Source organism: Streptomyces griseoaurantiacus (genome assembly GCF_036189845.1).
Classification (GTDB): domain Bacteria; phylum Actinomycetota; class Actinomycetes; order Streptomycetales; family Streptomycetaceae; genus Streptomyces; species Streptomyces griseoaurantiacus.
The window spans coordinates 398788-456458 of the sequence record NZ_CP108326.1; the positions used below are offsets into that span (position 1 = coordinate 398788).

The 57671-nt window shown below is 71.2% G+C and carries 50 protein-coding genes and 2 pseudogenes (2 of these 52 only partly in view); 25 read left to right on the forward strand and 27 right to left on the reverse strand.

All coding sequences use genetic code 11. The features are described from left to right. Positions 1 to 771: the 5' portion of an amidohydrolase family protein gene (locus tag OHB09_RS01775; protein WP_234525728.1), read on the reverse strand. The gene continues 339 nt to the left of window position 1, outside the view; 771 of the gene's 1110 nt are visible here — the first part of the coding sequence; the start codon lies at positions 769 to 771; the stop codon falls past the left edge of the window. 603 nt (positions 772 to 1374) lie between these two features. Here OHB09_RS01775 and OHB09_RS01780 point away from each other — a divergent pair. Further along, complete coding sequence (locus OHB09_RS01780; protein ID WP_328921499.1) at positions 1375 to 3528, forward strand: MMPL family transporter; 2154 nt, start codon at positions 1375 to 1377, stop codon at positions 3526 to 3528. Positions 3529 to 3827: 299 nt separating this feature from the next. On the opposite strand, the gene OHB09_RS01785 is transcribed toward OHB09_RS01780, so the two are convergent. Both OHB09_RS01785 and OHB09_RS01790 read right to left on the reverse strand, forming a co-directional pair. Further along, the gene (locus OHB09_RS01785) at positions 3828 to 5279 is read right to left on the reverse strand and encodes a HAMP domain-containing sensor histidine kinase (protein WP_328921500.1); all 1452 of its coding nucleotides are present in this window, start codon (positions 5277 to 5279) and stop codon (positions 3828 to 3830) included. Continuing rightward, a complete protein-coding gene (locus OHB09_RS01790; RefSeq protein WP_006136945.1) occupies positions 5276 to 5968 on the reverse strand; it encodes a response regulator transcription factor in 693 nt (230 codons plus the stop codon). Before OHB09_RS01790 ends, OHB09_RS01785 begins: the two co-directional genes overlap by 4 nt. Positions 5969 to 6253: 285 nt before the next feature. Here OHB09_RS01790 and OHB09_RS01795 point away from each other — a divergent pair, with 285 nt between their 5' ends. Continuing rightward, complete coding sequence (locus OHB09_RS01795) at positions 6254 to 7180, forward strand: squalene/phytoene synthase family protein (RefSeq protein ID WP_328921501.1); 927 nt, start codon at positions 6254 to 6256, stop codon at positions 7178 to 7180. A gap of 176 nt (positions 7181 to 7356) precedes the next feature. Here OHB09_RS01795 and OHB09_RS01800 read toward each other — a convergent pair whose 3' ends face one another. Further along, the gene (locus tag OHB09_RS01800; RefSeq protein WP_191854152.1) at positions 7357 to 8763 is read right to left on the reverse strand and encodes an NAD(P)-binding domain-containing protein; all 1407 of its coding nucleotides are present in this window, start codon (positions 8761 to 8763) and stop codon (positions 7357 to 7359) included. Positions 8764 to 9325: 562 nt separating this feature from the next. Here OHB09_RS01800 and cseB point away from each other — a divergent pair. The 9 genes from cseB (at position 9326) to OHB09_RS01845 (ending at position 19641) form a co-directional block, all read left to right on the forward strand. Then, a complete protein-coding gene (gene cseB, locus OHB09_RS01805) occupies positions 9326 to 10126 on the forward strand; it encodes a two-component system response regulator CseB (protein WP_050811018.1) in 801 nt (266 codons plus the stop codon). 1 nt (position 10127) lies between these two features. After that, positions 10128 to 11384: a sensor histidine kinase gene (locus OHB09_RS01810; protein WP_234525735.1), complete on the forward strand. Its 1257-nt coding sequence runs from the start codon at positions 10128 to 10130 to the stop codon at positions 11382 to 11384. 140 nt (positions 11385 to 11524) lie between these two features. Further along, entirely contained in the window at positions 11525 to 12550 is a 1026-nt protein-coding gene (locus tag OHB09_RS01815; RefSeq protein WP_328921502.1) for a D-alanyl-D-alanine carboxypeptidase family protein, read from the forward strand. Positions 12551 to 12557: 7 nt separating this feature from the next. Continuing rightward, entirely contained in the window at positions 12558 to 13547 is a 990-nt protein-coding gene (locus OHB09_RS01820; RefSeq protein WP_328921503.1) for an endonuclease/exonuclease/phosphatase family protein, read from the forward strand. A 254-nt stretch (positions 13548 to 13801) separates the two neighbouring features. Next, a complete protein-coding gene (locus OHB09_RS01825; protein WP_371788821.1) occupies positions 13802 to 14830 on the forward strand; it encodes a permease in 1029 nt (342 codons plus the stop codon). Next, positions 14827 to 15573 carry a TIGR03943 family putative permease subunit gene (locus OHB09_RS01830; RefSeq protein ID WP_328921505.1) on the forward strand — a complete coding sequence of 249 codons (747 nt, stop codon included), beginning with the start codon at positions 14827 to 14829 and terminating at the stop codon, positions 15571 to 15573. Before OHB09_RS01825 ends, OHB09_RS01830 begins: the two co-directional genes overlap by 4 nt. A gap of 123 nt (positions 15574 to 15696) precedes the next feature. Further along, complete coding sequence (locus tag OHB09_RS01835) at positions 15697 to 16233, forward strand: GNAT family N-acetyltransferase (protein ID WP_328921506.1); 537 nt, start codon at positions 15697 to 15699, stop codon at positions 16231 to 16233. Positions 16234 to 16300: 67 nt separating this feature from the next. Continuing rightward, positions 16301 to 17800: an ABC transporter substrate-binding protein gene (locus tag OHB09_RS01840; RefSeq protein WP_328921507.1), complete on the forward strand. Its 1500-nt coding sequence runs from the start codon at positions 16301 to 16303 to the stop codon at positions 17798 to 17800. A gap of 77 nt (positions 17801 to 17877) precedes the next feature. Next, entirely contained in the window at positions 17878 to 19641 is a 1764-nt protein-coding gene (locus OHB09_RS01845; RefSeq protein ID WP_328921508.1) for an ABC transporter permease subunit, read from the forward strand. An 89-nt stretch (positions 19642 to 19730) separates the two neighbouring features. On the opposite strand, the gene OHB09_RS01850 is transcribed toward OHB09_RS01845, so the two are convergent. The 4 genes from OHB09_RS01850 to OHB09_RS01865 all read right to left on the reverse strand — a co-directional run bounded on the left by OHB09_RS01850 (position 19731) and on the right by OHB09_RS01865 (position 23018). Beyond that, complete coding sequence (locus tag OHB09_RS01850; RefSeq protein ID WP_328921509.1) at positions 19731 to 20759, reverse strand: alpha/beta hydrolase family protein; 1029 nt, start codon at positions 20757 to 20759, stop codon at positions 19731 to 19733. Positions 20760 to 20770: 11 nt separating this feature from the next. Continuing rightward, a complete protein-coding gene (locus OHB09_RS01855) occupies positions 20771 to 21121 on the reverse strand; it encodes a hypothetical protein (RefSeq protein WP_006138046.1) in 351 nt (116 codons plus the stop codon). Continuing rightward, entirely contained in the window at positions 21112 to 21636 is a 525-nt protein-coding gene (locus OHB09_RS01860) for a TetR/AcrR family transcriptional regulator (protein WP_191854143.1), read from the reverse strand. The genes OHB09_RS01855 and OHB09_RS01860 overlap by 10 nt, the downstream gene beginning before the upstream one ends. Before the next feature lie 323 nt (positions 21637 to 21959). Beyond that, a complete protein-coding gene (locus OHB09_RS01865; RefSeq protein WP_328921510.1) occupies positions 21960 to 23018 on the reverse strand; it encodes an ABC-2 transporter permease in 1059 nt (352 codons plus the stop codon). A gap of 28 nt (positions 23019 to 23046) precedes the next feature. Between OHB09_RS01865 and OHB09_RS01870 the strand changes: the two genes are divergently transcribed. After that, positions 23047 to 23214 carry a CrcB family protein gene (locus tag OHB09_RS01870; RefSeq protein WP_006138042.1) on the forward strand — a complete coding sequence of 56 codons (168 nt, stop codon included), beginning with the start codon at positions 23047 to 23049 and terminating at the stop codon, positions 23212 to 23214. After that, positions 23211 to 25172 (forward strand): FUSC family protein, encoded by a 1962-nt coding sequence (locus tag OHB09_RS01875; protein ID WP_328921511.1) that lies wholly within the window; start codon positions 23211 to 23213, stop codon positions 25170 to 25172. Before OHB09_RS01870 ends, OHB09_RS01875 begins: the two co-directional genes overlap by 4 nt. 139 nt (positions 25173 to 25311) lie before the next feature. Here OHB09_RS01875 and OHB09_RS01880 read toward each other — a convergent pair whose 3' ends face one another. Genes OHB09_RS01880 through OHB09_RS01900 form a run of 5 tightly spaced genes read right to left on the reverse strand, consistent with a single transcriptional unit; the run spans position 25312 to position 31204 of the window. Next, positions 25312 to 26715 (reverse strand): MATE family efflux transporter, encoded by a 1404-nt coding sequence (locus tag OHB09_RS01880; protein WP_328921512.1) that lies wholly within the window; start codon positions 26713 to 26715, stop codon positions 25312 to 25314. A gap of 5 nt (positions 26716 to 26720) precedes the next feature. Beyond that, positions 26721 to 27749: a cysteine synthase family protein gene (locus OHB09_RS01885; protein WP_328921513.1), complete on the reverse strand. Its 1029-nt coding sequence runs from the start codon at positions 27747 to 27749 to the stop codon at positions 26721 to 26723. A gap of 35 nt (positions 27750 to 27784) precedes the next feature. Next, positions 27785 to 29152: a type III PLP-dependent enzyme domain-containing protein gene (locus OHB09_RS01890; protein WP_328922978.1), complete on the reverse strand. Its 1368-nt coding sequence runs from the start codon at positions 29150 to 29152 to the stop codon at positions 27785 to 27787. After that, positions 29149 to 30180, reverse strand: a complete 1032-nt coding sequence (locus OHB09_RS01895) for an ornithine cyclodeaminase family protein (RefSeq protein ID WP_328921514.1) — start codon at positions 30178 to 30180, stop codon at positions 29149 to 29151. Before OHB09_RS01895 ends, OHB09_RS01890 begins: the two co-directional genes overlap by 4 nt. Positions 30181 to 30214: 34 nt before the next feature. Beyond that, complete coding sequence (locus OHB09_RS01900) at positions 30215 to 31204, reverse strand: TauD/TfdA family dioxygenase (RefSeq protein ID WP_040893882.1); 990 nt, start codon at positions 31202 to 31204, stop codon at positions 30215 to 30217. A gap of 295 nt (positions 31205 to 31499) precedes the next feature. Between OHB09_RS01900 and OHB09_RS01905 the strand changes: the two genes are divergently transcribed. From OHB09_RS01905 to OHB09_RS01920, 4 genes are read left to right on the forward strand one after another with little or no spacing between them, the layout of a single operon-like run. Continuing rightward, on the forward strand, positions 31500 to 33053 hold the full coding sequence (locus OHB09_RS01905) for an ABC transporter substrate-binding protein (RefSeq protein ID WP_328921515.1): 1554 nt from the start codon (positions 31500 to 31502) through the stop codon (positions 33051 to 33053). Continuing rightward, positions 33038 to 34051 (forward strand): ABC transporter permease, encoded by a 1014-nt coding sequence (locus OHB09_RS01910; RefSeq protein ID WP_213088536.1) that lies wholly within the window; start codon positions 33038 to 33040, stop codon positions 34049 to 34051. Before OHB09_RS01905 ends, OHB09_RS01910 begins: the two co-directional genes overlap by 16 nt. Next, on the forward strand, positions 34048 to 34908 hold the full coding sequence (locus tag OHB09_RS01915) for an ABC transporter permease (protein ID WP_006138032.1): 861 nt from the start codon (positions 34048 to 34050) through the stop codon (positions 34906 to 34908). Before OHB09_RS01910 ends, OHB09_RS01915 begins: the two co-directional genes overlap by 4 nt. After that, on the forward strand, positions 34905 to 36443 hold the full coding sequence (locus OHB09_RS01920) for an ABC transporter ATP-binding protein (RefSeq protein WP_191854136.1): 1539 nt from the start codon (positions 34905 to 34907) through the stop codon (positions 36441 to 36443). The genes OHB09_RS01915 and OHB09_RS01920 overlap by 4 nt, the downstream gene beginning before the upstream one ends. A 651-nt stretch (positions 36444 to 37094) precedes the next feature. On the opposite strand, the gene OHB09_RS01925 is transcribed toward OHB09_RS01920, so the two are convergent. The 3 genes from OHB09_RS01925 to rpmB form a co-directional block, all read right to left on the reverse strand. Further along, positions 37095 to 38837, reverse strand: a complete 1743-nt coding sequence (locus tag OHB09_RS01925; RefSeq protein ID WP_328921516.1) for an endo-1,4-beta-xylanase — start codon at positions 38835 to 38837, stop codon at positions 37095 to 37097. Positions 38838 to 39456: 619 nt separating this feature from the next. Continuing rightward, a complete protein-coding gene (gene rpsN, locus OHB09_RS01930; protein WP_319119353.1) occupies positions 39457 to 39762 on the reverse strand; it encodes a 30S ribosomal protein S14 in 306 nt (101 codons plus the stop codon). Further along, the gene (gene rpmB / locus OHB09_RS01935) at positions 39762 to 39998 is read right to left on the reverse strand and encodes a 50S ribosomal protein L28 (RefSeq protein ID WP_019525524.1); all 237 of its coding nucleotides are present in this window, start codon (positions 39996 to 39998) and stop codon (positions 39762 to 39764) included. The genes rpsN and rpmB overlap by 1 nt, the downstream gene beginning before the upstream one ends. Positions 39999 to 40062: 64 nt before the next feature. Between rpmB and rpmG the strand changes: the two genes are divergently transcribed. From rpmG to rpmF, 5 genes are read left to right on the forward strand one after another with little or no spacing between them, the layout of a single operon-like run. Next, complete coding sequence (gene rpmG, locus OHB09_RS01940; RefSeq protein ID WP_328921517.1) at positions 40063 to 40227, forward strand: 50S ribosomal protein L33; 165 nt, start codon at positions 40063 to 40065, stop codon at positions 40225 to 40227. A 43-nt stretch (positions 40228 to 40270) separates the two neighbouring features. Next, positions 40271 to 40528 carry a type B 50S ribosomal protein L31 gene (locus tag OHB09_RS01945; RefSeq protein WP_006138026.1) on the forward strand — a complete coding sequence of 86 codons (258 nt, stop codon included), beginning with the start codon at positions 40271 to 40273 and terminating at the stop codon, positions 40526 to 40528. Further along, positions 40525 to 41676, forward strand: coding sequence for a GTP-binding protein (locus OHB09_RS01950; RefSeq protein WP_328921518.1), 1152 nt, complete (start codon positions 40525 to 40527; stop codon positions 41674 to 41676). Before OHB09_RS01945 ends, OHB09_RS01950 begins: the two co-directional genes overlap by 4 nt. A gap of 29 nt (positions 41677 to 41705) precedes the next feature. After that, complete coding sequence (gene rpsR / locus OHB09_RS01955; RefSeq protein ID WP_006138024.1) at positions 41706 to 41942, forward strand: 30S ribosomal protein S18; 237 nt, start codon at positions 41706 to 41708, stop codon at positions 41940 to 41942. Positions 41943 to 41980: 38 nt separating this feature from the next. Beyond that, positions 41981 to 42151: a 50S ribosomal protein L32 gene (rpmF, locus tag OHB09_RS01960; protein WP_093599421.1), complete on the forward strand. Its 171-nt coding sequence runs from the start codon at positions 41981 to 41983 to the stop codon at positions 42149 to 42151. 618 nt (positions 42152 to 42769) lie between these two features. Here the strand turns inward: rpmF and OHB09_RS01965 are convergent. The 9 genes and pseudogenes from OHB09_RS01965 to kdpF form a co-directional block, all read right to left on the reverse strand. Beyond that, complete coding sequence (locus OHB09_RS01965; RefSeq protein WP_167796488.1) at positions 42770 to 43066, reverse strand: hypothetical protein; 297 nt, start codon at positions 43064 to 43066, stop codon at positions 42770 to 42772. A 1021-nt stretch (positions 43067 to 44087) separates the two neighbouring features. After that, positions 44088 to 44323: pseudogene (locus tag OHB09_RS01975) on the reverse strand (IS256 family transposase); the annotation flags it as partial. A 260-nt stretch (positions 44324 to 44583) separates the two neighbouring features. Next, positions 44584 to 45105, reverse strand: coding sequence for an alkaline phosphatase PhoX (locus OHB09_RS01980; protein ID WP_328922979.1), 522 nt, complete (start codon positions 45103 to 45105; stop codon positions 44584 to 44586). 84 nt (positions 45106 to 45189) lie between these two features. After that, positions 45190 to 47751 (reverse strand): ATP-binding protein, encoded by a 2562-nt coding sequence (locus OHB09_RS01985; protein ID WP_328921519.1) that lies wholly within the window; start codon positions 47749 to 47751, stop codon positions 45190 to 45192. 180 nt (positions 47752 to 47931) lie between these two features. Then, the gene (locus tag OHB09_RS01990; protein WP_407077303.1) at positions 47932 to 48414 is read right to left on the reverse strand and encodes a response regulator transcription factor; all 483 of its coding nucleotides are present in this window, start codon (positions 48412 to 48414) and stop codon (positions 47932 to 47934) included. A 115-nt stretch (positions 48415 to 48529) separates the two neighbouring features. After that, positions 48530 to 49141, reverse strand: coding sequence for a potassium-transporting ATPase subunit KdpC (kdpC, locus tag OHB09_RS01995; RefSeq protein ID WP_234525770.1), 612 nt, complete (start codon positions 49139 to 49141; stop codon positions 48530 to 48532). 5 nt (positions 49142 to 49146) lie between these two features. Then, positions 49147 to 51291 (reverse strand): potassium-transporting ATPase subunit KdpB, encoded by a 2145-nt coding sequence (gene kdpB, locus OHB09_RS02000; RefSeq protein WP_328921520.1) that lies wholly within the window; start codon positions 51289 to 51291, stop codon positions 49147 to 49149. Beyond that, positions 51288 to 52952 (reverse strand): potassium-transporting ATPase subunit KdpA, encoded by a 1665-nt coding sequence (gene kdpA / locus OHB09_RS02005; protein WP_234525775.1) that lies wholly within the window; start codon positions 52950 to 52952, stop codon positions 51288 to 51290. The genes kdpB and kdpA overlap by 4 nt, the downstream gene beginning before the upstream one ends. Before the next feature lie 7 nt (positions 52953 to 52959). Beyond that, entirely contained in the window at positions 52960 to 53049 is a 90-nt protein-coding gene (gene kdpF, locus OHB09_RS02010; RefSeq protein WP_040893873.1) for a K(+)-transporting ATPase subunit F, read from the reverse strand. A 733-nt stretch (positions 53050 to 53782) separates the two neighbouring features. Between kdpF and OHB09_RS02015 the strand changes: the two are divergent. After that, a pseudogene (locus OHB09_RS02015) lies at positions 53783 to 54047 on the forward strand (helix-turn-helix domain-containing protein); the annotation flags it as partial. A gap of 5 nt (positions 54048 to 54052) precedes the next feature. Here the strand turns inward: OHB09_RS02015 and OHB09_RS02020 are convergent. Further along, complete coding sequence (locus OHB09_RS02020) at positions 54053 to 54820, reverse strand: transposase (RefSeq protein ID WP_328921521.1); 768 nt, start codon at positions 54818 to 54820, stop codon at positions 54053 to 54055. Positions 54821 to 54870: 50 nt separating this feature from the next. Next, positions 54871 to 55230, reverse strand: coding sequence for a hypothetical protein (locus OHB09_RS02025; RefSeq protein ID WP_234525776.1), 360 nt, complete (start codon positions 55228 to 55230; stop codon positions 54871 to 54873). 697 nt (positions 55231 to 55927) lie between these two features. Here OHB09_RS02025 and OHB09_RS02030 point away from each other — a divergent pair. Both OHB09_RS02030 and OHB09_RS33270 read left to right on the forward strand, forming a co-directional pair. Next, complete coding sequence (locus OHB09_RS02030) at positions 55928 to 57346, forward strand: NF041680 family putative transposase (protein ID WP_328922980.1); 1419 nt, start codon at positions 55928 to 55930, stop codon at positions 57344 to 57346. Between the two features lie 72 nt (positions 57347 to 57418). Beyond that, positions 57419 to 57671, forward strand: partial view of a transposase gene (locus tag OHB09_RS33270; RefSeq protein WP_406307717.1) — the 5' portion only. It continues 119 nt past the right edge of the window; 253 of the gene's 372 nt are visible here — the first part of the coding sequence; the start codon lies at positions 57419 to 57421; the stop codon falls past the right edge of the window.

A 57671-nucleotide genomic window follows, 5' to 3' on the forward strand; every position in this document is an offset into this window, starting at 1 on the left:
GATCTGGAGCTTCGGGTGCCTGTCGAACACTCCCGAGATGATCATGCGGAGGCACTGAGTGACGACCTCCTGGTGCCACCCATATGCAGAGATGCTGAGAACCTGGTCCTGGAACTCTTTCTGGTACTCCGGCCGCATATTGCTGTAGTAGATCTCGAACACCTCGTCCGGCGGCAGGCCCGGATGGATGTATATCGGCACGTCGAGGGCTTCGGCGCGCGCCAGCAGGGGCTCGAAGTCGGGATGGTCGAGGAATTTCTTCCCGATGATCCCGTTGGTCAGGCATCCCAGGAAGCCATCCTCCCGAACTGTGCGTTCCAGTTCGTCCGCCGAAGCCTCCGGATCCTGCAGAGGCAGGGTCGCGAATGCCTTGAACCTCCCCGGATAGGTGGCCATCGGCCCGTCGACGAGCAACTTGTTGAGGCGATACGCGAAATCGATGCCCTTCTGACCTTTGACATTCTGCACACCAGGTGTATGTGCGGAGAGGATCTGAACGTTGAGCCCCGCCTCATCCATTGCACCGATGCGACGGGGGCCGAGTTCGGCAAGACCAGTGTCCTCGAGGAACAGCCTGTCGTTCAGCTTCATCAACTCACGGGTGGAAAAGGTCTCTTCCGTGCCGATGAAGGGAAGGTCCTGATCCCGCAGTGAGATGTCCGAATCCTCGTCGTCGTCCGCTGCCGAGACGATGGCATGCGTGGACAAGCCGGCACCGATGCCAAGTGCCGTGGCGGCGGTGAGAAGGCTGCGGCGTCCCATGGGCTTCATGTGAATCTCCTCAGGTGTTTGTGTGGTGCGGTATCCGTCTTCGACCTCGACGCCTGCCGCGCCGAGCCGCCCTCCGGCGGAGCGGACGTGCAGGCCTCGCACCGTCGGGCCGAAGGACCGCTCCGCCGGAGGGCGGCTGTGGTGGAGAGGACGACCCGCCCGCATGCGCGCTGTGCGGGCCGGCCGCGGCGGGACCCGCACTGTCGTCGGCGTGCGACGCGCGGGCGGCGCCTTCCCTCACGGCACTGCGTCCACTGCCATCGCGGCCTCCTGCATACGGGTCGCATCGCTTGACCGCACGCCTACTTCCTAGCGAGCGAACCTGAGACGGACGTTAGAACCCGTCCTCGGCCCGACTACGTCCACCGCTCGACCTCGTCGACCACGCCGAGGCACACCCCGCTCCGGCCGCGCGCAGCGGACGGGTCGACACAGCCGACGCCCGCACGGCCGGGGAGACGTCGACACCACCACGCAGGCGCGTGCGCCGAACACATGGCTCGGCCAACCGGCTTGAGCACCGCATTAACAGTCGTCTCAGGTTCGCTCAGTACGAAATAGGCATCCAGATCAGCGATGCAACTCGTATGTAGGAGGCCAGTGATGGCAGTCCACGCAACACCGTCCAGGGAAGCGCCGGTCGGCCGGTGGGCGGGCCGGTGGGTGCCTTGGTTGGTGATCGGCCTGTGGCTGGTGCTGGCGGTGATCATGGTGCCGCTGAGTGGGAAGTTGAGCTCGGTCACCACCGACAGCGCCGTGGACACCCTGCCGGCCAGTGCCGAGTCCACCAAGGTGGCGGCGGTGGAGGACAAGCTCCCCGACGGTGAGGACAGCACGTTCGTCTTCGTGTACCACCGGTCCGACGGCCTGACCGCCGCCGACCGCGCGGCGGTCGAGCGCCAATACGACGCCTTTACCAAGCAGTACCCGTCAAAGGCGGAGGCCGACGAGGGTGACAAGGGCGAGGAGGGCTCACCGACGAGCCTCTCCGACGACCGCAAGGCGATGACGTTCACCCTCGACGTGAGCACGTCCTACGGCCCACCGGAGGACCTCGTCGGCCCGTTGCGTGAGGCCGCGAAGGACCGCCCCTCGGGGCTGGAACTCGAGGTGACCGGTCCGGCCGCGATCGACGGCGACATGGAGGCCGTCTTCGACGGCATCGATACGCAGGTCCTGCTCACCACCATCGCCGTCGTCACGCTCCTGCTCATCCTCACCTATCGCAGCCCGGTGTTGTGGATCATCCCGCTGGTGGCCGTCGGCGCGGCCGCACTGACCGCGATGGCGACCGTCTACCTGCTCGTCAAGGGCTTCGGCATCGTCGTCAACGACCAGAACTCGGCGCTGCTGACGATCCTGGTGTTCGGCGTGGGCACGGACTACGCGCTGCTGCTCATCGCCCGATATCGGGAGGCACTGCACCACCATGAGAACGTCCGGGTCGCGATGATCCACGCGCTGCGCGGCGCGGCGCCGGCCATCGTCGCGTCCGCGGCCACCGTGGTCGCCGGCCTGCTCTGCTTGCTGGTCGCGGACCTGAACAGCACCAGCGGGTTGGGTCCGATCGGTGCGGCCGGTGTCCTGTGCGCGCTGGTGGCCATGCTGACGCTGTTCCCGGCAGTGCTCGTGGTGCTCGGCAGGCGGATCTTCTGGCCGACCGTCCCGCAGTTCAGCACGGCCGTGGAGGAGAAGCGGGGACTGTGGGGACGGCTCGGTGGCGCCATCGGCCGCCGCCGCTGGGTGGCGGCGCTCGGCTCGGTCGGAGTCCTCGGTGTGCTCGCCCTCGGTCTGGCGGGCAACTCGGGCGCCCTGCGGGAGCAGGACCAGTTCCTGTCCAAGCCTGAGTCGGTCACCGGCTTCACCGTTCTCCGCGAGCACTTCCCCGAGCTCGGCGGCCAGCCGCTGACGATCCTGACGCGGCCGGCGCACCAGGAGCAGGTGCTCGACGTCGTCAAGGACACTCGCGGGGTGGCCCAGGCCGTCCCGGAGCAGACCGCCGGTGGCTGGGCCGCCATCTCCGTGTTCCCGAAGGACGCGCCGGACACCACCGCGGAGTACGACACGATCAAGCGGGTGCGCACCGCCGTGCACGCGGTACGCGGGGCTCAGGCGATCGTCGGCGGGCCGAGCGCGGAGAACCTCGACACCGAGGTGACCACCGAGCGCGACGAGAAGCTGGTGATCCCGCTGGTGCTCGCCGTCGTCCTGATCGTCCTCGGGCTGCTGCTGCGCGCGGTGCTGGCCCCGCTGGTCCTGATGGCCACCGTGATCGTCTCCTTCGCCGCGGCCTTCGGCGGCAGCGTGTTCGTCTTCGACACGATCCTCGGGTTCAAGGGCGTCGACTCTTCGGTGCCGCTGCTGGCATTCCTCTTCCTGGTGGCACTCGGCGTCGACTACAACATCTTCCTGACCAGCCGGGCCCGGGAGGAGACCGTGCGTCTCGGCACCAGAAAGGGCATGCTCAAGGCCCTCTCGGCCACCGGTGGCGTCATCACCTCGGCAGGTCTGGTCCTGGCGGCCACGTTCGCGGTCCTCACGTCACTTCCGCTGGTGATGCTCGTGGAGGTCGGGTTCCTGGTCGCCTTCGGCGTGCTGCTCGACGCCCTGCTGGTGCGGTCGGTCCTGGTACCCGCTCTCACTCTGCTGATCGGCCGGCGCATGTGGTGGCCGAGCCCGCTGTCCCGCCCGACAGTGGAGCTGCCGCACGGTCAGCGGCCGCTCGCCGATGAGGAGGAGCCCGCGCTGCAACGGTGAGCGCGGCGGCACGAACGAGATCCGGGACGGGCCCCAGGCCCGTCCCGGATCTCGTCGTGGGCGCGACGGTCACCGCCCTCTTCGGTCCTGCGCCACACGCCGGGGCCCGGGGCTCGGGGTCGGCGCGTCGCGGTGTCCCGCCCCGGCGGTGAACCGCGCGAACCCGTGCCCGGGGGCCGCCGTCCCACGTACTGCGCCACCGGGCAGGCCACCCCGCCGCGGTGTCCTCCCCACCGGTCAGCCGTGCGAACCCATCCCCGGGGGCGGAGCAGGGACCACGTACTCCGCCCCCGGGCACGTCAGCCCGCCGCGGCGTCCTCCCCGCCGGTGGGCCCCGCGATCGGGGCGGGCGGGGCCGCGGCCGGAAGGTCGATCCGAAGCAGCGCGCCACCGCGTGCGGAGCGGGCGACGGTGGCCCGGCCGCCGTGGGCGTCGACGACTCGCTGCACGATCGACAGCCCCAGACCGGACCCCGGCAACGCCCGGGCGCTGTCGGCACGGTAGAACCGGTCGAACACCCGCGGTACGTCGGCGGCGTCGATGCCCGGCCCGGCGTCGTCGACCTCGAGCACCGCCGAGGCGCCCTCGGCACGGAGCCGGACCTGGATGGGCTGGTCCACGGGGGACCACTTGCCGGCGTTGTCGAGGAGGTTGAGCACCGCCCGCTCGAGCGCGGCGGGACGCCCGCTCACCCACACGGAGGTCACATCGAGCGCGACCTCGACCTCGGGCGTGCGGGAACGTGCCCGGGTCACGGCGGCCGCCACCACGTCGGCGAGGTCGAGCAGCTCGGTGCTCTCGTCGCTTACGTCACCGCGTGCCAGGTCGGTCAGCTCGGCCACGAGGGTGCTCAACTCGGCCACCTGGGCGCCGAGATCGTTGAGCAGCCGGGTGCGGCTCGCCGCCGGCAGCGCGCTGTCCAGGGTGCCGCGTCGATCGAGCCGGATCAGCAGCTCGACGTTGAGGCGCAGGCTGGTGAGCGGGGTCTTGAGCTCGTGGGCGGCGTCCTCGGCGAGCAGCCGCTGGGCCCGCCGGGAGTCCCGGAGCGCGGCGAGCATGTCGTTGATCGACCGGATCAGCCGCCGGATCTCCCCACCGCCCTCGTCCGGGATGTCGGCGTCGAGGTCCCGGGTGCGCGCGACGCGTACCGCGACGGCGGTCAGCCGGTCGATCGGTGCCAGTCCGGTCCGTGCCACGGTCCGCCCGATGAGGGCACCGCCGACCACGCAGAGCAGTCCGATCAGCAGCATGCCGAACCCGAACTGGTTGATCGGGCTGTCGTCGGCGACCTGGGCCACCTGGACCGCGCCGTCGCCCGCCCGCAGTGTGTAGACGAGGTGACCGTCCTCGTCGCTGTCCCCCGACTCCATCAGATCGGCCGACGCGCCCTGCGCCACCCGCTCCGCCTGCTCGCTGACGGGGGGCAGCGCGGGTTGGCCGACCGGCGTCCGGGTCGAGCCGTCGGGCAGGACGACCCTCACCAGCCGGCCTGATCCGGGATAGGGCGGTAGCTGGACCTCCGCCAGACCGGCGCGCCGCGCGTTCGTCGCCAGGACGCGGGCGTCGGCGCGCAGCTGACCCTTGGCACTGTCCTGCAGCTCCCAGCCCAGGAGTTGGCTGGCCACCTGGAAGGCCACGAACACGCTGACCGCGATGGCCGTCGCCGCGATCACCGTCAGTCTGGCCCGCAGGGACCGCCGGCGCCACCATCGGGTCAGCCGGCGCGGTTCCCGGCCGGCGTGCCCGCTCACGGAGGAGTCTCCCGCAGCACGTATCCCAGGCCGCGCAGCGTGTAGATCAATCGCGGCTCGCCCCCGGCCTCCATCTTGCGGCGCAGGTAGCTCACGTACACCTGGAGGTTGTTGGCGGTGGCGCTCATGTCGAAGCCCCAGATCGCCTCGAACAGCGCGTCGCGGGTCAGGACCCGGGTCGCGTTGCCCATGAGGACCCGCAGGAGGGAGAACTCGGTACGGGTCAGGCGTAGCGGCCGCCCGCCCCGCCACGCCTCGAACCTGTCGGGATCGAGCCGGACGTCGGCGAACGACAGGATCTGCGACTCCTCGTCGGCCGGCGCGCGTCGGCGCAGCAGGGCCCGCACCCGGGCCAGCAGCTCCTCGGTGGCGAACGGCTTGGGCAGGTAGTCGTCGGCGCCCGCGTCCAGCCCCGTGACCCGGTCGGAGACCTGGTCACGGGCGGTCAGCATCAGCACCGGCAGATCCCGGCCCGCGGCCCGCAACCGCCGACAGGTCTCCAACCCGCCGAGGCGGGGCATCATCACGTCGAGGATCAGCAGATCCAGCGTGTCGCCCTCGTCACCGACGATCCCGTCGAGCACCGCGAAACCGTTGGCGACGGTGCTGGTGTCGTACCCCTCGACCTGGAGCACCCGCTCCAGCGAGTCACGGATGGCCGCTTCATCATCCGCGATCATGATCCGCACGCCGGCCCGCCCTCCTTCCAGTCGATGTTTTTGCCGCTCATTGTCCCCGAACAACCTGAGGCCAGGCTTAGAGCGTCGCCGGGGAGGTGACGGTGCTCGTGGAGGTCGCGCGCATGGACCCGCGGGCCTGGCCCGGCGTGCGCGACACCGGCTCCGTCGAGGAAATCCGGAAGGCGTCCGGACGCCGCTGCTGGATCCACTGCCTGCCGCACGCCGGCGCGATCGAGGTCCGAGACATCGGCTGGGCCGGCCGACCGGGCAGCTCCCTCCTCCTACGATCGACACATGAGTGCGTGGAATGCGAGCTTGGACGCGGCGGGGATACGGGAGCCGGACCTGCGGCGGCACTACAGCGCCCAGCGCGATGCGGTCGCGCGTTTCAGGCGTGCCTCGTACCTCGCGGCCCGCTTGCTGTTGCCGAAGCCGGTGCTGCCCCACGTAGTGGCGGCGACGGCAGTGATGCACCATGGGGACAACCTGCTGGACACCGGCCCGAAGCCACAGCGCGTCGCGGCGTGGACATCGTGGGAGCAGGAGGTGCGCAAGGCGCTGGACAGCGGGGTCAGCCACGATCCGCTGATCCGTACGCTGCTGCACACCACAGCCGCGTACCCGCGGCTCAGGAAGGTGGTGGAGGAGTACCTGTCCACTGCCACCGCCGAGTTGGAGTTCACCGGCTTCGCCACCGAGGCCGACTACCAGGCCTATCTGGACGCCTACTCGCTGCCCGCCTTCATGCTCGTCGCCTCTCTGCTGGGCCCCGAGCACGACGACGGGGACTTCCGGGCCGGGTGCCGGACGTTCATCGACGGCAGCCAGCGGCTGGATTTCGTCAACGACCTCGCCGAGGACCTGGCAGAAGGGCGACTGGGCATCCCGGCGGAGACGCTGGCCCGCTTCTCGGTGACGGAGAACGACCTCGCGGAGGGGCGCGAATCGCAGGGCGTACGAGAGCTGGTGGAGCACCAGATCGAAAGGGCCCGCATCTCGTTGCTGGCGGCCAAGGCGCGGCCCGCCCTGACCGCGAACCCCGACGGCGTGTTGTTGGGGGCGGTCGTCGAGATCGAGCTGCTCACGGCGGACGCGGCGCACGCGTGGGGTGCCCAGTTGCTGCGAGGCTCCGCATCACCGCCGGTGGTGCGCTCGCTACACGTGCTGCTGAGCGCTCGCCGAAGGGTTCGCAGACGACGCGTAACCGGTCGTCGCCGGTGATGCGCCCGCCTTCGAGCGGCTCCGGTGACGCCGGCCGAGGCGCCGGCGCAGCCTGGCTCGCCACGCAGTGACCCGCCCCTACGTGCCCTTCGACCCGTTGCGGCTGGAGGGCACCGACACCACCGTCCGGCTCTACCGGCACGCAGGCGGCCTGGAAGGCCGCCCTTTTCGCCCGCTCACGAGCCGCAACAGCCGCCCGCCTGAGCCTCCTCGGCAGCCGCCACCTCGGCCGCGGCGGGGACGCCGAGCTGGACGAGCTGCGGCGCGGGCGCGCAGCAACCACCACTGTCGCCCTCAGCCGCGTCGGGAGCGTCGAACAGCCCGGCGCCACCGCAGACTCCGGTCTCGGGCAGGGTGAGTTCTACGCGGTCGGCCGCGTCCAGGTCGCCGGCGATCGCCGCGGCCACGGAGCGGACCTGCTCGTAACCGGTCATCGCCAGGAACGTCGGGGCACGGCCGTAGGACTTCATCCCGACCAGATACACGCCCTGCTCGGGGTGGGAGAGCTCGCGGCGGCCGTGCGGGGGGACGGTGCCGCAGGAGTGCTGGTTGGGGTCGATCAGCGGCGCCAGGGCGACGGGCGCCTGGAGGCGCTCGTCGAGCCCGAGGCGGAGTTCCTCCAGGAAGGACAGGTCGGGGCGGAAGCCGGTCAGCACGATGACCTCGTCGACCGGGTCCAGGCGGCGGTCGTCCTCGCCCACCAGGATCAGGCGGCCATCGTGCGCCCGTTCGATCGCCTCGGTACGGAATCCGGTGACCGCGTCCGCGTGGCCGTCGTCGACGGCGGCCTTGGCCGCCAGGCCCAGGGCTCCGCGCGCGGGGAGCTGGTCGGCTTCACCGCCGCCGAAGGTGGAGCCCGAGATACCTCGGCGCAGGATCCACACGCCTTTGGTACCCGCGCCGTCGTCGGACTTGGCGAGGTCGGCCAGGTGGGCGAGGGCGGTGAAGGCGGAGGCGCCGGAGCCGATCACGGCGGTGCGCCTGCCCGTGTACCGGGCACGGACGGCGGGGTCCTTCAGGTCCGGTACGCGGTAGGTGATCCGGTCCGCCGCGGCCTTCTCGCCGAGCGCGGGCAGTCCGCTGCCGCCGGCCGGGGAGGGCGTGGCCCAGGTGCCGGAGGCGTCGATGACGGCCCGGGCGAAGAGGCGTTCCTCACCGCCGCCGGCGTGGGCGATGTGTACGAGGAAAGGCCGGGCCTCGCGGTCTGCGTCGACGATGCGGTCCCGCCCGGTGCGGGAGACGCCGGTGACGCGCGCGCCGGTGCGGACACGGTCGCCGAGGACGGCTGCGAGCGGCTGCAGATACAGGTCGGCCCAGTCGCGGCCGGCGGGGTAGGCGGCCGGGTCGGGGCGGGTCCAGCCGGTGGGGGCCAGGAGCTTCTCCGCGGCGGGGTCGATGACCTCGCCCCAGGTGGAGAACAGGCGCACGTGTGCCCACTCGCGCACCGCGGCGCCGGCGGTGGGTCCGGCTTCCAGGACCAGGGGCTCGATGCCCCGGTCGATGAGGTGGGCCGCGGCGGCCAGGCCTGCGGGGCCGGCTCCGATCACGACGACGGGCAGCTCGGTGGCGGCGGGCGCATTCACGGCGACTCCCTGCGTATTTCGATATCTGTCGATGACTTGCGCGGCCCAGCATGGCACTTGCATCGATAAACGTCAACATAGACGTTCATCGATCCCAGGGGAAGGCTCGATCCGCGCAGGTCGCCATCGGCGGGTGGATCGGCGAGGGCGGCCCGCCCGGAGTACCGACGGCTCGGCCGAGACCGTTGCCCGCTGAACCCGCACGGCCGCCATCACGTCACGGCCACTGCGCCGCAAGCATGGGTAAGGCCGTGAACCGGTTCCTGCCGCCCGGGCGGGTCGCGGCGCCGTCGACGTCTCCGAGCGACATGTCGGCTTCGACCCGGGACGGGGCGCCCCGGCCGGCACCGCTTCCCAGGGGCCGTCGGGGCCGTCAAGGTGGGCGGTCGGTAGGGCGATCTCCGCACACGGGTGGCGAGCCGGGTGGAGCCGCTCCCTTCGGAGGCGGCTTCACCTCCCGTCGAGAGATCGCCGATACGCGGCCGATACACGGTTGAGCCTGGGCGGAGGTACGGTGCTGGCAGGGTGAGAGGGCCCCCGAACCTACCTCCGGACGGAAAAGATGCCCGCTTCAGCAGCCGACGGGGGCGCGCCCGTGTCCATGCCCGCGCCCGTGACGATCCTGCTCGTCGAGGACGACACGGTGATCCGCAGATCCGTCACGATGGCGCTGGAGCGCTACGGCTACCGCGTCACCGCTGCCGCCGACGGCCTGACCGGGCTCGAACTGTTCCGGGAGGGCCGGCACGACCTGCTGTTGCTGGACGTGATGCTGCCCGGCCTCGACGGCATCGGGCTGTGCCGCCGGATCCGGGAGACCAGCATGGATCCCGTCCTGATGATGTCGGCGCGCGGCGACGCCCTGGACGTCGTCTCCGGCCTGGAGGCAGGGGCCGACGACTACGTGGTCAAACCCGTCGACACCGCCGTGCTGGTGGCCCGGATCCGTTCGCTGCTGCGGCGGGCCGCCTTCACCCCGGCCCCCGGTCCGGCGGCCGGGCCCGTGCTCGACCGCCCGGGCGCGTCGGACCAGCCGGACCCGCTGGACCGGTCGAAGGGACCCGGCCGGGACCGGCACGCTCGGCTCGTCTTCGGCGACCTGGCCATCGACACGGGCGGCCTGGAGGTGTTCCGGGCCGGTGAACCGGTCGCGCTGGCCCCCACCGAACTGCGGTTGCTGCTGGAGTTCGCCGCGAACCCGGGCATCGTGCTGGACCGGCAGACCCTGCTGCGTGACGTGTGGGACTACGGCTGGGACGGCGACAGCCGCGTGGTCGACCTGTGCGTGCAGCGCCTGCGGAAGAAGATCGGGGCCGAGCGGATCGAGACCGTCCGCGGCTTCGGCTACAAACTGCGGCGCTGACGTGGAGACCGTACGCGCGCTGCCGCACTGGCGTTCGCTGCGCTGGAAGATCGCGCTGCTCGTCACCGTGGCGTGCTGTGCCGTCGCGGTGACCGTCGGGCTGCTGGTCCACCGCAGCACCCTGGAACGGTCGATGAACGACGGTGCGGCCAAGGCCGTGTCCCAGTTGTCCGGCGCTGTGGAGGACTACGAGCGGGACGGCGTCCCGCCCGACGGTCTGGTCGTCGCGCCCGGGGAGATGCCCGACGAACTCCTGCGCCGCCTCCAGGACCGGCGGGGCAGGGCGGCCGGCTCCGCCACCTGGTACGACGGCGACAGTCCCGGCGACCATCCCTCGATGTGGGCCGCTCGGACCCTTCATGGCGCTCCCGTGGCGGTGAGCGCCGACATGACCTCCGACCTGCTCACCCGGCGGGCGCTGGACCGTCACATGTGGAAGTACTCCCTGGCGGCGCTGGCGGTCGTCGTGCCGCTGTCGGCGCTTGCCGCCGAGTTGCCGATCCGGAGACTGCGCCGGGTGGCGCGGACCGCCCGCCGGATCGACGGGGGCGACCTGGCCGCCAGGACCGCGGCCGGGGGCCGGGGCGGTGACGAGATCACCGAGATCTCGGCCACCGTCGACTCGATGGCCGACAGTCTGCGCGAACGTCTGCTGACCGAGCAGCGCTTCACCGCCGACGTCGCCCATGAGCTGCGTACGCCACTCATGGGTCTGGTGACCGCGAGCGGGCTGCTTCCCGAGGACGAGACCACCGACCTGGTGCGTGACCGGGTGGGGGTGCTGCGGACGCTGGTGGAGGAGCTGCTGGAGATCTCCCGGCTCGACGCGGGCGCCGAGCGGGCTGAACTCAGGCCCGTACCGCTCGCCGAGATGGTCGCAGAGTCCGTGGCCCGCACCGGGCTGGACACGCGGTTCACCGCCACCGATGCCAGGTCGGCGCAGACCGATCCACGCCGGCTCGACCGGATCGTCGCCAACCTCGTCGTCAACGCCCACCGGCACGGCCGCACGCCCGTCGAGGTCGAGGTGGCCGGGACGACCGTGACCGTACGGGACCACGGCCCGGGCTACTCGGCGGAGTTGCTCGCGGACGGCCCGCAGCGATTCCGCACGGGTGCGTCGGAGCGCGGCCGCGGGCACGGCCTCGGGCTGACCATCGCGCTGGGGCAGGCCCGGGTCATCGGGGCGTCGCTGGAGTTCGCGAACGCTCCCGGCGGCGGGGCGCTCGCCACCCTCCGGCTGCCGGCCGCGGGCTGACGCCGAACGGCCGATACCGAACGGATGCCCGGCCGAGCGGTGCCCGATCCGTGGCCGGAGCCCGGCGGAGATCCGCTCCGCGGAAGGTGGCCGACGTGCGTGAACGCCACGCACCCGCCCCCCTTGGAGGTGTCCCTCCCATGTCACCGGTTCCCTTTTCCGGAGAGCCCGGCGCAGACCGGGCCCAGCCCTCGTGGTCCACCGGCTCATGGCTCCCGTCCCGCCGGCACGACCGGTCCGGGCGGCGCTTCACGGCCGGTCCCGCCACGGACGCCGCCGCACTGGTCACCCTGGCAGTCCTCGCCGTCGCCGTGCTCACCTCCGGCAACAGCCCGGGAGCCGGAGCGGGTTCACTGCCGTGGCCGCCCGAGGGGCAGACGAGCGTGGTGGTCGAGGGCCTCGGCGCCCACGGTGACCTCGGTACGCGGGGCGAGCGGACACCGGTGCCGATCGCCAGCGTCACCAAGGTGATGACCGCCTGGGTGATCCTCCGCGACCGTCCGCTGCGCGCGGGCGAGGACGGCCCCCTCGTCACCGTCGACCGGACCGCCGCAAACGAGTCCGTCTCGGGCGTGGAGTCGAGTGTGCCGGTCAGGGAGGGTACGCGGCTGAGTGAACGACGGCTGCTGGAACTGCTGTTGATCCCCTCCGGCAACAACATCGCCCGGCTGCTGGCCCGCTGGAACGCCGGCTCGCAGGAGGCCTTCGTCACGAAGATGAACCGGGCGGCCCGTGACCTGGGGATGCGCCACACCACCTACACCGGCGCCAGCGGCATCGAGCCCACGACCACCAGCACCTCGGCCGACCAGCTGAGGCTGGCCCGCCGGGTCATGCGCGACGAAGTGTTCCGGACCGTCGTCGCCATGCCCGGCACCACCGTGCCCGGTGTCCCCGGGACGATCCGCAACACCAACACCCTGCTCGGCACGGCGGGCGTGATCGGCCTCAAGACCGGCTCCAGCACTCCCGCCGGCGGCGCCCTGATGTGGGCGGCCACCGCGTCCGACAGCGGGGGCCGGGATCGGCTGATCCTCGGAGTGGTGCTGCACCAGCGCTCCGGCACCGACCCCCGGCAGGGGCTGCGGGCCGCTCTCGCCAGGAGCCACGCGCTGATCGAGGGCATACGACGTTGGCTGTCGACGACCTCGCCCGGAACACGGTGAGACGGCAGTGACACACTCCCCCGCCACCGCGCCCGCCCGGCCGGAACCCGATGCCGTCCGCCCACGGACCGAGGCCACCGGCGTCCGGCGGCCGCCGCCGGTCCTCGGCTCGCTCGCGATCCTGGCCACGCTGGTGATGCTGGGCCACGCCCTTGTCCCCAACCGGGTCGGCCGTCTCGGCAGCCTCGTCGAGACCTTCCTGCCCTGGACGGGTCTGGCCGTGCCGCTGCTGCTCCTGTGCGCCCTGGCCCGCCGGTCCCGGGCCGCCGCCGTACCGGTGCTGCTGCCGGCCGTCGTCTGGTGCTCGCTCTTCGGCGGGACACTCGTCGACAAACGGGAGGACGGCGGCAACCTGACCGTCGTGACGCACAACGTCAACGAACACAATCCGCGGCCGGTGCGCACCGCCCGTGCCCTGGCCGGCTCCGGCGCGGACGTGCTGGCTCTCGAAGAGCTGGGCGGCCCGTCGACAGCGACGTACGAGAGAACGCTGGCCGACACCTACCCGTACCACTCCGTGCACGGCACGGTCGGTCTGTGGAGCAGGTATCCGGTCGCCGACGCCCGTACGGTCGACATCGCGCCCTGGCCCCGTGCCCTGCGCGCCACCGTCCGCACGCCCGAGGGACCGGTCGCGGTCTTCGTCGCCCATCTGATGTCCGTCCGCTTCACCGCCGGCTCGGGGTTCGCCTCCGACGCACGTGACGCCGCCGCGCGGCGACTCACCGCCGCCGTGCGCGCCGAGTTGCTCCCCCGCACGATCCTCGTGGGCGACCTGAACGGTACGACCGACGACCGGGCGCTGTCCGGGCTCACCTCCCGACTTCGGTCCGTGCAGGACGAGTCGGGCGCGGGGTTCGGTGCCAGCTGGCCGGCCTCGTTCCCGGTGGCCCGGATCGACCACATCCTTGTACGCGGTGTGGAGCCGCGGTCCGCCTGCACCCTCCCGGCCACCGGCAGCGACCACCTGCCGGTGGCGGCGTCGGTGCGGGTGTGAGCGCGGGCTCCCGGAACGGCCGGGCCCGGAGCCGGTCGTGGGTGAATCCGGCGAGCGGGCGGCCCACGCCTCGTCGGCGCAGGCCGCCCGCCACCCGGCCGCGGACGCAGTCGCTCGCCTTCACTGTGAGCGGCGAGCAGTGAGCGGCGAGCCGTGAGCAGTGAGCAGTGAGCAGTGAGGCATCGAGGCATCACAGCCGTACTGAAGGAGAAGGCACTCACCGTCGACCGATCCTTGCCGGAGGCAGCTCACCCGTGGCCATCAGCAAACCCGCCCCACCCGGGCCGGCTCCCCGGAGCCGGGGACCACAGCCCGGCCGACGGGGCCAGGAAGGGTGGCACTTCAACTCCTCCCTCGCCCTGACCATGCTTCTGCCCGTCGTCGTCGTCGCGCAGGGACCGATCCGCCGCGCCCTGGCCACTCCGGTGATGCAGAGTTGGATGACCGTGTTCGTCGCGATGGTGGTCCAGGCACTGCCGTTCCTCGCTCTCGGCGCGCTGCTGTCGGCGGCGATCGCCGTGTTCGTACCGCCCTCGTTCTTCGCCCGTGCGCTGCCCGCCCGTACCGCCCTCGCCGTTCCGGTCGCCGGTGTGGCGGGGGCGGTACTGCCCGGTTGCGAGTGCGCGTCCGTGCCGGTCGCCGGCGCCCTGGTGGGGCGGGGCGTCACACCGGCGGCGGCGCTCGCCTTCCTCCTCTCCGCCCCGGCGATCAACCCGGTCGTCCTGACCGCCACGGCCGTCGCCTTCCCGCACGATCCGCGGATGGTCCTGGCCCGTTTCCTGGCGAGCCTGCTGGTGGCCTGTGCGATGGGCTGGTCGTGGCAGCGCCTCGGCCGCCCCGGCTGGCTGCGGCTGCCGACACCGACGGAGCACACCGGTCCGAGCAGGGGCGAGAGGTTCTGGGGCTCGGTCCGGCACGACACGGTGCACGCGGGCGGCTTCCTGGTCCTCGGCGCGATGGCCGCGGCCACGCTGAAGACGGCGGCTCCGGCGAGCTGGCTGCTCACGGCGGCCGGTGATCCGGTCCTCGCGGTCCTGACCCTGGCGGTCCTGGCCGTGGTGCTGTCGATCTGCTCGGAGGCCGACGCGTTCGTGGTGGCGTCGCTGACCCCCTTCTCACTGACGGCCAGGCTGACGTTCCTGGTGGTCGGTCCGATGATCGACCTGAAGCTGTTCGCGATGCAGGCGGGCACTTTCGGCCGCGGTTTCGCGCTGCGCTTCGCACCCGCCACCTTCGCCCTCGCCGTCGCGGGCTCAGTGCTGACCGGCACGGTGTTGCTGTGAACCGGCAGACGCAGGCGGCGGTCCTGCTCCTGATCGGCGTGGCCCTGCTGCACGGGGCCCTCAGCGACCTGTACCTGCGCTACGTCAAGGAGGGGTTGCGCCCGCTGCTGCTGGCCGCCGGGACACTCCTGGTGGTGACCGCGCTCGCGACGGCCTGGTACGAGTGGCGGCGCGCGCGTCGCGAGGAGCGGGGCACCGGCACCGGTGACGGTGACGGAACCCGGGGGCACGCCCACCGCGAGTCCCGCGTTTCCTGGCTCCTCGTCCTCCCCCTCTTCGCCCTCGTCCTCGTCGCCCCGCCCGCCCTGGGTTCCTACAGTGCGACGCACACCGGCACGGCCCTGCAGCAGCCGTACGGCTACGCGGAACTTCCGGCCGGAGACCCCGTGCCGATCGGCCTGGTCGACTACGCGGGCCGGGCGTTCTACGGCCACGGCCGATCCCTCGAGGGCCGCAGCGTGCGCCTCACCGGTTTCGTCGCCGTGACCCCCTCGGGAACCCCCTACCTCGTCCGCATGGCGCTCAACTGCTGTGCCGCGGACGCCCAGCCGGTGAAGATCGGCCTCACCGGGAACATCCCGCCCGTACTGCAGCCGAACGCGTGGCTGGAGGTGACGGGGAGGTACACCGCCCGACGGGCCCGGGACCCGGTGAACGACGGCCCGATCCCCTTCCTCAGGGTCACCGCGGCCAGGCCGGTGCCGACGCCCCGCGACCCCTACGACGAAACCTGGAACAACTGAGCGACCAGCCGGCCGGGGCCGCTCGTCCGTGCCGGCGCGTCAGGACGGCGTGCCGGGCGCCGCAGAGGTGGCCGGCACCGGGGGCGAGCGAGACCCTCGGACGTTCTTGCATATGATGTGCAAGTGCATGAATATCGCATAAGAACAGCCGTGCCCGCAGACCTGGGCGGGGCGCGGGCGGTGATGCTCGACGCCGTCTACCGCGACTTCGGCACCGGTTACGTGCCGGACTGGCACGCCGACATCGTCGACCCGGAGTCCTTCTATCTCACCCCGCCCCGGCACACGCTGCTGGTCGCCGTGGACGTGTCGGACGGGACGGTGGCCGCGACGGCCGCGCTGGACGCGCGCGGTCCGGCCCATCCGCCGAACCCGCCGTGGCTGTCCGAGCGCTACCCGTCGGGCGCGACCGCCCAACTGCGACGGGTGTACGTGCGCCCGGAGCATCGCCGCCGCGGACTGGCCCGGCGCCTGGTGGACGGACTGCTGGACTTCGCGCGCACGGAGGGCGGCTACCGGGCCGCGTATCTGCACACGTACCCGCACTCTCCCGGCGCGCTGGGACTGTGGCAGACCCTCGGCAGGGTCGTGTGCGACGAGCGGACGGAGGTGCCCGGCGGCGGCAGCGGCGTCGTGCACTTCGAGATCCCCCTTCACTAAATGAAAATCATGTTCATATGATGGTGGTCGACACCGTTGGAAGACCGCGAAAGACGGAACCAGGACCATGAGATCCCCCCGCCCACGCCTGCCGGCCGCCCTGCTGCTCGCGCCCCTGCTCGCCGGCTGTTTCTCCTCCCCCCAGGACGACTCGTCCTCCCACTCCCCCGGCTCCGGAGGACGTCTGCGCGTCGCGCTCGCCTTCCCGCCCGCGGAGCACTACTCCCCCTACGGCCAGGACGCCCTCGTCCTGACCCGACTCGGGGTCGCCGAGGGGCTGACCCGGCTCGACGCCAACGGCACCGCGGCGCCCGCGCTCGCCGAGTCCTGGCGCGGTGAACGGGGCGGAAGGAGCTGGGTGTTCACGCTGCGGGACGCGACCTTCCAGGACGGCACCGACGTCACCGCCGAGGCGGTCGCCGCCGCCCTCACCCACGCCGCGTCGGCCGAGCCCGCGCCCGCCGCCCTCTCCGGCGTCGAGCTGACCGCCCGAGCCCTCGGCGACGACCGGATCAAGGTCACCACCGCCACCGCCGACCCCGTCCTGCCCCAGCGGCTGACCAGCCCCGGCCTGACCGTGTTCTCCCCCAAGGCGTACGGCAGGAGCGGCACGGTGAACCCGGTGGGCACCGCCACCGGCCCCTTCCGGCTCACCAGGATCACCGGCGACACGGCCGCCTCCCTCGACCGCTTCGACGGCTACTGGGGCGGACGGGCCCAGGCGTCCGGCATCGACGCCCGGTTCGTCTCCGACGGCACCGCCCGCGCCAACGCGCTGCGCACCGGCGAGGTGGACATCGCCGAGGCCCTCCCCGTCTCCCAGGTCTCCCGCCTCGAGAAGGCCACCGTCCACCAGAACAACACCGCCCGGAACACCAGCCTGTACCTCAACACCCGAGCGGGGGTCTTCAGTGAGGCGGGCCTGCGCGCCGCCGCCCGGGAGGCGATCGACACCTCCGCCCTCGCCGAGGGCGTCTTCGAGGCATACGCCGAGCCCGCACGGGGCCTCTACGGCCCGGCCCTGACCTGGGCCTCCGGCAAGCGGACCGAGCCCACCGGCCGGTCGAGGGCCACCGACCCGAAGGGCAGGAGGATCACCATCGCCACCTACGACGACCGGCCCGAACTGCCCGAGACCGCCCAGGTGCTCCAACAGCAGCTGGAAGAAGCCGGGTTCACCGTGAAGCTGGAGGTGCGTACCTACGCGCGACTCGAAAGCGACCTGCTGGCCGGGAAGTTCGACGCGGCCGTGGCCTCGCGCAACATGATGCTGGACACCGGCGACCCGGTCACCGTCCTGGCCGGCGACCACACCTGTGACGGCTCCTACAACCTGTCCTTCCTGTGCGACAAGAACGTGGACGCAACCGTGGCCGCCGCCGGGGCCGCGGCCGATCCGGGCAAGCGGCAGGACGCGGCGATGAAGGCGGAGGCCGCGATCCTCGGCACGGACGCGGTGATACCCCTGGTGCACCTCAAGGTCGCCACGGGGATCGACACGTCCGTCAAGGGCGCCGTACTCGACCCCTACGAGCGGGAGTTCGTCGGCACCGGGACCCGGCGCTGACCGCGCCCCGGGCCGGGCTCCCTGCCGCCCCGCGCTCCCTCGCGCCGGGTGCAGTCCCCGCCCTGCTCTGGCGGGCGGTGCTCACGGCCGGTCTCGTCTGCGCGATCGGTCTGCTGCCGTGGCTCTCGCACACCGACCCGGCGCTGACCGTACTCAGGGCCCGCTCCGCCGAGCGCGCCCCGACGCCCGGGACGCTGCACGCGATCCGGGACCGACTCGGTCTGGACGAGGGCCCGTGGACCCTGCTCGTACGGTGGCTCGACGGTCTTCTGCACGGCGACGCGGGCCGGTCCTGGGTGTCGGACACGGAGGTCCTGCCCGCCGTGATCCAGTCTTTGGGCGCCTCCCTGCTCCTGATGGCCGGGGCCGTCCTCGTCGCCGTACCGACCGCCGGGGCCGTGTGTGCGCGCACGCTCGGGCTGGGCTCCCGCCGGCGTCTCGGCGGTCGCCGCCCCGGCGGCAGCGGCTCGGCGGTGCTCGCGTCCCTGCCCGAGTTCCTCGTCGCCACCGTGCTGGCCTCGGTCGTGGGCGTTCAACTGGGCTGGCTGCCCGCGCTCGGCTGGTACGGCCCGCAGTGGATGGTGCTGCCCGCCCTCGCCCTCGGCCTGCCCGCCGGAGCCGTCCTCGGACGGATGCTGGACGATCTGTTGCCGGCCGCCTTCGCCGAACCGTGGGCGTCGGCCGCCGCCGCCCGCGGAACTCCGCCCGCCTCGATCGCCCGGCAGGCGCTGCGTCGTTGCGTGCCCGGGCTCCTGCCCAACCTCGGCCTCTTCGTGGTGGGCCTGACCGGCGGCTCCGTCGCCGTGGAGCAGATCTTCGACATCCCCGGTCTCGGCCGGCTCAACCTGCGCGCCGCCCTCGCCCAGGACATCCCCGTCCTGCAGACCGGCACCCTCGTCCTCCTGGCACTCGCGGCACTGACCGCCGGGCTCACCCGGTGCGGCATGCGGTGGCTCATCGGGCCCGCGTTGCGCGACGGCGCCCTGCACTCCCTGCACCGCCCCGCCCCGCCCGCACCCCGTGCCGTACCCCTGCTGTACGGGCTGCTGCTCACCGCCGTCATCACCCTCGGTCTGTCCCGTGCACCGCTCACCCTCGACACCGCGGCCCGCCTCCAAGCCCCCTCCGCCTCACATCCCTTCGGCACCGACGCCCTCGGCCGGGACGTACTCGCCCGGGTCGCGCACGGCGCGCTCACCACGCTCGGCGCCGCCCTCGCGGTGAGCGCGGCCGCCCTGCTGATCGGCGTCCTGCTGGGCCTGCTGCCCCGTCTGTCGGGGCCCTTGGTCGATACCGTCAACGCCGTACCACCCGTGCTGGTGGCGCTCCTGGTCACCGGCGTCGCGGGCAGCGGTCCCTCTACTCCTGCGCTCGCGGCCGCCGCCGTGGCCTGGGCTCCCCTGGCCGCGCACACCTCCGCCCTGCTCCGGCAGGAGCGCGCCACCCTGCATCTGACGGCGACCCGCGCCCTCGGTGCCGGCCCCTGGTATCTGCTCCGGCACGAACTGCTCCCCGCGGTCCTGCCGCCCGTCGTCCGCCACGCCCTGCTCAGGCTCCCGGGCGTCGTGCTCAGCCTGGCCGCGCTCGGCTTCCTGGGCCTCGGCGCGCAGCCCCCGTCCCCCGAGTGGGGCCGTCTTCTCGCCGAGAACCAGCCCTATGTCGAACGCGCCCCCTGGGCCGTCCTGGCGCCCGCGACCGCCCTTGCCCTCCTCGGCGCCCTGGCCGTCACGGCGGCGGGCGGGGTCCGCCTCCCCCGGCGCAGGCGCGCGAAGCCGACCGCGGGCATACGGCCCGCCGTGCACGAGCCGGCCCAACAGCCGCTCCTCGCCGACTCTCCCTGAGGGATCGCCGGAACGGCTCACCCGACACGGCACGGCCGAGGCGGGACGACGCCGCGTCACCCGTGCGACGGTCGTTTCCTCGGTCGGCGTCAGTGCCGGGTGAACCGGCGCAGGGCGTCCCGTACGGATGGCGCGAGCCTGTCCGGGTGGCCACGGTCGTGCAGGAGGTGGTCCACGCCGGGCAGCATCACCCGGCCCGGTCCACTGGCACGCGCACGGTGCAGGGCCCTCGTCAGGGCGTCCGTCGTGGCACAGGGCACCTGCGCATCGTCCGTGCCGCACGTCAGCAGTACTGTGATCCCCGGCCGGAGCGCGGCGGCGGCGTCCGGCGGGTACACGGCGTCGTCGCTCTCCACGAAGCGGGCGTCGGGTCCCTGGAACGCCTCGAAGAGCCGGGCGACCGCGGGCGGCAGGTCCGCGGTGTCGACGGGGCGGTGTGCCCGCAGGGACGTGACGGCACCGTGGACGGCCGTGACGATGGTCCGCTGCTCGTCCGGCGTCAGTACGCCCTGGGCCGTCGCTTCGGCGATCTGGTTCTCGAGCTGGAGCGCGACAAGATCCAGCATGCGGATCGCCTGTGGCTGGAGAAGCGCCAGACCGGCCGGGCGCGGAAGAACGGAGCCGCTCAGCAGCAGTCCCGTCATCGCCCCCTCGCTGTGTCCCACGACGAGTAGCGCGTGGGGGTCGGTCTCCGGCTGATCACGCAGTACCGCGTAGGCGGCTCGTGCCTGGCGGACGAACGCCGGGTGGTCGAGTTCCTCAGGGTGTTCCCGGTAGGCGCCCAGCCCGGTGCGGCCGGTGCCGTACTTGTCGAACCGCAGCGTGGCGATGCCGTCGCCGCCCAGCGCCCCGGCCACCTGCGCCAAGGTGTCCGGCGTGCTTCCGGGGGGCTGGTTGCCGTCGCGGTCGGTGGGTCCGCTGCCGGGCAACAGCAGTGCCGCTCGCATCCGTTGTCCGGCCCGGTGCTCGGGAACGTGCAGGGTCCCGAAAGCGGTCGTGCCGTCGGCCGTGAAGGCGATCTCGCGGTCGGCGGCCGGCACGCGGCCGGGCCTCGCCTCGGCCGGGGCGGCGGTGACGACGGCCAGCACCGTCAGAGCCGCCGCCAGCCCGGAGAGCATCCGCCCGCCCCTCACGAAAGGGCACTCTCGACCAGCGCGACGGTCGCGCGGGGGTCCTCGACCTGGAGGACCAGGCGTGTGTATCTCTCGTCGGCGAGTTCGACCACGACGGCCTTCGCGGGGTCCCTGACGTCCCAGAAGACCTTCTCCCCGTGCTGGTGGAACGTGCCCGCGATGATCACCCCGGGCACGTGGGAGCCCGGCGCGCGCATTCCCTTGGGCTCGGCGGCCATACCGGGGTCGGCGGTCACGCCGCGCACGTTGGCCAGCGGGATGGTCAGACTCCCCTTGAAGGCCCAGAGCTTGTCGAGTCCCTCCATCATGACCACGAGGTCGTCTCCGTCGATACGTATCACTGCCATGTCGGGTTCCGTTCTCCGGTGAGGGAATCGAGGCGTCGGGCCAGTGCGGCGCCGACGTCGTCGGGATTGCCGCGCAGGAGGATTCCGAGCGCGGCGGAGGTGAGGGCGGCGGCCATGTCGGCGGGGACCCCGAGCGCGTCGGCGATCGCCCGGTCGACGGCGGCCAAGGCCGTCCGCACCTCGGTCGCGACCTCCTCGTCGACGGGTGCGCGTTCGACCGCGGCGAGGAGGAGCAGACCGAGGTCGGCGGAGGTGACCAGCCGTAGTACGGCCGCGACGTCCGGCGCGTCGGCGAGGGTCTCGAGCAAAGGACGCAGGTCGTCGGCGAGATGGCGGTGCAGAGCGGTCAGATAGAGACCGCGTTTACTGCCGAACGTCTTGTACAGGCTGTTGCGGTGCACACCGAGGTGGCCGACGAGGTCGTCCACGGAGACACCGTCATACGCGCGCCCGCCGAAAAGACCTACGGCGGCACGCACCACCTCTTCCTCGTCGAATGCTCTTGGTCTGCCCATGGCCACCACCGTAGACAGTTGAGGAACGATCAGTCAAGAACGACCGTTCCTGAAAACTGTCCCCGCGCCGCCGGACAGGCTCCGCCGAGCGGGTCGGGACGGCGCTCGGCGGCCGTCGCGGTGGGGCCACGACGTCGTTCGGCCTGCCTGATCCGCGAGAAGTCCGGCAGCGTGTTGACCAGCTTGCCCGGCCGCAACCCGTTGCGGCGGACGACGTCGAGTGACCGCGCACGGGCCATGGAATCCGCGGCCCGCAGCGGCCGGTCCAGCGGTGGGTCGTCACAGCAGCGGCGACGCCGCGGGTGCCCGGGCGCCGGCGCGCCTCAGGACGTCGGCGCGGTCGGCCCCTCCTCGTTCCGCTCGCGGTGCGGCACCGCCGACAGCATGGTCAGCACGCTCCCCGCCAGGGCCCACGCCGCCAGCACCAGCAGGGGTTCGAGCACGGCGTTGCCGTCGAAGTACGCGAACGAGCGGGCCGTCCACGTCCCCGCGCCCGGCGGCAGCGCCGGACCGATCGACGCCCAGAACGGCGGCAGCATGGGCAGCGGGAAGGCTCCGCCCGCACTCGGATTGCCGGCGACCACCACCAAGAGGATCGCCAGCCCGATACCGACGACGTCGAAGAAGCCCTGGAGGGCCAGAGTGACGGCGCCGACGGAGAACGTGACCAGGGCTCCGAGTCCCCACAGGGCGGCCACGCTGCCGGGCAGCGCGCCCAGGACCGGACCGACGATCACCGCGCCGCCCAGTCCGCCGACGAGCGCGGCCAGGGCCACGGCGCCGAGCCTGACGGCCGCGCGGAGCGGGTCGGCGGGGCGGGCGCCGGCACTGATCGCGATGATCGAGGCGCACAGATAGCCGCCGACGCACCAGCCCACGACCACGTAGAAGGACGACAGCCCGTCGAAGTCCTGCGGCGAGGACGGGGCCACGTCGACCGTCCGTACCGTGCGCCCCGAGGCCCTCTCCACGTCGGTCAGGAGGGCGCGCAGGCCGGTGGCGAGGGCGCTGCCGCCGCCGGAGGCGACCAGCAGGACGTCCCGGCGTCCGTCCGGATCCACGACCAGCGCCCCGTCGATCTCCCGGTGCAGGATCCGCTCGCGGGCCGTGGCCTCGTCGGTCACCGTGCGGGGGTCCAGCGGGGAGCCGGGCAGGCCCTCCAGCCGGGCCTTCTGCTGTGCGGCGGCTGCTCCGGGCGTGACGACCCCGAAGGGCACGTCCCTCATCCTCGGGTGGTGCAGGGCCCCCACGTAGGAGGCGATGAACAGCAGCTGGACGGCCACCACTGCGACCACGAGCAGGGCGGCGCGCGGAGTGACGGCCTTCTTCACCTCGCCGAGGAAGGAGCGGCCGGCCGGACCGGTCCCAGTGGTCTGGGGCATTACCCCAGGTGGAGGGAGCAGGGGGACCGTGGGGTTCTGCGGCGCCCTGTCCACCTGGTCCACGTTCTCCCTCGAGCTCCTGTCCATGGCCGACGCCCGCAGGACCGCCCGGGCCGGCGGCTATCTGCTGGCCACGGTCGCCCTCGGGCTCGCCCTGTCGTTCGCGGGCGGGGCTGCCGCCCAGGCCCTGTGGTGAGCCGTGCGGTCACCCGGAAGGCGCACCGGTGGCGCACCGTGCCGCCCGCGTTCGACCGGTGGCGTGCCGTCCGGTCGACGCTGACCTTCGGGCTCTGCCTCGGTGCCGTCACGGCCGTCGCCGGCCTCCACTACGGGGTGTTCGCCGCGATCGGGTGCTACGTCGACGCCTACGGAACACGGGATCCCTATCCGCGGCGGGGCCCCGTTCTGGGGCTGCTCTGCGCGGGTTTCGTGGTGACGTTCACGGCGGGTTCGCTGGTCGCGGGAGACGTCTGGGCGATGACGGCGGTGCTCGCCGTCGTGGCGGGCGGCGCCACCCTGTTCGTCCACACCCTCCATCTGAGCGGACCGGGCAGCTACTTCGTCGTCCTGGTCTCGGCGCTGGCCGCCTTCCTGCCCCCGGTGGGTCTCGCGGAGACGGTGACCCGGGCCGGCTGCGTCGCCATCGGCGCGTCCGTGTCCTGGCTGTCCGCCATGTCGGGCCGGCTCGTCCGGCCCTACGCGCCCGAGGAGCGTGCGGTCTCGGCCGCCTTCCGGTCGGTCGCCGCCTTCGCGGACACGGCCCGCCGTGCCGCGGCCGTGCCGCCACGGGGCGACTCCTCGGCCGCCCGGCGGAGCGCGTGCACGGCGGTGCACGCGGCGTGGGCGGCGCTCGAGGACGCCCGGGGCCGAGGCACGGCACCGGCTCCCCGACGGCTGGCGCTCTTCGACCTCATGGTGCGGCTGGAAGCGGTGTTCGACACGCTGCAGAACGCCGTGGAGCGGGGCGGGGACCCGGTGCCGGCCACGTGGGCTCCCTGGCTGAGGGCGTCGGCGGCGGCGGTGCGGGCCGGCGCGACTCCGGGGTCCCCGCTTCCACCGTCGGGCGGAAGCGCCCCCGCCCCGCCGAACCGTGCCGGTGGAACGCCGGGGGCCCCGCCTCTCTCGCGGCCCGCCCGGGCACCGCGGGCGCCGCGGTTGCCGCCGCGCCGGAGTCTGGGCGCCGAGATGCGTCACGCCGTGTCGTCCGCCTCCCCCGCCCCGACGGTCGCCCTGCGCGTCGCACTGGCCGTCGCGGTGGGCACCGTCCTGGGCTGGGCGCTCCCCCTGCTGCACCCGGCGTGGGTGGCCGTGGGAGCGGCCGCGTCACTCCAGGGCGGACCGGGCCGGCAGCCGTCGCAGCGCGTCGGTTCCCGGTTCGTCGGTACGGTGGCCGGAGTGGCGATCACGGTCCTCGTGGCCCAGGTCCACCAGCCCGGTACGGGGGCGACCGTGGCCGTCGCCACGGTGGTCCATGGCGTCTCGCGCGGCCTGCCCCCCAGCGCCCTGCTCCTGCGCACCCTGCTCAACACCCCCGTCGCGCTGCTGCTCGTGGACGCCGTCCTCCCGGAGCCGGACCTGGCGCCACTCGCCGCGTACCGACTGCTCGACCTCACCCTCGGCATGTGCCTCGGGATGGCCGCGGCCCTTCTGGTGAGGGGCGTGCCACTGCGCCGGGTGCGGGCCGCCGTCTCGGTGGCCGTGGCGGCGACGGGCTCGGCCGTGGGGGAACGCCTGCGCACGGGGACGTTCCACGCCGCCTCCGCGGCAACCGCCTGGCAGCGGACCTCGGACCTGTGGACCATGCACGCCTCGGTGCCCGTCGAGGAGATCCGCGCCACCGGTACCGCCGACCGGCTCTGGCCGTCCCTGCTGGCGATCCGCCGTCTGCTGTGCTGGAACCTCCTGCGCGATGCCTCGGCTCCGGCCCCGGACGAGAGCGCGCGGGTCGGAGACTTCCTCCGTGCCCTCTCCGGTGCGGCCCGCACCGACCTGCCCGGCTCCCCCGGCATCGGTTCGGCCCTGTCCCGCGTGCCCCGGACTCCGCGCCCGGCCCATGAACCGGAACTGCACCGAAGACTGACGGCCCTTCGGTCCGCCCTCGAGGACGCCGCTCTCCCACCGCCGGCCACGGAGCCACCGAGGGAGACGGATTGACTCCCGGCATGCCGGTGGTCGTGCGTCCCCGTCCCGTGCCTCACGGGCAACCTCTCACGAAGAGCGCACGCGCTGGTCTTCCCCCGGCTGCGTGGAGTACCCGCTCGTCCTCCGGACGAGCGGGTTGCGCGCGAGGGGCTCAGGCGACGGCCGGCTTCACGGCGGCGCGGCCGGACAGTGCCTGGTTGTAGCGGCGCAGCAGGAGCACGGCGGTCGCGGCGAGGCCGGTGAGGAGGCCGAGCCAGACACCGAAGGTCTCCAGGTCGGCAAGGTGGCCGAGCAGCCAGGCGGCGGGCAGGCCGATCAGCCAGTACCCGACGAGGGTGATGCGGAAGCCGCTCCTGGTGTCGTCGAGACCACGCAGCAGGCCGACGCCGATGTTCTGGGCGCAGTCGAAGAACTGCAGCACCGCCGCGACCGCGAGGAGCTTCGTGGCGATGTCCGTCGCGTTGTTCCCCTCAGGGGCCGAGGGGTCGAGGAAGGGGCGCAGCACCAACCCGGGGACGGTGAGGTAGACGACGCCGACCACCGCCATCACTGCGACCGCGCATGCCAGCGCGGTGTTCTTGAGGCGCCGGGCCGCCGTGATCCGGTTCAGGGCGAGTTCCCTGCTGACGTTGAGGGACGCGGCGTGGGACAGACCGACGGCTGTCTGGAAGACGATGTAGACGAGCTGGTTGACGGCGGTGTGTGCGGCCAGGGCGGCGCCGCCGAAGGTACCGATGATCAGGGCGACGACGGAGAAGAACCCGGCCTCGGAGCCGTAGGTCGCGGCGATCGGCAGGCCCAGGCCGGTGAGCCTGCGCAGCGTGGCCGGGCGGGCCTTCCACATCCGCACGTCCAGGAGCGGCGCCAGCCGGGGATCACGGCGGGCCGAGACATGGAGCGCCAGACAGGTCAGCGCGTACACGAGTGAGGTGGAGACGCCGATGCCGGGCAGACCCAGTTCCGGCAGGATCCAGACGCCGTCGATCAGGCCCCAGTTCAGGGCCGCGTTCACGGCGACGGAAGCGAGGGTGATCCGAAGCAGCGCCTGCGGGCGGCGCATGCCGACCGTGAACTGCCGTATCGCCTGGAACCACAGGCAGGGGATCAGACCGGGTGCGAGTGCCAGCAGCACCGGCCAGGCCGTCTCGACGACCTCGGGGTCCTGGCCGAGGAAGGCGACGGCCTGCCCGATCAGCAGGATGACGACCGCGCCGACGATGCCGGACAGGGTGGCCAGCGCCATCGCGGCGCGGACGATGTCCACCACCTCTTCCCTGGCCTCGTCGGTGAGGTGCTCGTCCTCGTCGGCGCGGGCGGAGGCGGCCGAGACCTGGTTGCCGACGGCCGTGACCATGCCGACGCCCATGGTGCGCAGCTGGTTGAAGACGACCAGCGCCAGGCCGCCGCCGGCCAGGGCCTCGGTGCCCATCAGGCCCATCACCACCGTGTCGGTGGTGGTGAGTGCGACCTGGGCGAGCTGGGTCAGGGCGAGCGGGACGGCCAGGGTCGCCAGGGCGCGGCCGTCGCGGAGGAGGGTGGTGAGCGGAGTCGGCATCGGCGTCAGTTCTCGCGGAGTCGGGTCAGCAGCTCGTCGATCTCACGCTCGACAGCCGGGTCGATCAGGTCGCGGGCGTTCATCCAGTCGTCGTCGAAGACGGTGTCCATGTACTTCTCGCCTCCGTCGTTGACCAGCGCGACCACGGTGGTGCCCGGAGGCCGCAAGGACATCCGGGTCAGCGCCTCGTACACGACGCCGCCCGCGGAGCCGCCGACGAGGAGGCCGAGACGGCGGGCCAGGACCCGTGCGGTGGCGAACGCCTCGACGTCGCCGACCTTGGCGCCCTCGTCCAGCAGGCGGTAGTCGACCATGGCGCCGATGGTGGCGCCCTCGGGAGTGCCGGTGCCGGACTGGTAGTAGCCGTGGGCGGGGGGCCCGAAGGCGATCGACCCCTTCGGCTCGACACCGACGATCCGTACACCCGGTACGGTCTTGCGCAGTTCGCCGCCGGTTCCGAAGAGCCCGCCGCCGGTCCCCACGGCGCCGATCAGGATGTCGACACGGCCGTCCAGAGCCGCGTCGATCTCGTGAGCCACCGGCCGGTAACCCTCCCCGTTCGCCATGTTGTTGTGCTGCTCGGTGAAGTAGGCGTTGTCGCTCTCGGCCGCCAGCTTCTCCGCGAACTCCTCGCGGGCGGCGGTGGCCAGCTCCTCGTCGCCCTCCTCCGCGACATGGACGAGTTCGGCGCCGAGCGCCTTCATGCCGCGCAGCTTGTCCGCGGCGGCGTGATGGTCGACGACCGCGGTGAAGGTGTAGCCGCGCTCGGCCGCGATCACGGCCAGCCCGAGACCGGTGTTGCCGGAGGTCGACTCGATGATACGGCCGCCGGGGCGCAGCAGTCCGCGTTCCTCGGCGTCGAGGACCATCTGCCGGGCCATGCGGATCTTCGCGGTGCCGGTCGGGTTGAACTGCTCGAGTTTGAGCAGCAGTCGGCCGCCCGTGGCGGTATGGCACAGCTCGAGGAGCGGGGTGTGACCTATGAGGTCGGAGACACGTCTGACCACGGCCGGACGCGCGAGCGCCTTGTCCATCGGAGGGCTCCAAGTCGGTTACGTCGGGGAGGGGGTCAGGCGAGTGGAGGGCGGTCGAGCCGCCAGCGGGTGGTGCCGCCGGCGGTGTCGAGGACGACCTTCGGGGGAAGCGGTAGTTCGTGGAAGGGGGACTCGTTGGAGTCCATCTGGTATCCGGCGGTGTTGGGGTAGACCAGGAGATCGCCGGCTGCCGGGCGCGTGGGGAACCGCACCTTGCGCCAGCTGACCATGTCCGACTCCAGGCAGGTCGCACCGCCCACGCAGGCGGCGTAGGGCTCGCCGTGCGGCTCGTGCCGGGGCAGCAGCACGGGATCCGGCAGGTACTCGCTGTCGAACCACTGCTCGGACAGGCTCAGGCTGCTGCCGTCCACGGTGACGATGCCGTAGCCGTCGCGGTCCTTCACGCCCTGTACGCGGAACACCGTGCACCCGGCCCGGTCCAGCAGGGCCCGGCCCGGCTCCAACAGGAGCTGCACGCCCGCCTCGCGCAGTCGTCCGGCGAGACCGTCCGCGGCGAGGACCGCGCGCAGGGCAGCGGCGCCCGCCACCGGCGAGTGGTACGGATAGAAGTCCGCCGGGTCGAAGGACCTGCCCGCGTGATAGTGCTCTGGCCGCTGCTCGCGCAGGAAGGCTTCCCAGTGGCCGGCGTCGGTGTAGTCGACGGCGAAGCCGCCGCCGATGCTGATCCGGTCCGCCCTGTGCCCCATGGCCCGGGCCTTGAGGCACAGCTCGACGAGTTCGCCCGCCGCCGAGGCGCGCAGTGAGGGGTCGTAGCCGGACAGGTGGAAGGAGAAGCCCTCGACGACGACGGCGTCCCGGGCCTGCGCGCACCGGGCGAGAGCGGTCTTCAACTCCCCGCCGTCCAGTCCGAAGCGGCTGTGCGGCTGGGCCGGCGGCAGCCGCCGCAGCAGCACGCGCGCCGGCCGGGCGGCGGTGCGCGCCTGCGCGAGGACGTTCTCCAGCTCGTCGAGGGCGTCGACGGCGATCAGGCAGCCCTGCAGGACGGCCACGCGCAGCAGATCGCCGGCCTTGGCGGGCCCGGTGACCACGAGGTGCTCACCACGCACGCCGTGCCCGAGTGCGTCCCGCAGCTCCCCCGCGCCGGCCACGTCCACGCCCCGCCCGGACAGCGCGCAGCGGTCCATCCATACGGCGGCCTTGTTGGCCTTCTTCGCGTAGTACACGCGGCCCTCGACACCTGCCTCGTGCAACACGCCCTCGAAAGCGGCGGCGTTGGCGTCGAAGCGCTCGGGCAGCAGCAGGTGGAAGGGACCACCGAGCGCGTACGACAGCTCGTGCGGAAGCGCGCCGTCCAGGATGGCGTCGAGCTGCGGATCGGGATGGGCGGGCAGGGGCGGGGCTCCGACGGAGCCGCCCGCCGCGGCCCCGGTGGCGTGGGTCACTGCCACAGCGGCACCCTCGTTCCCAGGCCCTGTTCGACGGCGAGCTGCGCGAACCGGTGACCGAGGGCGATGTCGGTGACGACGAGTCCGCTGTTGTAGGCGAAGACCCGCTCGTCCGCCGAGCGCCGGCCCACGGCACGGCCCGCCACGATCTCCGGGAACTCCGCGTCCACGGGCGGGAGGTCGCCGTCGGCGTCGGCCATGTCGGTGCCGGTGACCCTCATCTGCGCCTCGCTGGTGGCGATCACCCGGTCCGCCTCGTGCAGGGTGGAGGGGGCGATGCCGTGGCCGACCAGGATGGACAGGGCGCCCGTCTTCAGGTCGGCCGCCTCGATCGCGGCGGGTGTGTGCTGTCCGGCGGCGGCGACCACGACGTCGGCGTCGGCCGCGGCGGCCCGTACGTCGTCGACGACCTCGACCTCCCGTCCGGGAAAGAAGTGCTCCAGTTGTGCGCGGACCGCCGCGAGGCCGTCGGGGTGGGTGCCGTGGACCATGAGTCGGTCGAGGTCCGGCAGGGTGGTGAGGAGGAACGGCAGGGCCAGCCGGCCCTGGGTGCCGGTGCCGATGACCAGTGCGCTGCGGCTGCCGGGCGCCGCCGACTCGCGGGCGAGCAGGGCCGAGACGGCCGGGGTGCGCAGCGAGCCGATGCGGCCGCAGTCCATCATCGCGACCGGCAGGCCGGTGACGTCGTCGTACAGGGTGAGAGTGGTGTAGTAGCGCTGCTCGTCACGGCCCCTGTCGAGGCCGTGCTTGTACGAGGTCTTGATCGCGACGACCTCGCGGACGCCGTCCCGGCCGAGCATGGCGTACGAGACGGAGTGGCCGTCGTCGGGCTTCACGGTGAGTTTGCGCGGGTTGGCCGACTTGCCGTCGGCCAAGGTGCGGTACGCCCGCTCGACCACGTCGACGACCTCGGCGAGGGAGATGTCGAGGCCCGCGACGTCGCTGGTGCCGAGGATGCGAAGGGTCGTGGCGTGCGCGGAGGTGTCGGGCCGGTTGTCGTCCGTGCGTGCGGGGGTGCCGGTCACGGCTGGTCCCTTCGTGCGAGGGGGCGGACGGGGATCAGGGATGTGCCACCAAGGCGGCCTGGCCGTATCCGTGTTCGTCCGCCTCGGACAGCGGGCGGCTGCGGCGGCCGGGCACACGCACAGAGGCTCGCTTGAGCCAGCGATCGGTGCCGTCGTAGCGGGGCTCGAACGGCACCCGACCGTGGACGACCTGGTCGTTGTCGACGACCAGGACGTCACCGGGCTCCAGCACGACGGCGACCGAGACGCGTTCCAGTTCGGCGGTCAGCCGGTCGTAGGCGGCGCGGTAGTCGGCGGGCGCCCGGTCCAGCGGGGTGTAGGCGGGGTCGTAGCGCAGGGTCGGTCCGGACTCGGTCTGCCACAGGACGGAGACCCTCGGCGGCTCTCCCGCGAACGACCGCGCCTCGGCGTAGGCGTCGTCGGGGAGGATCGGCAGCACCGGGCGGGAGAGCAGTGCCACGTCGTCCGCGTCGAGGCGGACCTTGCGGACGCTGGCGGCGGTGGTGGCGACGGCGTCGTGGTTGCGCATGCAGGCGAGCAGCAGCAGGTGGGCGCGGCCGGGGTGGAAGGCGTCCTCGGTGTGCGGGCTGAGCAGCACGGTGCTGCTCGCGCCGGTCTGCTCCTCCTCGTGGCCGGGCGCGGGAACGATGTTGTGCACGAACCGGCCCTCCTGCTGCCCCTCCCAGGCGATCGGATGGCCCATGGCGGTGGCGAGCAGCAGCAGGATCACGTCCCATTCGGCCGCGCTGTCGCCCGCGGTGGCCCAGCCGGCGGGCGTGGGGCCGTTGCCGTCGTCGTCGACGGGCAGGCCACGCAGGACGAACAGGCCGTCGTCGGTGTCCACCGGGCGGCAGTGGTGGCGGATCGCCTCGCCGAGGCGGGTGGCGGACTCCGCGACGCGGCGGAGCAGTTCGGGCCGGGCGGCCGAACTGCCGAAGTGGGTGAGGATCTTCCGGGCTGTGTGGGTCAGCTCGTCGACGGTGTGCGGGTCGAGCTGCCGTAAGGGTGCGGCTTCCGTGGGCATGGCGAAGTCGTCCGTTCCAGGGGTGGGTGGGGTGAGGTGCGACGGAGACGCGTTTCTGTGAACGTGCTGTGCCTCGGCGGCCGAGAACGTATCAGCGGAGATTAGGTTAGGCAACCCTTACTCGATCTCTCGCTTCCGTGAGCGCCGATGCCGCACCCCCGCGCCGCCACGCACCCCCTCGTGCGGGTTCGACGCGTCGACGGAGGCACGGAATGAGCCGCACGGCTTGCGCGCGAGGATCTCCTTAGGGTAGGCAAACCTAAGTAATTCTCATGTCACGGGAACGAGGTCGTACGTGAACTGGAACAGACGCCAACTGCTGTGGGCCTCAGGCGGGTTGGGCGCGGCCGCGCTCCTCACCGCCTGCGGCGGCGGTGACGAGACCTCGTCCACCGCGCCGAGGAAGGCGGGCGAGAAGCCGCGGCCCGGGGGCACGCTGCGGGTCGGCGCGCTGGGCCGGGCCTCGGCCATCACCCGCGACCCGCACGGCACCCAGGCCAACGAGAGCGACTACCTGATCATCTCGCTGGTGCACGACACGCTCACCGTCCCGGGCACCAGGCCCAACACCGCCCCCCGCCTCGCCACTTCCTGGAAGGCGTCGGACGACCTCAGGACCTGGCGCTTCACTCTCGCCGAGGGCGCGACGTTCCATGACGGTTCGCCGGTCACCGCCGAGGACGTCGTCTGGTCGTTGAAGCGGCTGCGCGGCACCCCCTCGGGCGCCTCCCGACTGCCCGGCATCAAACCCGAGAACATCACGTCCGAGGGCGACGACACCGTCGTCCTGGTCTCCGACTACGCCAACGCCGAACTGCCTCAGCTCACCCGTCTGACGACGTTCGTCCTCAAGAAGGACACCAAGGACTCCGACCTGGGCAAGGCCCCCGGCACCGGCCCGTTCGAGCTGGACTGGTTCCGCGCCGGAAACGCCCGGCTGGTGCGCAACAAGAACTGGTACGGCGGTGACGTCCTCCTCGACGCCATCGAGGTCAAGATCTTCGAGAGTCCCCAGGCGATGGCCAACGCCCTGCTCGCCGGCCAGATCGACGTGGCCTCCAACGTCGGCGCGGTGGCCGCCCGTACGGCGGAGAAGCGCCAGGACGTCCAGATCGTGCGCCGCCCCAACGACATGGCGATGCCGATCGTCATGCGTGTCGCCGACGGGCCGTTCGCGGACCCGAGGGTGCGCGAGGCGCTGCGGCTGGCGGTGGACCGCGAGGCCATGGTCAAGCAGGTGCTGTCCGGGTACGGCACGGTCGCCAACGACATCCTGGGCACCGGTGACCCCGCCTACGCCAAGGACATCCCGCAACGCGAGCGGGATCTGCCCAAGGCCAGGTCACTGCTGAAGGAGGCCGGCTTCGACCTGTCGAAGACCTACAGACTGCGGACCACCGAGGACATCGCCGGCCTCGCCGAGGCGGCCACGCTGTTCGCCTCCCAGGTCCGCGAGGCCGGGGTGAAGGTCGAGGTGGTCAGGCAGGAGTCGGCCGCGTTCTGGGAGAAGACCTGGCTCAAGGGCGACCTGTACACCACGTACTGGGGCACGAACGACTCCGTGGTGTTCTTCGCCAGCAAGACCATGGTCTCCGACTCCGGCCAGAACGAGGCCGGTTGGAGGAACAAAAGGTTCGACGCCGCGTACGAGAAGGCGATGGCCACCAAGGACCCCGCCGAGCGCGCCACGTTGCTGCACGAGATCCAGCGGATCGAACACGAGGAGTCCGGCCACCTGCTGTGGGGCATGGCCGACGGCATCGACCTGGCCGCCGCCGCGGTGCGTGACCTGCCCACCCTGCCCGGCTACGGACGCGTCCAGCTCGAGACGACATGGCTGGCTCGCTGATCGGGGCCGTACGACGCGGGCCGGCCGGAGTCGACGGGTCCCGGCCGGCCCCCGCCGTCGTACGTCTCCCCCTGCGCGTGGCCGCGGTGCTCGCACGCCGGGCCCTGCTGCTCGCCGTCCTGCTCGCGTGCGTCTTCGCCGCCGTGGAGCTGCTGCCGGGCGACGCGGCCACCGCCACCTCCGAACGCGGGGAGAGCGCGGCCGACCTCGCCCAACGGCGTCAACTGCTGGGACTGGACCGGCCGGTGGCGGAGCGCTTCTGGGACTGGACGACCGGCCTGCCGACCGGCGATCTCGGCACCTCGGCGCGCGGCGAGGCGGTCGCCGATCTGCTCGCCCGCCCCTTCCCCAACACCCTGCTGCTCGGCGGGCTCGCGCTGCTGGTGACCCTGGTCGCCTCCGTCACCCTCGGCTGCTGGGCGGCGGCCCGGCCCGGCGGAAAGGTCGACCGGGCCGTGTCGGCGAGCGCCACCGGTGTGCTGGCGCTGCCCGAGTTCGTCGTCGCGGTCGCCCTGGTCCTGGTCTTCGCCCTGTGGACCGACTGGCTGCCCGCCGTCACCCTCACCGACGCCGACGGCTCGCCCGCCTCCTGGAAGATGCTCGTCCTGCCCGTGCTCGCGCTGGCCGTCCCCCAGATCGGCTGGAACGTCCGGATCGTACGCGCCGCACTCGCCGACGAGTCCACGGCGCCGCACATCGAGACCGCCGTCCTCGACGGGCTGCCCCGGCACCGGATCCTCACCCACCATCTGCTGCCCGGCGCGCTGCCGACCATCTCGGCCGGGATCGCCACCTCCACGGGCATGCTGCTGGGCGGCGCGGTCGTCGTGGAGACCATCTTCAACTACCCCGGCATCGGCTCGGTCCTCGCCGGAGCGGTCACCGACCGGGACAGTCCGCTCATCGCCGGTGTCGTCGCCGTCACCGGAGCCGTCCTCAGCGGCGTCCTGCTGCTCGCCGACCTCGTACGCGCCTGGGCTTCGGGAGGCCGGACATGACCGTACCCGCACCCACCCCACACCCCCTCTCCCCCACGCCCCGCCTCCCCGGGCGCCGCCGGCCGGCCCTGCGGGTCCTCCCGGCCCTGCTGCTCCTCGCCGTCGCCCTGGCCGGGCCCCGGCTCGTCCCGCACGCGATCGACGCCCCCGTCACCGCCCCCTACGCCGAGCCCGGCGGCGACGCCCCCTTCGGCGGCGACCAGCTGGGCCGGGACGTGCTCAGCCGGGTGCTGGCCGGGGGGCGCGAGCTCGTCGTGACCTCCCTCCTGGTCGCCGTCCTGGTCACCGCCGCGGCCGCCGTGCTCGGCGCGGTCAGCGCCCTTCGCCCTGCCGTCGGACGGATCGTCGAACGCGCCGCGGACGTCCTGATGCTGCTGCCCGCCGTCCTCGGCATCCTCCTCGTCACCCTGTCCTGGCCGGACGGCGGACGGCTCGCGGTCGTCACGGCCGCGGTCGTCCTCGGCGTGCCGTACGCGGTGCGCCTGGTCGTCGGCGCGGCCGCGCCCGTGGCGGCCTCGGGATACGTCGAGGCGGCGGCCGTCGGCGGCGAACGGCTTCCGCACCTCGTCGTGCGCGAGGTGCTGCCGAACCTGCGGGCGACGCTGCTCGCACTGTTCGGGCTGCGCTTCGTCGCCGCCGTCTACCTCGTGGCCACCGCCGGGTTCCTCCAGATCGGCCCCCAACCACCCTCCGCCGACTGGGCGTTGATGATCCGCGAGAACTCCCCCGGCATCCTGCTCAATCCCTGGGCCGTCCTCGCCCCCAGCGTCGCCATCGGCCTGCTCGCCATGAGCGTCAACCTGGCGGCAGCCGCCCTGGTACCCGTGACCGGCCGGAAGGCGGTGCCCGCACTGTGAACCACATGCCCGACTGGTATCCCGACAGCCAGGCGGCGACGGGGAAGAACGCGGTCCGGGTCTCGGGCCTGACCGTCGCCGCCCGCAGCGGCCGGCTCCTGCTGGACCGGGCCGACCTGGAACTGGCCCCGGGCCGGGTCACCGCCGTCGTCGGCCCCTCCGGTTGCGGAAAGACCACCCTGCTGCGAGCCGTGACGGGCGCCCTGCCACCGGACACCGAGCGCACCACCGGCACCGTCACCGTCCTCGGCCAGGACCCTCTCGCCCTGCCCGCCCCCGCCTTGCGCACCCTGCGCCGGCACCACCTCGCCTACGTCGGCCAGGACCCCGGCTCCGGCCTCAACCCACGCATGAGCGTGCGCCGCCTGCTCGCCGAAGTCTCCGCGAACCCGAGCCGCGAAGCCGTCCGGGCGCAACTCGCCGAGGTGCGACTGCCCGTCGACGGCGGCCTGCAGGACCGCCGTATCGGCGGGCTGTCGGGCGGTCAGCAGCGCCGGGTCGCCCTCGCCCGGGCCCTGGCACGCCGACCGGCCGTCCTCCTCCTGGACGAGCCCACGGCCGGACTCGACCCGGCGCTGCGCGACGCGATGGCCGAGCTCCTGCGGCACCTCGCCGAGAACCACCGGATCGCCATCGCCCTCTCCTGCCACGACACCGACCTGGTCGCCCGCCTCGCCGACGACGTCGTGCACCTGACCGGCCCACGCCCGAGGAAGGCCCCGCCCGTCCCCCGCGCCGGGAGCGGACCCGCCCGCACTCCGTCCGACGCCCCGCCCACCCTCACGGCGTCCGGCCTGCACGCCGCCCACACCCACCGCGGCCGACGCGTCCCCGTGCTCCACGGCATCGACATCGCCCTCGCTGCCGGAAGCAGCCTGGGCATCGTCGGCGCCTCGGGCTCCGGCAAGACGACCCTGCTGCGCACCCTCGTCGGCCTGCACCGCCCCAGCGGCGGCAGCGTCAGCCTCGACGGCACCGGCCTCGCCCCCGCCGCGCACCGCCGCTCCCGCGAGCAACGCCGCCGCCTCCAACTCGTGCCGCAGGACCCGCTCGGCACCCTCAACCCCAGCCGCACCGTCGGCACCGCACTGCGCCGTCCTCTCCTCCTGCACCGCCGGACCGGCCGCGCCGAGGCCCCCGCCCGTGTCCTGGAACTCCTCGAGCAGGTCGGCCTGCCCGCCGCGGCGGCCGACCGTCATCCCCACGAACTGTCCGGAGGACAGCGCCAACGCGTCTCCATCGCCCGTGCGTTGGCGGCCGACCCCGACGTGCTGTTCTGCGACGAGGTCACCTCCGCGCTCGACGCGGACACGGCTGTCGCCGTCATGGACCTGCTGACGGACCTCCGCGAACGTCGTGGCCTGTCCCTCGTCCTGGTCAGTCACGACCTGCGGCTCGTCACCGACCGGACGAACGCGGTGATCGTGATGTCCGAGGGGCACGTGGTCGAGTCGGGCCCCACCGCCCAGCTGTTCAGCTCACCGACGCATCCGGTGACGATCGCGTTGGCGTCGGGTACTGCGCCGGGCGGCTGACCTTCCCCCGAGGACGACGGCGCCCGCCTCGTCACCGGCGCCTTCCGCGGCCTGCTCCCGACCTTCGCGCCCGGCCGGCTGTGTGGCGGGGTCCCCGCGACTTCCGGCCGGATCCCGGCACGCTGCGCGCCTCTTCCGCCCTGATCTCCGCGGCCGCTTCCTCGGGATGCGGCAGTGGCGAGAGGTGACTGCCGGGGAGCGCGGTGACGACCGCTCCGGCGTGTGTGGCGAACCGTCGCCGGAGCCGGGGATCGAGGATCCGGTCGGGGGCGGAGAGGACGTAACCGCGGGGAAGGTGACGCCGGGCGAGGAGTTCGGCCGCCCGGGGCGCGCGGTCCACGTCATCAGGGCGGAGACGGTGGCGGACCGGTCCCAGCCCTGCCCCAGGTGCCGGTGTTTCCGATCGCCGCAGCCACGACCACGTCCGTGCCGGCCGGGCCCGCTCGGCCGTCGTCGAGTGGACGGTCGCCGTCCCACACCACAAGGTGGCTCACCAGCACGTCGTCGCGCTCGCCACGACATCAGAGGCCACCGACCTTGACGGGGAACTTCTCACCTCGAAGTGTCGGAACGCATGCCGACGGTATCGGTGGACCGCTTTCCTGCCCGCGGGCTGGGAGAGGGAAGGCTGAGGCCCGCGTGTTTTATGCCTCACACCTCGTCAAGGACCTCGAGCAGGCGCTCGTACGCCGGCTTCGGCCGCAGGGCCGCGTCCCACGGCAGGGAATCGGCCGGGCGCGGAGGATAGATCGTGGTGTCGGCGGTGGAACCGTACCGGTCGGTGAATCCCCAGGTGGAGAACGAGGTGCAGTTCGGCTCCTCCAGGCAGACCCGCAGCTTGCCCGCCATCTCATCGGCCTGGGTCTGCCGCCCGTCCTCCTCGTCCTCACCTATGGGGACGTCCATCTCCGACACCCGCGCCTGAACCCCGAGCTCCGCCAGATCCCGCACATGGCTGCGGAAGGTCTCCGGGTCGACGCGGTCGCCGGGGGCGTACTCATGGTTCTGGAAACCCACGCCGTCGATCGGCACGCCGCGTTCCTTGAGCCGCTCGACCAGAGCGTAGAGGGCGTCCCACCGCTCGCCCTCCTCCTCGACCCCGTACTCGTTGAGGAACAGCCGTGCCTTCGGATCGGCCCGGTGGGCGGCTCTGAACGCCTCGTCGATGTACTCCTCGCCCAGGGCCTCGAACCACGGGCTCTGCTCGGAGCGCAGACCGCGGTCCCCGTTGGTGTAACTCTTCTCGTCGTCGGACATGGGCTCGTTGACCACATCCCATTCCGCGACTTTTCCCTTGAAGTGCCCGGCGACCACGGCGATGTGCCGGAGCATGGTCCGGCGCACCTCCTCGGGGTCGTCGTCCTCCCGCATCCAGTCGGGCAGAGCCTCGTGCCAGACGAGGGTGTGCGCGTGCACCTTCATGTCGTTCGCGCGGGCGAAGCGTACGAGCAGGTCCGCGTCGCGGAAGTCGTAGACGCCCCGGCGTGGGTGGAGGAACTGTGGCTTGAACGCGTTCTCCGGAGTGAGCATGGAGAACTGACTCCCCGCGAGCGCCCGGTAGCGTGAGTCGGTGAGCAGCGGGTTCTCGGCCAGAGCGGCGCCGACGTCGAACGGCCGCCCCACGTCCGCGGCCCGCGCACGCAGCGAGTCGTCGGACTGCTCCTGGCGCAGCCGCGGCGCCTTGATCACGCGGAGCGAGTCACCGCTCTCGGCCCGCGCGGTCAGCCGCGTCAGCCGCCATCCCTCGCGGCGCTCGTCCTCGCCCGCGTCCGCCTCCAGGCCGAACCAGACAGTGCCCTCGGCGAACACCCCCGGGTCCCGCACGGTGCCCAACCGCCGTCCGTCGGCTTCCACGCGGAAGGTGGCACCGATGCTCGACACGGCGAGCGTCACCGTCCCGGAGCAGCCGCAGTCGAACTTCTTCGTGGTGACCGGCTCATCGCCCTCGCCGTCCCAGATCTGGACCTTCACTCGTCCGCCGGCGGTCACGCCGACGAGGAGCGAGGGCCGCTCCTGCCGCCACTCGTCGTAGATGACCGGCACCCGTCCGTACAGCCGCAGCCATGAGCCACCGGCATCGTCACCCACACCGGACATGCGCGCGGTGACGGTGAAGTCGCCGTCGGACCTGAGATGCGGACCGGCCAGGTTCAGCGGGGGATTGGGCCGGCCGCCGGAGGAGTCCTGCTCCACGATGCGCCGATCCAACGCGCTGACCCGAAGGGTGCCGTTCCGCGCGGTGGTGCCCGGCATCTGCGTCCAGTCGTGGTTCCGCAACAGGTCTTCGTCGTTTCCGCCGCCCGCGCCTTCGCCCTGCCCCGTGCACCCGGCCGCCACCGCCATGACGAACGCCACGACGGTCAGCCGCTGCCACGTCCCCCCACCAAGGCCCACGGCCCCTCCCACTCTCATGTCGGAGACGAGATCAACGTCTCGGAACCGGGCCACAGTTCATCACACATGAGGTACGGCGGCCTCGTGGTCACCCGGTGCGTGAAACGGACGTACGCTGCGTGCCGCCTCGCGCCTCTCCGGTCGACTTCGCGGCCACCCCGGCCGCTGCCGGCGGCGTCCCGCCGCATGCCTCCGCCTGCATCCGGCACCGGCCGCCGGGTGCCGCAGGCATGCAGCCGCACATGGTGGCCAGGAAGCCTTCGCCCACGCACGCGTGATCAGTCACGACGCCATCGCCGCCACCGGGCCGGTGGCCGTACGCGGCGCCGTCGCCGGCACTCTCCGGGGTGAACCCCTCTCCGTGCCCCCGAACGGCAGCTACGGCGGGATCACCGTGCACGAGTTCCACGGAATCGACAGCGGTCGCGTCGCGGCCGGCCGAATCCGGTACCTCGACGCCCCACGGATGGTTGTCCCGCATGAGGTTCTCAGGCTCGCCCCGCGTGTGCGGTGCGCTGTCCCGGTCCCGGCGCTCGCCCCGATCGACCTGGGCGCGGCCGGCAGACAGGCAGGGCCGGAAGGGGGCGTCACACCGTGCCGCCCCCTCCCCGCCCGGCCGTCACCAGGAGGACTTCGTCACCCCCGGCAGGTATCCGGCGTAGGCCTGTACACGGACGTTGACCCGGGAGAGACCGAACGTACGCAAGTGGCCGCGCGGCCGGCCGTCCACGCTGTCACGGTTGCGCACACGGGTCGCACTCGCGTCCCTGGGCTGCCGGCGGAGTTCGGCCCGCGCGGCTGCCTTCTCGTCGTCCGTGGTGCTCGGAGAGACCAGGACGGCCTTGAGTTCGGCGCGCCGCCGCGCGTAGCGGGCCACGATCAGCTTCCGCTGCTCGTTCTTCGCGATCTTGCTCTTCTTCGCCATCAGACACGCTCCCCACGGGCTCGGATCCGGGCGACAGCGGCCTCGATGCCGATCGCGTCCACGGTCTTGATGGCTCGGGCGCTCAGGCGCAGACGCACGTTGCGCCCCTCGCTGGGCAGCCAGTACCGCTTGTTCTGGATGTTCGGGTCGAACCGGCGCGAGGTGCGCCGATGCGAATGGGAGATCTTCTTGCCGAAGACCGGCTCGGCGCCGGTCAGCTGACAGTGGGCGGACATACGGGTTCGGCCTTTCTCTCCACCGGCGTACCGGTAATGGAAATCATTGTCGTATGCTACCCGCATGGCTCGCAACGAACTGCGCCCGATCGTCAAGCTCCGCTCCACCGCCGGCACCGGCTACACGTACGTGACCCGCATGAACCGCCGGAACAACCCGGATCGACTGGTCCTCAGGAAGTTCGACCCCCTCGCCCGGCGCCACGTCGACTTCCGCGAGGAACGCTGACCGACCGGGTCCGCCCGCCCGCACTCCGAACCAGGGACACCCCATGAAACCCGGAATCCACCCCGCCTACCGCCCCGTCGTCTTCCGCGACAAGGCCGGCGACTTCGCCATCCTGACCCGCTCGACGATGACCAGCGAGAAGACCATCGAGTGGGAGGACGGCCACACCTACCCGGTGGTCGACGTCGAGATCTCCTCCGCGAGCCACCCCTTCTACACGGGCACGGCCCGTGTGGTGGACACCGCCGGCCGCGTCGAGCGCTTCGAGCGCCGCTACGGACGGGACGGAGGCCGACGATGACACCCGAGGGACCGATGCCCGTGGTGATCGTCGGCGGCATGCACGCCGACGCCCGCCGCGAGACGGTCGCACGGCTGCTGCGCGAGGTGCCCGGCAGCATCGCCCTGCACCACGACCTGTCCACCGGCCCGGCCGGCACGGTGCGCCGCAGCATCCGCGACGCCACGGGCACCACGTCCTGGGACGAGACTCCCCTGGTCAACGGCTGTGCCTGCTGCGCCCTGCGGGAGGACCTCGTACCCGAACTCGAGCGGCTGGCCGACGCCGGCCTCACCCGCCTCGCGGTCGTGGACCTGTGGGACTCCGTGGAGCCCCGCGGCATGGCCGAGGTCATCGCCTCCCACGGCGACGGCGCCTTCCGGCTCACCAACGTGCTCACCGCCGTGGATCCCGCGCTCGTCCTGCCCTGCCTGTCCAACGGCGACGACCTGGCGGAGGCCGGGCTCGCCGCGGCTCCCACGGACCAGCGCACTGTGGGCGACGCCTTCGCGCGGCAGTTGGAGTACGCCCCGGTCCTCGTTGTGTCCGACAGCGCCGAGACCGGACTCGACGATCTCGCGCTGCTGCGGCAGTTGAACCCGGTCGCGCGTCAGGTGCGGGTCACGGACGGTCGGTTGGCGGCGGCCGCGGTCGCCGGCTTCGACGTGGTCGCGGCCGCCGCCGCCCAGCACCCCGCCTGCGCCCGCCTGCCGCACGACTGTGACGAGGAGGGGGTCAGCACTCTCGTCTGGCAGCGTCGGCGCCCCTTTCACGCAGGCCGCCTCTTCGAGGCGCTGGAGGACCTGTGCTGTGCAGCGGCCCGCAGCCGGGGGCGGTTCTGGCTGGCGGACCGGCCGGACAGCCTGCTTGCCTGGGACGCAGCCGGGGGCGCCCTGTGCGTGGAGAACGCCGGCCCGTGGATGGCCTCTCTGCCGGACGCCGCCTGGGAGATGATGCCGGCGGAGCGCCGCACCGCGGCTGCCCTCGACTGGCACCCCGAGCACGGTGACCGCTGCCAGCACCTCGTCTTCACCTCTCCCGACCTGGACCGCGCGGGGTTGCTCTCACTGCTGGACTCCTGCCTGCTCACGGATGACGAGCTGGCCTCCGGACCCGAGACCTGGCCGCGGCCCACCGGCTTCGACCAGCTGCTCGACACCGCCGCGTGACCCACCCGACCTAACGATCGAGGAATCCCATGCCCCGCCCCGCCAAGCCCGCCCTCGCCCGCAAGAACCGGCCGAACCCGCTCGACGCCGCCGGCATCACATACATCGACTACAAGGACACCGACCTGCTGCGGAAGTTCATCTCCGACCGCGGCAAGATCCGCAGCCGACGCGTCACCCGGGTCAACCGGCAGCAGCAGCGACAGATCGCGACGGCCGTCAAGAACGCCCGGGAGATGGCCCTGCTCCCTTACTCCAGCCGCTGATCTCACCACCCCCGGCCACCGCCCACGAAAGGACCGACATGGCTGTCCCCAAGCGCAAGATGTCCCGCAGCAACACCCGTCACCGCCGCGCCCACTGGCGCGCGAACACCTCGGCGCTCGTCCCCGTCACCATCGACGGGAGCTCCTACCTGGTGCCCCAGCACCTGCGGAAGGCCTACGAGCGCGGTCTCCTCCGTCCGCAGGACTGACGCGGCACGCCGAAGCCACGGCACCTCCCGGTCCGGTCAGCCACCGGTCCACACACAGCCCCGGAACCGCACTACTCCAAGCGGCATGATTCGCGTGCACAACCGGCGGCGCACCTGGCCGCACCGGCCTGCTGGCTGCCGGGCAACCCCCAGCCAACGATACGGGCCGAGCCGCCAGATTCGGTCAGGAAGCGTCCCCCAGCATGACAGGCACAGTCGCTACCTACCTCGCGGACCAGGCGGTTGTCGGCCGAGGCAATTCTTGCGCCGCGATCGTCCACGCGGCCGTGTCACTGACCGCGGAGGGCACCTCGCCGACGCGGACTGCCCCCGGGTACAACGCCGCGAGCACGTGCTGTACAGCGCGGACAGCTCACCTCATGAAAGCGCGAGGTCAGTCCTGACTCTGTTCCGGGTCAGGGCCTGACCACAGACCTGGTCTGCTTGAGCAGTCACAACGCGTCAGGCACTGGGCGGGCGCCACTCCGTGAGGGCTTGACTCCGGCCGCTGCCTCGTCGCGCATCCGCTACCGTTGACACTGCGGCGACTCCCCCAATTCCCGTTTGAACGCAGTCCCGCCCCGGCATCCTGCCGGAGCGGGATTCAGCGCTCTCTGGTCAGGCGACGTACAGTTGCCACTTGCCGGATCCGTCGAAGTAGTTGCAGGAGTACTGGGAATATCCCCACCAGATGACAGCCGTGCCACCGATGGCTTCGCACTCCCATTGCGAGTCGTAGTCGCCGTACCATTGCCAGTCGGCGGCAGGGGACGCCGGTATCTGTTTCACCTGGGTTGTGACAGAGGAAGCGTGCTGCGCAGAGGTTTGTGCCGCGCTCGGGCCGGCGACCGCCAGAATGAGGCCGCCTGCGGTCAACAGGCCGACCAGAGAGCGGCGTACGACGTTTTTCCTCACGGGTGTTTCCTTTCGTTCAGGCCTTGAGCCATCGAGGACGCTACAGACGTGGGGCCGGGCCCACCAGCCGTTCGAAGGTGGTCGAAATGATGGCGTACGTGCGTCGACGGAGAGGCGAGCGCATCCCCAGGGTCCGCACGCCCCCGCTCGGCGATCAGTACACGTATCTCCCCGATCGTCCGGGTCGCGGTGAGAAGGTCGCCGTTGCAGAGCCGGCCGAGAACAGAATGCGGCAGGTCGTGCCGCAGCCAGATCAGCGTGGCGACCAGCCGGTCGACGAAGACCAACTGGCGTCGGGCGTGTGGTTGATGAAATCGACGAGACCGGACAGGGTGCGGGCGACTTCCACCGGGGAGTTCAAATGGTAAGAGCCGTGCGCGGCCATGCTGCGCCGCTCCCTCGGGGCCGGCTCCACGACGCGGGTGAAATGCTGGTGGCACAGCACCCAGTGCCGACAGCGGACGATCGTCGCTGAAATCCGCTGAGGCTTTGCACGCATGTGGCCGTGGTAATGAGCCATGTAGTGGTTCCGCAGGGCCTGCTCGAACATGAGACCGGTCGCGTCCTCAAGGAACGCGCCCTCGACGTGCACGACCGCCGGAGCCGGGAACACCAGGTCACCATGGCCGGCTACTCGGCCCTCTACGAGCAGTTCCGGATCGTGAAAGGTTCCGAGATCCGGATGGGCAGCCCCCCGGTCCTCTGCGTCGAGCGGTTCCGCCTGGCCGCCAGGCCCCTGGTAGTGAAGTGCAGCGTCCGTTCTTCGACGGCCTGCAACTGCTCGCGCGACTTGATCTCCGTACCGGGCCTTTCCCGGCTTCCTGATACGCCTTTCAGCGAACTGGCCAGAATTGGCCCAAGCCCCGCAGGCCGCGCCCGAATGACCCGACGTACACGTACGGCCTGCCGCCGTCGCCGCCCTGCGGAGGATCGGCGGCGAGGCCGAGGCACCAGCCGTCCTGAACACCTGCTGCAGGCCCTGGGGGGTAAACGAGCGGTGTAACTGGGCTGGGCTGAGGTACTGACGGGCTGCGGAGAGGGGGCCGTCGAAGGTGATGTCGAAAGCGTTCAGCGCGGTCCTCCAGCGCATGGTCCAGCGGGCCTGGCCCTTGCCGGTGGGATCGAGGACATGATCGCCGTGTAGACGCACGTCAAGGGGCCTGCTCATGGGAAATGGTGCCCGCCGGCCTCGACCGCCCGGCGGATGCGCGCGTCGACCGACTCGATCGCATTCGTCGTGCAGACGGCGCGGCGGATCACCCGCGCCCTCGCCACCGGCTGTGCCGCGTTCAACGCTCCCGGCCATCCTCCGCTGGTCCGCCGTGCCCGCATTCCCGGCTGTGGCGGGCCCTCACCGCCACCTGCGCCGACCTGTTGTGGCGAGTGTGAGCCAACCGCATCCTGCCGGTGCGCAAGGAGCATCCAGGAATTCACGGCCGGTCAGGATCAGCTGACCTGCACTGCAGGAGGAGAGCAGGCGGCCCACGAGCGTCACTTCACCAGTACTGGCGAAGGCACTACGACCTGTTCCACGGCCGGCAGCCGCAGGCCCCGTCAGAACGCACCCGGCGTCGACTAGCTTTTGTCCCTTTGGCCAGCGACAGGCCCGTCCACACCGTCACGACCGACGGCCGCGGAATGCTGCCCGGCCCGTCGCGCCAAGTGGAGGCCAGCTTCTCCGCGGTCGCGCCGGTCAGCTTGCCCGGGTGCTGCGCGGCGACCGGGACGCGGGCCTCCGTGAGGATCGGGCCGCAGGTCTCGGCGCCCTTGGGTACGGTGAGGGACTGCTTGACGTGGCCGCGTTGTGAGCCCCTTGACAGGGACGGCGAACAGGCCGTTCGAGTGTTGCCGTCGGTGGCGATCCACGGGTTGCCGTGCGGATCGAAGGCGACGTTGTCGGGACAGATGGGCGGCTTCTGGCGAGCGGGTTCGGGAGGTTGGAAGCCGAGGTCGACTCGTTGAGTTCGGCACGTACGCGTCGCTCGCCGGAGCCTTACCTCGACCTTTCCCAGCCCCTGTTGGCGCCGCCCACGTCGCATCCCCCGCGTCAAGTCACCACGGGAGATCCCCCGCAGGGTCAAGTATGGCCACGGGCCGGCCTGTTGATGCTTCCTCGGCGCGCTTCATTCCCAGAACGTCGCCGTGGCTGAGAGACCGGACTCAGGTGCGCGGCGACTCGGCGCCGTAGGCAGGGTGAGGACCATGGTGAGGCCGCCACCTGGTGTGTCCTCGGCGTCAAGGGTGCCGCCTATGGCCGCGGCAAAGCCGCGGGCGACCGCGAGACCGAGACCGACTCCGGCGCCTCGCGGGGCGTCGCCGTAGCGCTGGAAGGGTTCGAAGATACGGTCCTTTGCCTCGTCGGGGACGCCGGGGCCGCGGTCCACGACACGTACCTCCACGCGGTCGGCGTGAGCGCTGGCCAAGACCAGGACCGGCTCGTCGGCGGCGCTGTACTTCACGGCGTTCTCGACGACGTTGGCGACCGCCCGCTCCAGCAGCCCCTTGTCGACGGCCACCATGGGCAGGGTCTCGGGGATGTCCAGGGCAACGGTCATTGCGGGGTCGGGGATGCCGCCCAGGGCCATGGGGATGACCTCGTCCAGGTCCACCTCGCGGATGAGCGGATTGACGGTGCCGGTCTGCAGGCGGGACATGTCGAGGAGGTTGCCGACCAGGTGGTCGAGGCGATCGGCGCCCTCCTCGATCGCCTTGAGGAGTTCGGCCCGGTCCTGCTCGGACCATTCCACGTCGTCGGAGCGCAGGGAGGTGACCGATGCCTTGATGCCGGCTAGAGGGGTGCGCAGGTCGTGGCTGGCGGCGGCCAGCAGGGCGGTGCGGATGCGGTTGCCCTCGGCCAGTTCTTTGGCCTGGTCGGCCTTGGACTGCAGGCGCCGGCGGTCCAGGACCACGACGGCCTGGGCGGCGAACGCGGCGAGCACCCGGCGGTCCTCGGCGGGCAGAACACGTCCGGACAGGGAGAGCGCCATGTGGTCGCCGACCGGCATGTCCACGTCCGCGTCCTCCGGGCGGTTGACCACGCGACTCAGGCCGACGCGGCCCGCGCACGTCCAGGGGTCGACGTCGCTCTCGCGCTCCAGCAGGGCTACCGATTCCATGGCGAAGGTCTCCCGCACCCGCTCCAGGAGTGCCTCGAGGCTGGTCTCACCGCGCAGGACGCTCCCCGCCAGGAACGAAAGGATCTCCGACTCGGCCCGCAGCCGGGCCGCCTGGTGGGTACGTCTGGCTGCCAAGTCCACCACCGACGCGACCGAGACCGCCACCGCCACGAAGATCCCGAGGGCAAGGATGTTCTTCGGGTCGGCGATCGTGATGCGATGCACCGGCTGGGTGAAATACCAGTTCAGCAGCATCGACCCGAACGCGGCCGATGCCAGCGCCGGGAACAGCCCGCCGAGCAGGGCGGCGGCCACTGTCAGCGTCAGGAACAGCAGCATGTCGTTGGTGAGGCCGAGACCCGCGTCGATGTTGGTCAGCAGCAGCGTCAGCAGCGCCGGGCCGACCACGCCGGCCAGCCAGCCCCACATGATCCGGGAGCGCCCGAGCCGCGCCCCCCTGGCGACGACGGGCAGCCCGCGGCCCTTGCCCGCTTCGTCGTGGGTGATCAAGTGCACGTCGAGATCAGGCCCCGAGTCCCGGGCAACCGTGGCGCCGACGCCCGGCCCGATGACGTACTGCCAGCTCTTGCGCCGGGACACGCCCAGCACGATCTGGGTGGCGTTGACCCCGCGAGCGAACTCCAGGAGAGCCGAGGAGACGTCGTCGCCGACGACGTGGTGGAAGGTGCCGCCCAGGTCCTCGACCAGGGCGCGCTGGACGGCCAGTTCCTGGGGCGAGGCCGAGGTCAGCCCGTCGCTGCCGGCGATGTGGACGGTCATCACTTCACCGCCGGCGCCCTTCTCCGCGAGCCGGGCGGCACGGCGGATCAGCGTCCCTCCCTCGGGACCGCCGGTCAAGCCGACCACGATCCGCTCACGCGAGCCCCAGATCTTCGACACCCGGTGTTCGCTGCGGTACTCGGTCAGGTACTCGTCGACCCGATCGGCCACCCATAGCAGCGCCAGCTCCCGCAGGGCGGTCAGGTTGCCGGGGCGGAAGTAGTTCGACAGCGCCGCGTCGACCTTGTCGGGCTTGTAGATGTTGCCGTGCGCCATGCGCCGTCTCAGGGCCGGCGGTGACATGTCGACCAGCTCGATCTGGTCCGCCCGCCGCACGACCTCGTCCGGCACCGTCTCCTGCTGCCGTACGCCCGTTATCGACTCGACGACGTCGCCGAGCGACTCCAGGTGCTGGATGTTGACGGTCGCTATGGCGTCGATGCCGGCGGCGAGCAGCTCTTCGACGTCCTGCCAGCGCTTGGCGTTGCGCGAGCCAGGGATGTTGGTGTGGGGCAGCTCGTCGACCAGGGCAACCTGCGGATGGCGTGCCAGCACCGCGTCCACGTCCATCTCCGTGAAGACGGCGCCGCGGTACTCCAGTTCCTTGCGCGGGACCTGTTCCAGGCCGTGCAGCATCACCTCGGTGCGCGGCCGGTGGTGGTGCTCGACGAAGGCGACCACGCAGTCCGTGCCCCGCTCGATGCGGCGGTGCGCCTCGGAGAGCATCGCGTAGGTCTTGCCGACGCCGGGTGCGACGCCGAGGTATATCCGGAGCTTGCCGCGTGCCATCTCTTCGTCTCTTCACTCGTGTGCGGTCAGGGGGCGGGGGACGCGTCACGCCTCAAAACGGTGGCCCATGCCGGGCTCGGTTATCGGGTACCGGGGGTGGGCCGGGTCCGTTTCGAGCTTGCGCTGCAGCTGGGCCATGTTGACCCGAAGATAGTTGGTCTTGCTGCTCTGGGAGACTCCTCAGTCCTCCTGGAGCAGCTGCTTCTGCGTGATGAGGCGGCCGGGACTGCAGACCAAAATCTCCAGCAGGTGCCACTCGGTGGGCGTGAGGCGTACGTCGCGGCCGTCCCTGGTGGCCTTCTTTGCGAGCAGGTCGACGGTGAAGTCCGTCGTGGCGATCACCGTGGTCCCGCTGAACGGCTTGGTGGCGTAGTCGTCGGCGCCTGCATCCAGCGCGGGAACCTTCTCGTCTGACGCCGGGCGGGCGGACAGGACCAGGATCGGTACGCGGGTCCAGGCGCGCAGGGCCTTGATGACGTCCACGCCGTCCATATCAGGCACCCCCAGGTCGAGCATGACCACGTCGGGCCGGCTCGCTGCGGCAAGCCGGAGCGCCGTGGCGCCTTCGGGCGCCGCGCCCACGCCGTACTGGCGTGCCTGCATGTTGATCACGAGGGCTCGTACGAGCTGTGGATCGTTCTCCGCCACCAGCACCCGGGCCATCGGCGTGCGGCCTTCCTGTCATAGGTGGGGTCGCGACCTTCGGGTCGACTGTGGGAGCCAGCGGTGCCGGGGTGCCCGGCCCGCCAGTTCCCGGCTGTCTGTCCTGCTGAAACCATCAGTTCTTGGCCAGTTCCTTGAGCTCGATGTTGAGCTCGAGGACGTTGGCATGCGGCTCGCCGAGGAACCCGGCCGTGCGGCCGTCGGTGTGCTCGTCGACCAGCTTCTGCACCCGTGCCACGGTCAGCCCGTTGGCCTTGGCCACCCGCTTGACCTGGATGTCGGCGTAGGCCGGGGAGATGTCCGGGTCGATCGCCGAGGCGGAGCCGGTGACCGCGTCCTTGGGGACCTCGGACTCGTCTACGCCGTTGAAGGCGGCGACCTGCTCCTTGGCCGCCTTCACCATCTTCACCATCTTCGGGTCGCTCGCGCCCAGTTGGCTGGAGCCGGTGGCCAGCGGGTCGTAGTTGCTGTTGGACGGTCGTCCCTGGAACCACTTAGGGTCCGGCTGGTCGGTGCCCTTGATGTTCCAACTCTGGCCGATCAGCTTCGAGCCGACTTCCTTGCCGTCGACCTTCACGATCGAGCCGTTGGCGTTGTCGTGGAAGAGCGCCTGCCCGATGCCGGTGACGGCGAGGGGGTAGAGGATGCCGGTCACCACGGTGAGGACGAACAGCATGCGCAGCGCCGCCCAGACCATGCGTCCGGTGTTCACAACGGAGTTGTTCATGACGATCAGCCGATTCCGGGTATGAGGGAGATGAGCAGGTCGATGATCTTGATGCCGATGAAGGGGGCGATCAGTCCGCCGATGCCGTAGATGCCGAGGTTGCGCCGCAGCATCTTGTCGGCGCTCATCGGCCGGTACCGCACCCCGCGCAGGGCGAGAGGGACCAGCGCGATGATGATCAGCGCGTTGAAAATGACGGCTGAGAGGATCGCGGAGTCCGGCGAGGACAGATGCATGATGTTGAGCTTGTCCAGGCCCGGGTAGACCGCCGCGAACAGCGCCGGGATGATCGCGAAATACTTCGCGACGTCGTTGGCGATGGAGAACGTCGTCAACGCGCCCCGGGTGATGAGGAGTTGCTTGCCGATCTCGACGATCTCGATCAGTTTCGTCGGATTCGAGTCGAGGTCGACCATGTTGCCAGCCTCCTTCGCGGCCGACGTACCCGTGTTCATCGCCACGCCGACGTCCGCCTGCGCGAGCGCGGGCGCGTCATTGGTGCCGTCCCCCGTCATGGCGACGAGCTTGCCGCCCGCCTGCTCCCGCTTGATGAGGGCCATCTTGTCCTCGGGCGTGGCCTCCGCGAGGAAGTCGTCGACGCCTGCCTCCTCGGCTATCGCCTTCGCGGTCAGCGGGTTGTCGCCTGTGATCATGACGGTCTTGATGCCCATGCCGCGCAGCTCGACGAACCGCTCCCGCATCCCCTCCTTGACGACGTCCTTGAGGTGGATGACGCCCAGCACCCGCGCACCCTCGGTGTCCTCGACGGCCACGAGCAACGGTGTGCCGCCTGCCTCGGAGATGCGGTTGGTTAGGGTGTGGGCGTCGTCGGCGACGGTGCCGCCCTGTTCCTGGACCCAGGTGATGACCGAACCGGCCGCGCCCTTGCGGATCTTCCTGCCGTCGACGTCGACGCCTGACATGCGGGCCTGGGCGGTGAAGGCGATCCACTCGGCCTGCGCCAGCTCACCCTGATGCCGCTCTCGCAGCCCGTACTTCTCCTTCGCCAGGACGACGACAGAGCGGCCCTCGGGCGTCTCGTCGGCCAGCGAGGAGAGCTGGGCGGCGTCGGCGACCTCGGCCTCCGTGGTGCCCTGCACCGGTACGAACTCCGACGCCTGGCGGTTGCCGAGCGTGATGGTGCCGGTCTTGTCGAGCAGCAGCGTCGAGACGTCACCGGCGGCCTCAACTGCCCTGCCGGACATGGCCAGTACGTTGCGCTGGACGAGGCGGTCCATGCCCGCGATGCCGATTGCCGAGAGCAGGGCACCGATGGTGGTCGGGATGAGACAGACCAGCAGCGCGACCAGCACGACCATCGTCAGGTGCGAGCCCGCGTACTCCGCGAACGGCGGCAGCGTCGCCACAGCGAGCAGGAACACGATCGTCAGCGACGCCAGCAGGATGTTCAGCGCGATCTCGTTCGGTGTCTTCTGCCGGGCCGCGCCCTCGACCAGGGCGATCATTCGGTCGATGAAGGTCTCACCCGGCTTCGTCGTGATCTTGATGACGATGCAGTCGGAGAGGACCTTGGTCCCACCGGTCACCGCGCTTCGGTCGCCCCCGGACTCCCGGATGACTGGCGCCGACTCCCCGGTGATGGCCGACTCGTCGACCGAGGCGACACCTTCGACGACGTCACCGTCGCCGGGGATGATGTCACCGGCCTCACACACCACCAAGTCACCGACGGTCAGCTCGGTACCGGGGACCTGCTCCTCGGACTTCCCGTCCTTGGTCAGCCGGCGCGCGACGGTGTCGGTCTTGGCCTTGCGCAGGGTGTCGGCCTGCGCCTTGCCACGGCCTTCGGCGACGGCCTCGGCCAAGTTGGCGAAGATGACGGTCAGCCACAGCCAGGCGCTGATGGTCCAGCCGAACCAGTCGCCCGGGTCCTTGAAGGAGAACACGGTCGTCAACGCGGACCCGACAAGCACCACGAACATGACGGGCGACTTGACCAGCACCCGCGGGTCGAGCTTGCGGAAGGCCTCCGGCAGCGACCTGACCAGCTGCTTGGGGTCGAAGAGACCCGCGCCGACGCGCCCTTCTTCTGTGTGGCCGGTCGGCACGTCCTGGTGCGGGGCCCGGGTCGGAGTGGTGGTGGACATCGCGTCCTCTTGCTTCTTCTGCATCTTGATGTCGGTGGTCATACCGCCAGTCCCTCGGCCAGCGGGCCCAGCGCCAGGACCGGGAAGAACGTCAGACCCGTGATGATCACCATCGCGCCGACCAACAGCCCCACGAAGAGCGGATTCTCGGTGCGCAGGGTGCCCGCGGTCGCCGGCACCGGATTCTGCCCGGCGAGCGAGGCGGCCAAGGCGAGGACGAACACCATGGGCAGGAACCGGCCCAGCGTCATGCACAGACCCAGCGTCGTGTTGAAGAACTCAGTGTTCGCGCCAAAGCCCGCGAAGGCGCTGCCGTTGTTGTTGGAGGCGGAGGTATAGGCGTAAAGGGCCTCGGAGAAGCCGTGCGCCCCAATGTTGGTCATGGCGTCCTTGCCGTCCGGCAGGGCCATGGCCACGGCGGTGCCGATCAGCACCAGTGCCGGGGTGACGAGGATGTAACAGGCCGCGAGCTTGATCTCGCGGGTGCCGATCTTCTTGCCCAGGTACTCGGGGGTGCGGCCGACCATCAGGCCGGCGATGAACACCGCGATGATCGCCATGATCAGCATGCCGTAGAGGCCGGAGCCGGTACCGCCGGGCGCGATCTCACCGAGCATCATGCCCATCAGCAGGACACCGCCGGACAGGCCGCTGAAGGAGTCGTGGAAGGAGTTGACAGACCCCGTCGAGGTCATCGTGGTCGACACCGAGAAGAGCGAGGACGGGCCCTCGCCGAAGCGCTGTTCCTTGCCCTCCATCGCGCCGCCCGCGAGCTGCGAAGCGGTGCCCGGGTGGGCGTACTCGAGCCAGGTCACGGCCACAACGCCGACGAACCAGATGGCACCCATGGCAGCCACGATCGCGTAGCCCTGCTTCACGCTGCCGACCATCTTGCCGAAGGCGCGCGGCAGCGAGAACGGGATCACCAGCAGCAGGAAGATCTCCAGCAGGTTGGTGAAGCCGTTGGGGTTCTCGAAGGGGTGGGCGGAGTTGGCATTGAAGAAGCCGCCGCCGTTGGTACCCAGGTCCTTGATGGCCTCCTGGGAGGCGACCGCGCCGGGGCTGATGGCCTGCTGCTGACCGGTGAGGGTGGTGAGGTGGTGGATGTCGCCGAAGTTCTGGATGGCCCCGGCCGCAATCAGCAGCACCGCCGCCACGATAGAGCCCGGGATCAGGATGCGGATGATGCAGCGCACCAGGTCGGACCAGAAATTGCCCAGGTCGCCGGTGCGGGAGCGGGCGAAGCCGCGCACCAGCGCCACCGCGACCGCGATGCCGACGGCGGCCGAGACGAAGTTCTGCGTGGCCAGGCCCATCGTCTGGGTGACGTGGCTCATGGCCACCTCACCCGAGTAGGACTGCCAGTTGGTGTTGGAGACGAAGGAGGCGGCGGTGTTGAACGCCTGGTCCGGACTGATCGGCTTGAAGCCGAGGGAGAGCGGCAGCTTGTCCTGCACCCGCATCAGCAGGTACAGGAACAACACGCTGACCGCGCAGAAGACCAGCACGCCGCGAAGGTAGGCGGGCCAGCGCATCTCCGTATCCGGGTCGGCACCCACCGAGCGGTAGATCCACCGCTCCACGCACAGGTGCTTCTTGGACTGGAAGACGGCGGCCATGTAGTCGCCGAGGGGACGGTGCACCAGGGCCAGCGCCGCTATCAGCGCGGTCACCTGGAGCACGTCGGCAAGGACGGGGCTCATGCGGGGCTCAGAACCTCTCCGGGAAGATCAGGGCGAGGACGAGAAAGCCCAGCAGGGCGACGGCCGCGACCAGGCCGACGATGTTCTCGGCGGTCACAGCTTCGTCACCCCCTTGGCAACGAGAGCCACCAGCGCGAACACCGCGATCGTGGTGACGACGAAGGCCAGGTCGGCCATCGTGAGCTCCTGGAGAGGTTCGGGATCAAATGGATCTGACCAGCCCAGGAAACCTGCCTCCCGGCCCGATTCGGTCCGCCTTAACGGCCCTTATACGGCCACCCGCCCACTCTTGACGTAACCCATACGACCGCCCCACCACCCGGCCGTGACGCAGGCCGTCAAGGACCCGTAGACAACCCGTTAACGAGGCGTCAATGGACGAATCAGGCCGTGGGGAGCTGCCCTGGGCCGCGACATCCATACGCCCGGCCGCGGACGGAGGAGCCGGCGACGCCGGCGGTCCGCCAGAGCGTCACAGCGGAGGGCCGGGATTCCGCACAGATGCACCGGCTTCACACGGCCGCCCCAACAGCCGGCTCTCGCCATCGGGCCAAAGCCAGGTCGCATCCGACCGCCGACGGCAAGAATGCAAAAGAACCGATGGACGGAGCGCGCCCGACTCGGCGGCGTCCCCGTGATGCAGCGCTCCGACGAAGACGATGCCCCTCCGAGCTTCAAAAAAGGCCTACGGCCAACATCTCTTACGGATTCACCGAGCCTTTTCAGCTCGGCCATCGATCGGGTGACGCGGGTGGTGTGCGCAACGTACGAGGCTCCCGTGCCGTTGGGGGAGGTGTTCGACGTCTCAACCCACAGGCACAGGAGCCGCGTTGGCTCCGTATCGAGCCGCACTCGACCTGCCGCACGCCCTGGTCGAGTGGGTACCCCATGCTCATTGTCACCCGCGAGGGTGACCGACGGTGCAAACTCCCGCCGCACCAACGTGCGTTGATCGGCCTGGTGTACCTGCGTCGACACGACACCCTGGCGCAACTCGCGGCAGGCTTCGGCATCTCCGTCGGCACCGCCCACGCCTACATGACAGCCGTCATCAACCTGCTCACCGACCGCGCCCCAGGGCTCCTGCGGAGCCTGCTCGTCTATCCGGCGAGAGCGAGGTTGTGCAGGCGGGCGATGCCGCGCATGGCGTGGTGGACTCCGTCGCCTTTGAGGCGGCAGTCGCGGAGGATCTTCCAGGTCTTCATGCGGGCGAAGGTGCGCTCGGCGTGGGCCCGGACCTGCTTGTGTGACTTGTTGTGTGCTTGCTTCCAGTCCGGCAGTTCCTCGCCCTTGCGGCGGCGGTGAGGCATCACGAGGCCGGTGCCTGGGTAGCCGCCGTCGGCGATCGTCATGGTGTTGTCGACGGCGGCCTTGGCCCCGGACTCCTCCCAGGCTTTGCAGTCATTGCGGTTGCCGGGAAGCGGTCGGCCGACCACGACGACGAGCCGGGTATCGGCGTCGATGACGACCTGGTGGTTCGTGGAGTAGCGGTAGTTTTTTGACTGCTGGGCGACGGCGTGGTCGCGCGTGGGCACCTGAGTGCCGTCCACGATGAGCACGGCGTCCTTGGCGAACCGCTTACGGGGCAGAAGCGCGAGCATGGGGCCGAGATGGTCGATCACACGGTCCGCTGCGGACGTCGACACTCCGAACAGCGGCGCGAGCTCGCGCATCGTCAAGTTGATACGCCAGTTAGCCGCGACCAGCAGTGTCCGGTCCTCCAAGGACAGGTCCCACGGTCGGCCCTTGCGGACCGAGTCCGCACCGTCGCGCCGCAGCAGGGTCACCAGCTTCCCGAAGGCACGCGGGCTCAGCCCGGTGAACGGGGTTATCCAGGACGGCTCCGACGACGTGATCACACCAGCCACCCTGGGATCATCGCACCGGCCCGGCGTGCCGCCACAGCATCCCCCTCGCCTCAGCGGAACTCGTGGACCACCTGGATCTCGCCGACGATGTGGGCGTTGAAGTCGTCCAGCTCCTCGGCCGGAACCCAGAGCTCGAGGATCGTCTGCCCGCCGGCCTGCTGGACGGGATACCGGCTCAAGAACTCCGACTCGACCTCAAAACGGGTGACGAAGCCTGCGCCGTCGTGCTTCACGTTCCAGTCCCGGGCGATCCTGATCGCGTAGTCCTCGTTCAGGACCGGGTAGAAGATCGGCTGCCCGGGCAGCCGGGGCGGCCACGCACGCCAGTTCAGGTCCCGAACCAGATCCAGCTCCTTGGGGCCGGTGGGGCGCCACAGGGTCGTCGTTGCTTGCTGGCTGGTCATGTGCATCGCTCTCTGAACGTGGGCCGCTGGCATGGCGGGGCGTCAGACCGGACGATAACGACACCGCGAACTCAGTAGCGACCCAGTTTCCGCAGCGTGGGTAGCTCCATGACCAGCAGTTACGGGAAAGCCCTCAGCTTGTTCTTTATCTACCGTCCGCGTCATAGGGCGGTGATGGACGGTTCCAGACGGCGTCAGACCGGCTGACAACCTCCCCAAGTTCGCGGGCACTCCGGGTTGATAGGGCCTGCATCACGATATCGAGGAGGGCTCGGGACTCGAGCGGGTTGCCGCAGCAGTACCAGTGCACGTTGCCCCACTCGTAGTCGTGCCACAGATCCCGCTCGGGCTGGTGAACGTAGTTCTTCCACAGGCCCACAGCTGTGCTGACATCGCCTGGCTGCAGGTAGTTGCGGGTGTGCTCGAGGCGGCTGATCTCGGACAGTGCACGCGAAGACAGGCCGTCGATGACCGGCCTTGCACCCGTCGTCAGGTGGCTGCCGGGGGCGCCGGCACGGATCTGTCCTGGCCGTCTACGCGGCATGGACCTTTCGGTTCGTCGTCATGCGGTACATGGTGCCACGGTCTCGAATGGCGTCTCGAACGGATTCGCTCGCATGGGGATTCGCCGGATGTGGGGGCGGCCTTCGCCTGATCATGTGCTCCGACCAAGGTGCACGTGACCACGACGAAGGCCGTGAGGGTGAGTCTGCTGCCTGATGCTGTCCGGAGGGGGGCGTTCGCGGAAGCGTCACGCTTCCGGGGCGAGTTCTACGAGTGTCTGACCGTCCGGCGCGACGAGTTGTTCGAGCTCGTGGACGCGGTGCTGTGTGCGGACGGGGCGGTGAAGTCCCCGGTGGACCTGACGCTGCTGCCCGAGCATCGTCGCGGGTACGGAGCGATGTACGGCGGCCTGAACCACGGCCGGATCGACGTCGACCGGCTCCAGGCGGTGCTGGCCGGGCTGCCGCTGCCGCGTTTCGAGGGCGGGCGTCTGGTCCTGGCGGTCGACGTGTCGCCGTGGCTCCGCTCGGATGCGCCATGCTCAGCGGAGCGGCTGTTTTGCCATGTCTACGGCCGCGCGAAGACAGCGTCGCAGTTCATTCCGGGCTGGCCCTACTCCTTCGTGGCCGCGCTGGAGCCGGGCGCTACCTCCTGGACCGCGATCCTGGACACGGTTCGGCTCGGCCCGTCGGACGACGCGACCGCGGTCACCGCCACCCAGCTCCGAGGAGTCGTTGAACGGCTCGTCGCCGCAGGCCAGTGGCAAGCCGGGGACCCGGCCATCGTGATCGTCAGTGACGCCGGCTACGACGTCACCCGCCTGGCCTGGGTCCTGCGCGACCTGCCCGTCGAGATGGTCGGCCGGGTCCGCTCCGACCGCGTCATGCGCCTGCCGAAGCCGCCGAGGATGCACGGCGTCAACGGTCGGCCTCCCAAGCACGGCCCGGAATTCCGCCTCACCAAGCCGGACACCTGGCCCGAGCCCTCGATCACCACGGTCACCGATACCCGCAACTACGGCAAGGCCGAAACCCAGGCGTGGGACCGGGTGCACCCCCGGCTCACCCACCGCTCCTCCTGGCTCGACCACGACGGCGAACTGCCCTTGGTCGAGGGCACGTTGATCCGGCTGAAGGTCGAGCACCTTTCGAAGGACCGAGATGCCCCACCGGTGTGGTTATGGTCCTCCAAGACCGGTGTCACCGCGGACGACGTGGACCGTTTCTGGCAGACATTTCTCCGCCGCTTCGCGAAGCAGACTCTCGGCTGGGCCACTCCGAAACTCCGTACTCCCGAGGCGGCGGACCGCTGGACCTGGCTCCTGATCGTCGCTCACACCCAACTCCGGCTCGCCCGTCCCCTCGCCGCGGACCTCCGCCGGCCCTGGGAGAAGCCCGCTACCTCCAACCGGCTCACCCCGGCCCGGGTCCGCCGGGGGTTCAGGAACATCCGAGCTCATCTCGCCTGCCCGACCCGAGTTCCCAAACCCCGAGGCGTCGGCCCCGGACGGCCACCCGGCACCAAGAACAAACACCGGGCACCCCGCTACGACGTCGGCAAGACCGTCAAACGCCCCGAGACCCTCAAGGCCATCGGCAAGCCTGGAGGATCTTGGTAGATAAAGATCAAGCTTAGGTCGTGTTTTAGGCGGGGAGTCTGAGACTTTGCCCCTCACCGGGATGATCGCAGTGTGGGGCGTGGTGATCTTTCCGATGAACAGTGGTCAGTGCTGGAGTCCTTGCTGCCAGTGGCGGGAGTCCATCGCATGTCGGCGGGTCGGCGGCGGCTTGTGGACGGCGTGCGGTGGCGGGTGCGGACCGGGGCTCCGTGGCGAGACCTGCCAAGCGAGTACGGGCCCTGGCAGACGGTCTACGGCCTGTCCCGGCGCTGGCATCTGTTGCGACGTCACCTGAATGCGATCCGGTCCAGGTGGCGGATCCTAC

Coding starts and splice junctions, on each gene's coding strand:
- OHB09_RS01885 (WP_328921513.1), bottom strand. CDS start 27,749: ATGGACAAGGCGCTCGCGCGTCCGGCCGTGGTCAGACGTGTCTCCGAC.
- rpmF (WP_093599421.1), top strand. CDS start 41,981: ATGGCTGTCCCCAAGCGCAAGATGTCCCGCAGCAACACCCGTCACCGC.
- OHB09_RS01840 (WP_328921507.1), top strand. CDS start 16,301: ATGAGATCCCCCCGCCCACGCCTGCCGGCCGCCCTGCTGCTCGCGCCC.
- OHB09_RS02025 (WP_234525776.1), bottom strand. CDS start 55,230: ATGCACATGACCAGCCAGCAAGCAACGACGACCCTGTGGCGCCCCACC.
- OHB09_RS01815 (WP_328921502.1), top strand. CDS start 11,525: ATGTCACCGGTTCCCTTTTCCGGAGAGCCCGGCGCAGACCGGGCCCAG.
- OHB09_RS01780 (WP_328921499.1), top strand. CDS start 1,375: ATGGCAGTCCACGCAACACCGTCCAGGGAAGCGCCGGTCGGCCGGTGG.
- OHB09_RS01990 (WP_407077303.1), bottom strand. CDS start 48,414: ATGGCCCGGGTGCTGGTGGCGGAGAACGATCCACAGCTCGTACGAGCC.
- OHB09_RS01855 (WP_006138046.1), bottom strand. CDS start 21,121: ATGGCAGTGATACGTATCGACGGAGACGACCTCGTGGTCATGATGGAG.
- OHB09_RS01985 (WP_328921519.1), bottom strand. CDS start 47,751: ATGGCACGCGGCAAGCTCCGGATATACCTCGGCGTCGCACCCGGCGTC.
- OHB09_RS01880 (WP_328921512.1), bottom strand. CDS start 26,715: ATGCCGACTCCGCTCACCACCCTCCTCCGCGACGGCCGCGCCCTGGCG.
- OHB09_RS01980 (WP_328922979.1), bottom strand. CDS start 45,105: ATGCGACGTGGGCGGCGCCAACAGGGGCTGGGAAAGGTCGAGGTAAGG.
- kdpB (WP_328921520.1), bottom strand. CDS start 51,291: ATGACCACCGACATCAAGATGCAGAAGAAGCAAGAGGACGCGATGTCC.
- OHB09_RS01795 (WP_328921501.1), top strand. CDS start 6,254: ATGAGTGCGTGGAATGCGAGCTTGGACGCGGCGGGGATACGGGAGCCG.
- OHB09_RS01900 (WP_040893882.1), bottom strand. CDS start 31,204: ATGCCCACGGAAGCCGCACCCTTACGGCAGCTCGACCCGCACACCGTC.
- cseB (WP_050811018.1), top strand. CDS start 9,326: ATGCCCGCTTCAGCAGCCGACGGGGGCGCGCCCGTGTCCATGCCCGCG.
- rpmB (WP_019525524.1), bottom strand. CDS start 39,998: ATGTCCGCCCACTGTCAGCTGACCGGCGCCGAGCCGGTCTTCGGCAAG.
- OHB09_RS01945 (WP_006138026.1), top strand. CDS start 40,271: ATGAAACCCGGAATCCACCCCGCCTACCGCCCCGTCGTCTTCCGCGAC.
- rpsN (WP_319119353.1), bottom strand. CDS start 39,762: ATGGCGAAGAAGAGCAAGATCGCGAAGAACGAGCAGCGGAAGCTGATC.
- OHB09_RS01950 (WP_328921518.1), top strand. CDS start 40,525: ATGACACCCGAGGGACCGATGCCCGTGGTGATCGTCGGCGGCATGCAC.
- OHB09_RS01850 (WP_328921509.1), bottom strand. CDS start 20,759: ATGCTCTCCGGGCTGGCGGCGGCTCTGACGGTGCTGGCCGTCGTCACC.
- OHB09_RS01915 (WP_006138032.1), top strand. CDS start 34,048: ATGACCGTACCCGCACCCACCCCACACCCCCTCTCCCCCACGCCCCGC.
- rpsR (WP_006138024.1), top strand. CDS start 41,706: ATGCCCCGCCCCGCCAAGCCCGCCCTCGCCCGCAAGAACCGGCCGAAC.
- rpmG (WP_328921517.1), top strand. CDS start 40,063: ATGGCTCGCAACGAACTGCGCCCGATCGTCAAGCTCCGCTCCACCGCC.
- OHB09_RS01860 (WP_191854143.1), bottom strand. CDS start 21,636: ATGGGCAGACCAAGAGCATTCGACGAGGAAGAGGTGGTGCGTGCCGCC.
- OHB09_RS01865 (WP_328921510.1), bottom strand. CDS start 23,018: ATGCCCCAGACCACTGGGACCGGTCCGGCCGGCCGCTCCTTCCTCGGC.
- kdpC (WP_234525770.1), bottom strand. CDS start 49,141: ATGAACAACTCCGTTGTGAACACCGGACGCATGGTCTGGGCGGCGCTG.
- kdpA (WP_234525775.1), bottom strand. CDS start 52,952: ATGAGCCCCGTCCTTGCCGACGTGCTCCAGGTGACCGCGCTGATAGCG.
- OHB09_RS01910 (WP_213088536.1), top strand. CDS start 33,038: ATGGCTGGCTCGCTGATCGGGGCCGTACGACGCGGGCCGGCCGGAGTC.